At 63.8% G+C, this 57,671-nt stretch carries 44 protein-coding genes and 2 pseudogenes (1 of these 46 running past the window's edge); 32 read left to right on the plus strand and 14 right to left on the minus strand.

The features are described 5' to 3' along the window. From B3361_RS01925 to nuoN, 14 genes are all read left to right on the plus strand, one after another. The coding region (locus tag B3361_RS01925) for a hypothetical protein (protein WP_286920050.1) at positions 1 to 277 on the plus strand (277 nt) is incomplete at its 5' end. A gap of 438 nt (positions 278 to 715) precedes the next feature. After that, entirely contained in the window at positions 716 to 1,129 is a 414-nt protein-coding gene (locus B3361_RS01930) for an NADH-quinone oxidoreductase subunit A (RefSeq protein WP_003251427.1), read from the plus strand. A 9-nt stretch (positions 1,130 to 1,138) separates the two neighbouring features. Further along, positions 1,139 to 1,816, plus strand: coding sequence for a NuoB/complex I 20 kDa subunit family protein (locus B3361_RS01935; protein ID WP_003251429.1), 678 nt, complete (start codon positions 1,139 to 1,141; stop codon positions 1,814 to 1,816). A 79-nt stretch (positions 1,817 to 1,895) separates the two neighbouring features. Further along, positions 1,896 to 3,677 carry an NADH-quinone oxidoreductase subunit C/D gene (nuoC, locus tag B3361_RS01940; RefSeq protein ID WP_009686425.1) on the plus strand — a complete coding sequence of 594 codons (1,782 nt, stop codon included), beginning with the start codon at positions 1,896 to 1,898 and terminating at the stop codon, positions 3,675 to 3,677. Between the two features lie 2 nt (positions 3,678 to 3,679). After that, the gene (gene nuoE, locus B3361_RS01945; protein ID WP_003251433.1) at positions 3,680 to 4,177 is read left to right on the plus strand and encodes an NADH-quinone oxidoreductase subunit NuoE; all 498 of its coding nucleotides are present in this window, start codon (positions 3,680 to 3,682) and stop codon (positions 4,175 to 4,177) included. Further along, complete coding sequence (gene nuoF, locus B3361_RS01950) at positions 4,174 to 5,535, plus strand: NADH-quinone oxidoreductase subunit NuoF (protein ID WP_054904798.1); 1,362 nt, start codon at positions 4,174 to 4,176, stop codon at positions 5,533 to 5,535. Before nuoE ends, nuoF begins: the two co-directional genes overlap by 4 nt. A gap of 132 nt (positions 5,536 to 5,667) precedes the next feature. Then, positions 5,668 to 8,382 (plus strand): NADH-quinone oxidoreductase subunit NuoG, encoded by a 2,715-nt coding sequence (gene nuoG, locus B3361_RS01955; RefSeq protein WP_154211272.1) that lies wholly within the window; start codon positions 5,668 to 5,670, stop codon positions 8,380 to 8,382. Beyond that, positions 8,379 to 9,386 carry an NADH-quinone oxidoreductase subunit NuoH gene (gene nuoH, locus B3361_RS01960; protein ID WP_029886631.1) on the plus strand — a complete coding sequence of 336 codons (1,008 nt, stop codon included), beginning with the start codon at positions 8,379 to 8,381 and terminating at the stop codon, positions 9,384 to 9,386. The genes nuoG and nuoH overlap by 4 nt, the downstream gene beginning before the upstream one ends. Before the next feature lie 11 nt (positions 9,387 to 9,397). Continuing rightward, entirely contained in the window at positions 9,398 to 9,946 is a 549-nt protein-coding gene (nuoI, locus tag B3361_RS01965) for an NADH-quinone oxidoreductase subunit NuoI (protein ID WP_016488223.1), read from the plus strand. Positions 9,947 to 9,956: 10 nt separating this feature from the next. Then, entirely contained in the window at positions 9,957 to 10,457 is a 501-nt protein-coding gene (gene nuoJ, locus B3361_RS01970; protein WP_009686420.1) for an NADH-quinone oxidoreductase subunit J, read from the plus strand. A gap of 3 nt (positions 10,458 to 10,460) precedes the next feature. Continuing rightward, positions 10,461 to 10,769, plus strand: coding sequence for an NADH-quinone oxidoreductase subunit NuoK (gene nuoK, locus B3361_RS01975; RefSeq protein ID WP_003251446.1), 309 nt, complete (start codon positions 10,461 to 10,463; stop codon positions 10,767 to 10,769). Then, a complete protein-coding gene (gene nuoL / locus B3361_RS01980; RefSeq protein WP_054904800.1) occupies positions 10,766 to 12,619 on the plus strand; it encodes an NADH-quinone oxidoreductase subunit L in 1,854 nt (617 codons plus the stop codon). The genes nuoK and nuoL overlap by 4 nt, the downstream gene beginning before the upstream one ends. A 49-nt stretch (positions 12,620 to 12,668) precedes the next feature. Further along, positions 12,669 to 14,201, plus strand: a complete 1,533-nt coding sequence (gene nuoM, locus B3361_RS01985) for an NADH-quinone oxidoreductase subunit M (protein ID WP_054904801.1) — start codon at positions 12,669 to 12,671, stop codon at positions 14,199 to 14,201. A gap of 7 nt (positions 14,202 to 14,208) precedes the next feature. After that, positions 14,209 to 15,678, plus strand: coding sequence for an NADH-quinone oxidoreductase subunit NuoN (gene nuoN / locus B3361_RS01990; RefSeq protein ID WP_009686417.1), 1,470 nt, complete (start codon positions 14,209 to 14,211; stop codon positions 15,676 to 15,678). Positions 15,679 to 15,756: 78 nt separating this feature from the next. Here nuoN and B3361_RS01995 read toward each other — a convergent pair whose 3' ends face one another. Then, positions 15,757 to 16,020, minus strand: a complete 264-nt coding sequence (locus tag B3361_RS01995; protein ID WP_054904827.1) for an ogr/Delta-like zinc finger family protein — start codon at positions 16,018 to 16,020, stop codon at positions 15,757 to 15,759. Positions 16,021 to 16,220: 200 nt separating this feature from the next. On the opposite strand from B3361_RS01995, the gene B3361_RS02000 reads away from it, so the two are divergent. Then, on the plus strand, positions 16,221 to 16,589 hold the full coding sequence (locus B3361_RS02000; RefSeq protein WP_029886636.1) for a helix-turn-helix domain-containing protein: 369 nt from the start codon (positions 16,221 to 16,223) through the stop codon (positions 16,587 to 16,589). Here B3361_RS02000 and B3361_RS02005 read toward each other — a convergent pair. From B3361_RS02005 to B3361_RS02015, 3 genes are read right to left on the minus strand one after another with little or no spacing between them, the layout of a single operon-like run. Further along, on the minus strand, positions 16,586 to 16,948 hold the full coding sequence (locus tag B3361_RS02005) for a hypothetical protein (RefSeq protein WP_054904802.1): 363 nt from the start codon (positions 16,946 to 16,948) through the stop codon (positions 16,586 to 16,588). The genes B3361_RS02000 and B3361_RS02005 overlap by 4 nt on opposite strands. Beyond that, positions 16,941 to 17,285, minus strand: coding sequence for a head completion/stabilization protein (locus tag B3361_RS02010; protein WP_009686413.1), 345 nt, complete (start codon positions 17,283 to 17,285; stop codon positions 16,941 to 16,943). The genes B3361_RS02005 and B3361_RS02010 overlap by 8 nt, the downstream gene beginning before the upstream one ends. Before the next feature lie 11 nt (positions 17,286 to 17,296). Next, positions 17,297 to 17,545: a helix-turn-helix domain-containing protein gene (locus B3361_RS02015; RefSeq protein ID WP_009686412.1), complete on the minus strand. Its 249-nt coding sequence runs from the start codon at positions 17,543 to 17,545 to the stop codon at positions 17,297 to 17,299. 219 nt (positions 17,546 to 17,764) lie between these two features. On the opposite strand from B3361_RS02015, the pseudogene B3361_RS02020 reads away from it, so the two are divergent. Then, a pseudogene (locus tag B3361_RS02020) lies at positions 17,765 to 19,836 on the plus strand (TonB-dependent receptor family protein). A 70-nt stretch (positions 19,837 to 19,906) separates the two neighbouring features. Here the strand turns inward: B3361_RS02020 and B3361_RS02025 are convergent. Next, a complete protein-coding gene (locus tag B3361_RS02025) occupies positions 19,907 to 20,467 on the minus strand; it encodes an NADPH-dependent FMN reductase (RefSeq protein WP_054904804.1) in 561 nt (186 codons plus the stop codon). 156 nt (positions 20,468 to 20,623) lie between these two features. On the opposite strand from B3361_RS02025, the gene B3361_RS02030 reads away from it, so the two are divergent. Next, a complete protein-coding gene (locus B3361_RS02030; RefSeq protein WP_009686408.1) occupies positions 20,624 to 20,842 on the plus strand; it encodes a hypothetical protein in 219 nt (72 codons plus the stop codon). A 61-nt stretch (positions 20,843 to 20,903) separates the two neighbouring features. On the opposite strand, the gene dnaQ is transcribed toward B3361_RS02030, so the two are convergent. Genes dnaQ through B3361_RS02045 form a run of 3 tightly spaced genes read right to left on the minus strand, consistent with a single transcriptional unit; the run spans position 20,904 to position 22,948 of the window. Beyond that, the gene (gene dnaQ / locus B3361_RS02035; RefSeq protein WP_054904805.1) at positions 20,904 to 21,662 is read right to left on the minus strand and encodes a DNA polymerase III subunit epsilon; all 759 of its coding nucleotides are present in this window, start codon (positions 21,660 to 21,662) and stop codon (positions 20,904 to 20,906) included. Between the two features lie 50 nt (positions 21,663 to 21,712). Next, complete coding sequence (gene rnhA, locus B3361_RS02040) at positions 21,713 to 22,159, minus strand: ribonuclease HI (RefSeq protein WP_029886642.1); 447 nt, start codon at positions 22,157 to 22,159, stop codon at positions 21,713 to 21,715. 15 nt (positions 22,160 to 22,174) lie between these two features. Next, positions 22,175 to 22,948, minus strand: coding sequence for a class I SAM-dependent methyltransferase (locus B3361_RS02045; protein ID WP_029886643.1), 774 nt, complete (start codon positions 22,946 to 22,948; stop codon positions 22,175 to 22,177). 85 nt (positions 22,949 to 23,033) lie between these two features. On the opposite strand from B3361_RS02045, the gene gloB reads away from it, so the two are divergent. From gloB to B3361_RS02080, 7 genes are all read left to right on the plus strand, one after another. Continuing rightward, positions 23,034 to 23,813: a hydroxyacylglutathione hydrolase gene (gene gloB / locus B3361_RS02050; RefSeq protein WP_054904806.1), complete on the plus strand. Its 780-nt coding sequence runs from the start codon at positions 23,034 to 23,036 to the stop codon at positions 23,811 to 23,813. A 100-nt stretch (positions 23,814 to 23,913) separates the two neighbouring features. Further along, positions 23,914 to 25,344, plus strand: coding sequence for a lytic transglycosylase domain-containing protein (locus tag B3361_RS02055; protein ID WP_054904807.1), 1,431 nt, complete (start codon positions 23,914 to 23,916; stop codon positions 25,342 to 25,344). Between the two features lie 158 nt (positions 25,345 to 25,502). Next, complete coding sequence (locus tag B3361_RS02060; RefSeq protein WP_202981495.1) at positions 25,503 to 27,332, plus strand: extracellular solute-binding protein; 1,830 nt, start codon at positions 25,503 to 25,505, stop codon at positions 27,330 to 27,332. Further along, positions 27,329 to 29,164, plus strand: a complete 1,836-nt coding sequence (locus B3361_RS02065) for an extracellular solute-binding protein (RefSeq protein WP_286920052.1) — start codon at positions 27,329 to 27,331, stop codon at positions 29,162 to 29,164. Before B3361_RS02060 ends, B3361_RS02065 begins: the two co-directional genes overlap by 4 nt. A gap of 1 nt (position 29,165) precedes the next feature. Next, positions 29,166 to 30,239 carry a microcin C ABC transporter permease YejB gene (locus tag B3361_RS02070; RefSeq protein WP_009686399.1) on the plus strand — a complete coding sequence of 358 codons (1,074 nt, stop codon included), beginning with the start codon at positions 29,166 to 29,168 and terminating at the stop codon, positions 30,237 to 30,239. A gap of 1 nt (position 30,240) precedes the next feature. Then, the gene (locus B3361_RS02075) at positions 30,241 to 31,260 is read left to right on the plus strand and encodes an ABC transporter permease (RefSeq protein WP_054904809.1); all 1,020 of its coding nucleotides are present in this window, start codon (positions 30,241 to 30,243) and stop codon (positions 31,258 to 31,260) included. Position 31,261: 1 nt separating this feature from the next. After that, positions 31,262 to 32,869 (plus strand): ABC transporter ATP-binding protein, encoded by a 1,608-nt coding sequence (locus B3361_RS02080; protein ID WP_054904810.1) that lies wholly within the window; start codon positions 31,262 to 31,264, stop codon positions 32,867 to 32,869. A 63-nt stretch (positions 32,870 to 32,932) separates the two neighbouring features. Here the strand turns inward: B3361_RS02080 and B3361_RS23970 are convergent, their stop codons facing one another. From B3361_RS23970 to B3361_RS02090, 3 genes and pseudogenes are all read right to left on the minus strand, one after another. Then, positions 32,933 to 33,436 carry a methyl-accepting chemotaxis protein gene (locus B3361_RS23970; protein ID WP_256217082.1) on the minus strand — a complete coding sequence of 168 codons (504 nt, stop codon included), beginning with the start codon at positions 33,434 to 33,436 and terminating at the stop codon, positions 32,933 to 32,935. Positions 33,437 to 33,466: 30 nt separating this feature from the next. Then, positions 33,467 to 34,042, minus strand: a pseudogene (locus tag B3361_RS23975) (PAS domain-containing protein); the annotation flags it as partial. Positions 34,043 to 34,079: 37 nt separating this feature from the next. After that, entirely contained in the window at positions 34,080 to 35,861 is a 1,782-nt protein-coding gene (locus B3361_RS02090) for a sensor domain-containing diguanylate cyclase (protein WP_054904812.1), read from the minus strand. 315 nt (positions 35,862 to 36,176) lie between these two features. Between B3361_RS02090 and B3361_RS02095 the strand changes: the two genes are divergently transcribed. The 8 genes from B3361_RS02095 (at position 36,177) to B3361_RS02130 (ending at position 51,750) form a co-directional block, all read left to right on the plus strand. Beyond that, on the plus strand, positions 36,177 to 39,104 hold the full coding sequence (locus tag B3361_RS02095) for an aminotransferase (RefSeq protein ID WP_154211269.1): 2,928 nt from the start codon (positions 36,177 to 36,179) through the stop codon (positions 39,102 to 39,104). A 558-nt stretch (positions 39,105 to 39,662) separates the two neighbouring features. After that, entirely contained in the window at positions 39,663 to 41,222 is a 1,560-nt protein-coding gene (gene glgA / locus B3361_RS02100; protein ID WP_054904814.1) for a glycogen synthase GlgA, read from the plus strand. A 14-nt stretch (positions 41,223 to 41,236) separates the two neighbouring features. Next, the gene (gene treZ / locus B3361_RS02105; protein ID WP_054904815.1) at positions 41,237 to 42,979 is read left to right on the plus strand and encodes a malto-oligosyltrehalose trehalohydrolase; all 1,743 of its coding nucleotides are present in this window, start codon (positions 41,237 to 41,239) and stop codon (positions 42,977 to 42,979) included. Beyond that, the gene (gene malQ / locus B3361_RS02110; RefSeq protein WP_286920054.1) at positions 42,976 to 45,057 is read left to right on the plus strand and encodes a 4-alpha-glucanotransferase; all 2,082 of its coding nucleotides are present in this window, start codon (positions 42,976 to 42,978) and stop codon (positions 45,055 to 45,057) included. Before treZ ends, malQ begins: the two co-directional genes overlap by 4 nt. Beyond that, positions 45,054 to 47,828 (plus strand): malto-oligosyltrehalose synthase, encoded by a 2,775-nt coding sequence (locus tag B3361_RS02115; RefSeq protein ID WP_054904817.1) that lies wholly within the window; start codon positions 45,054 to 45,056, stop codon positions 47,826 to 47,828. The genes malQ and B3361_RS02115 overlap by 4 nt, the downstream gene beginning before the upstream one ends. A gap of 17 nt (positions 47,829 to 47,845) precedes the next feature. Continuing rightward, entirely contained in the window at positions 47,846 to 48,127 is a 282-nt protein-coding gene (locus B3361_RS02120; RefSeq protein ID WP_029886657.1) for a DUF2934 domain-containing protein, read from the plus strand. Positions 48,128 to 48,282: 155 nt separating this feature from the next. Then, the gene (gene glgX, locus B3361_RS02125) at positions 48,283 to 50,436 is read left to right on the plus strand and encodes a glycogen debranching protein GlgX (RefSeq protein WP_054904818.1); all 2,154 of its coding nucleotides are present in this window, start codon (positions 48,283 to 48,285) and stop codon (positions 50,434 to 50,436) included. Between the two features lie 405 nt (positions 50,437 to 50,841). Beyond that, positions 50,842 to 51,750: an autotransporter domain-containing protein gene (locus B3361_RS02130; RefSeq protein WP_154211268.1), complete on the plus strand. Its 909-nt coding sequence runs from the start codon at positions 50,842 to 50,844 to the stop codon at positions 51,748 to 51,750. A gap of 55 nt (positions 51,751 to 51,805) precedes the next feature. Here B3361_RS02130 and glgB read toward each other — a convergent pair whose 3' ends face one another. The 3 genes from glgB to B3361_RS02145 all read right to left on the minus strand — a co-directional run. Then, the gene (gene glgB / locus B3361_RS02135) at positions 51,806 to 54,016 is read right to left on the minus strand and encodes a 1,4-alpha-glucan branching protein GlgB (RefSeq protein ID WP_286920055.1); all 2,211 of its coding nucleotides are present in this window, start codon (positions 54,014 to 54,016) and stop codon (positions 51,806 to 51,808) included. Further along, entirely contained in the window at positions 54,013 to 57,333 is a 3,321-nt protein-coding gene (treS, locus tag B3361_RS02140) for a maltose alpha-D-glucosyltransferase (RefSeq protein WP_054904820.1), read from the minus strand. Before treS ends, glgB begins: the two co-directional genes overlap by 4 nt. A gap of 102 nt (positions 57,334 to 57,435) precedes the next feature. Beyond that, a protein-coding gene (locus B3361_RS02145) for an alpha-1,4-glucan--maltose-1-phosphate maltosyltransferase (RefSeq protein WP_054904821.1) crosses the window boundary here: on the minus strand, positions 57,436 to 57,671 show its final stretch. Its footprint extends 1,783 nt past the window's final position; 236 of the gene's 2,019 nt are visible here — the last part of the coding sequence; its start codon lies beyond the right edge, outside the window — the gene reads right to left on this strand; its stop codon occupies positions 57,436 to 57,438.

Consider the following 57,671-nt stretch of genomic DNA (forward strand, 5'->3'; position numbering starts at 1 on the left):
CGCGAGCTGCGCTCGCTCCTACGTTTGTTTCGGGCCAATTATGCCTGTGGGATTTGCGCGCGAACGCTTTGGCGCACGCCTCGATATGGCGACGTACAAACAAGGCGGTCGCGCGCGGGCGGCGCTCGGTTTCACAGGCGCTGCATTCCTTTCGCCATACAAATGGCAGCCCTCACGCGACCCACGCCAGCCCAACAAACCCCACAATCACGTCTATGCTTGTGGCAGCACCGCACCCAGGGCAGCACTGGCCGGCCGCTTCATCAGCCAGTCATGACCCAACCACTAAAGTATTGACCCAGAGCGGTGCAACCGCCGCGCAAAGCTGCTAGAACACGGCCCTTTCGCATTTACAAGTAGGGGGACTCGCCAGATGAACTTTACAAGGCTCAGAACAGCCCAGTTAAATGGCACCAGGCCAAATGATATTAATTATCATTACGAAACTTGTAATTCGTTACCACTCGCAAGAAACATAATTAACAAAAGCGCACGCAATGCCCGAATTTCAAGGCTTTCAGCCATTTACGCGCTGCTGTTGCACTAAATCCTACGGATAAATTTGCTACAGAAATTTTACTTGCACCAGGTTTACCCATAAAATCAGCGCGATTGATTCAGCTGCGACATTTGGTCACTGCATGTGCGACACCAGGTCGCCGCTCTACACTTTTTTCAGACTGCAGAGCTGGGTCTCTGTATAAGGATTTCTAGCATGTCCGATTCGGCAGGACTCATCGCCCACAACTGGGGCTTTGCCATCTTCCTCCTGGGTGTCGTCGGCCTGTGCGCCTTCATGCTCGGCCTGTCCAGCCTGCTCGGTAGCAAGGCATGGGGCCGCGCCAAGAACGAACCCTTCGAATCCGGCATGCTGCCCGTCGGCAGCGCCCGCCTGCGCCTGTCCGCCAAATTCTATCTGGTCGCGATGCTGTTCGTGATCTTCGATATCGAAGCCCTCTTTCTCTTTGCATGGTCTGTGTCCGTCCGCGAAAGCGGCTGGACCGGGTTCGTCGAAGCACTCGTTTTCATAGCAATTCTGTTGGCAGGTCTTGTCTACCTATGGCGCGTCGGGGCACTTGATTGGGCTCCCGAAGGTCGCCGCAAGCGGCAAGCGAAGCTGAAACAATGAGGCTTTGGCATGCAATACAATCTCACCAGAATCGATCCGGATGCGCCCAACGAGCAGTACCCGGTCGGTGAACGGGAAACCGTCACTGATCAACTGCTGGAGGACCAGGTCCACAAGAACATCTTCATGGGCAAGCTCGAAGATGTGCTGCGTGGCGCGGTCAACTGGGGTCGCAAGAACTCACTGTGGCCGTACAACTTCGGCCTGTCCTGCTGCTACGTGGAAATGACCACGGCCTTCACGGCCCCCCACGACATCGCCCGCTTCGGCGCCGAAGTCATCCGGGCCTCGCCGCGTCAGGCCGACTTCATGGTCATTGCCGGTACCTGCTTCGTGAAAATGGCGCCGATCATCCAGCGCCTGTACGAGCAGATGCTCGAGCCCAAGTGGGTGATCTCCATGGGGTCGTGCGCCAACTCCGGTGGCATGTACGACATCTACTCGGTCGTTCAGGGGGTCGACAAGTTCCTCCCCGTGGACGTCTATGTGCCTGGCTGCCCGCCACGCCCTGAGGCTTTCCTGCAAGGCTTGATGCTGCTGCAGGAGTCGATCGGCCAAGAACGACGCCCGCTTTCCTGGGTTGTTGGTGATCAAGGTATTTACCGTGCCGAGATGCCAGCCCAGAAAGACTTGCGTCGTGAGCAGCGCATTGCCGTAACCAACCTGCGCAGCCCCGACGAAGTCTGATCCAGCGACCTGCCGCCCGCTCCCCATGGAGCCGGCGGCCTGGCTTCATTCTTAACGTTGACCCAAAGCGACCGAGACCATGACAGCGGACAACGCTATTTTCATTCCGCCCTACAAGGCTGACGACCAGGATGTGGTCGTCGAACTGCACAACCGTTTTGGCGCCGAAGCATTCGTCGCCCAGGAAACCCGCACCGGCATGCCCGTGCTGTGGGTCAAGCGCGCCCAACTCAAGGAAGTGTTGAGCTTCCTGCGTGGCGTGGCCAAGCCGTACAGCATGCTGTACGACCTGCACGGCGTCGACGAACGCCTGCGTACCCAGCGCCGCGGCCTGCCAGCCGCCGACTTCAGCGTGTTCTACCACCTGCTGTCGATCGAGCGTAACAGCGACGTGATGATCAAGGTGTCGCTCAGCGAAGGCGACCTCAACCTGCCATCGGTGACCAGCATCTGGCCGAACGCCAACTGGTACGAGCGCGAAGTCTGGGACATGTTTGGCATCGACTTTGCCGGCCACCCGCACCTCAGCCGCATCATGATGCCCCCCACCTGGGAAGGCCACCCGCTGCGCAAGGACTACCCGGCCCGTGCCACCGAGTTCGACCCGTACAGCCTGACCCTGGCCAAGCAGCAGCTCGAAGAGGAATCGGCGCGCTTCAACCCCGAAGCCTGGGGCATGAAGCGTCAGGGCGCCAACGAGGACTACATGTTCCTCAACCTCGGCCCCAACCACCCTTCGGCGCACGGTGCATTCCGCATCGTGCTGCAGCTGGACGGTGAAGAGATCGTCGACTGCGTACCGGACATCGGCTACCACCACCGTGGCGCCGAGAAAATGGCCGAGCGCCAGTCCTGGCACAGCTTCATCCCCTACACCGACCGTATCGACTACCTCGGCGGGGTGATGAACAACCTGCCGTACGTGCTCGCGGTGGAGAAGCTGGCCGGCATCCAGGTGCCGCAGAAGGTCGACGTGATCCGCATCATGCTCGCCGAGTTCTTCCGCATCACCAGCCACCTGCTGTTCCTGGGCACCTATATTCAGGACGTGGGTGCCATGACCCCGGTGTTCTTCACCTTCACCGACCGCCAGCGCGCCTACACCGTGATCGAGGCGATCACCGGTTTCCGCCTGCACCCGGCCTGGTACCGCATCGGTGGCGTCGCCCACGACCTGCCGCGCGGCTGGGACAAGCTGGTCAAGGACTTCGTCGAATGGCTGCCCAAGCGCCTCGACGAGTACACCAAGGCGGCCTTGCAGAACAGCATCCTCAAAGGCCGTACCATCGGCGTCGCTGCCTACAACACCAAGGAAGCACTGGCCTGGGGCACCACCGGTGCGGGCCTGCGCGCCACCGGTTGCGACTTCGACCTGCGCAAAGCCCGCCCTTACTCCGGCTACGAGAACTTCGAGTTCGAAGTACCGCTGGCCCACAACGGCGATGCCTACGATCGCTGCATGGTCCGCGTCGAGGAGATGCGCCAGAGTATCCGCATCATCGACCAGTGCCTGCGCAACATGCCGGAAGGCCCGTACAAGGCGGATCACCCGCTGACCACGCCGCCGCCGAAAGAGCGCACCCTGCAGCACATCGAAACCCTGATCACGCACTTCCTGCAAGTCTCGTGGGGCCCGGTGATGCCGGCCAACGAGTCGTTCCAGATGATCGAGGCGACCAAGGGCATCAACAGTTACTACCTGACGAGCGATGGCGGCACCATGAGCTACCGCACCCGGATCCGTACCCCGAGCTACCCGCACCTGCAGCAGATCCCTTCGGTGATCAAAGGCAGCATGGTCGCCGACCTCATTGCGTACCTGGGCAGTATCGACTTCGTTATGGCTGACGTGGACCGCTAAGCATGAACAGCACGCTTATCCAGACAGACCGTTTCGCCCTGAGCGAAACCGAGCGCTCGGCCATCGAGCACGAAATGCATCACTACGAGGACCCGCGCGCGGCGTCCATCGAAGCCTTGAAGATCGTTCAGAAGGAACGCGGCTGGGTGCCGGACGGCGCCATTCACGCCATCGGCGAAGTGCTGGGCATTCCGGCCAGCGACGTCGAAGGTGTAGCCACCTTCTACAGCCAGATTTTCCGCCAGCCAGTCGGCCGCCACATCATCCGCGTGTGCGACAGCATGGTCTGCTACATCGGCGGCCACGAATCGGTGGTCAGCCAGATCCAGAGCGAACTGGGCATCGGCCTTGGCCAGACTACCGCAGACGGCCGCTTCACCCTGCTGCCGGTATGCTGCCTGGGCAACTGCGACAAAGCCCCGGCGCTGATGATCGACGACGACACCTTCGGTGACGTGCAGCCGGCTGGCGTTTCCAAACTGCTGGAGGGTTACGTATGACCATTACTTCCTTCGGCCCGGCCAACCGCATCGCGCGCACGGCCGAAACCCACCCGCTGACCTGGCGCCTGCGTGACGACGGCGAACCGGTATGGCTGGCCGAGTATGAATCGAAGAACGGCTACGCCGCCGCGCGCAAGGCGCTGGCAGACATGTCCGCCGACGAAATCGTGCAAAGCGTCAAGGACTCCGGCCTCAAGGGCCGTGGTGGCGCCGGCTTCCCCACCGGGGTGAAGTGGGGCCTGATGCCCAAAGACGAATCCATGAACATCCGCTACTTGCTGTGCAACGCGGACGAAATGGAGCCCAACACCTGGAAGGACCGCATGCTGATGGAGCAACAGCCCCATCTGCTGGTGGAGGGCATGCTGATCAGCGCCCGCGCCCTGAAGGCCTACCGCGGCTACATCTTCCTGCGCGGCGAATACACCACCGCCGCGAAGAACCTCAACCGCGCCATCGATGAAGCCAAGGCCGCAGGCCTTTTGGGCAAGAACATCCTGGGCAGCGGTTTCGATTTCGAGCTGTTCGTGCACACCGGTGCCGGGCGCTACATCTGCGGTGAAGAAACCGCGCTGATCAACTCGCTGGAAGGCCGCCGCGCCAACCCGCGCTCCAAGCCGCCCTTCCCTGCTGCGGTGGGTGTATGGGGCAAACCGACCTGCGTGAACAACGTCGAAACCCTGTGCAACGTGCCAGCCATCGTCGCCAACGGCAACGACTGGTACAAGTCGCTGGCCCGTGAAGGCAGCGAAGACCACGGCACCAAGCTGATGGGCTTTTCCGGCAAGGTCAAGAACCCGGGCCTGTGGGAACTGCCGTTCGGCGTTACCGCCCGCGAGCTGTTCGAGGACTACGCCGGTGGCATGCGTGACGGCTTCAAGCTCAAGTGCTGGCAGCCAGGCGGCGCCGGTACCGGCTTCCTGCTGCCCGAGCACCTCGACGCGCAGATGTACGCCGGTGGCATCGCCAAAGTCGGCACCCGCATGGGTACGGGCCTGGCCATGGCGGTCGACGACAGCGTCAACATGGTGTCGCTGCTGCGCAACATGGAAGAGTTCTTCGCCCGCGAGTCGTGTGGCTGGTGCACCCCTTGCCGTGACGGCCTGCCGTGGAGCGTGAAAATGCTCCGCGCACTGGAAAACGGCCAGGGCCGCGCCGAAGACATCGAGACGCTGCTGGGGCTGGTCAACTTCCTTGGCCCAGGCCGTACCTTCTGTGCTCACGCACCGGGTGCCGTCGAGCCATTGGGCAGTGCCATCAAGTACTTCCGCTCGGAGTTCGAGGCCGGTGTGGCGCCTGAAAGCGCTGGCACCCTGCGCCCGAACCTGGCGAAGCCGATTGTGGTCGGCGCATAAGAAGATAGAACGCGGGTGGTCCGTGCCACCCGCCAGCCCGCCGGCAGGCCCGAATGACTCGTGGCGTGCCGCAGGCTCACCGATTTCCATTAGCCACGCCCGCTCACGCGGGCCAACGAAGAACTTTGAACAATGGCCACTATCCACGTAGACGGCAAAGCGCTCGAAGTCAACGGTGCTGACAACCTGTTACAGGCGTGTCTGTCACTCGGCCTCGACATCCCTTATTTCTGCTGGCACCCCGCGCTTGGTAGCGTGGGTGCCTGCCGGCAGTGCGCGGTCAAGCAGTACACCGACGAGAACGACACCCGTGGTCGTATCGTCATGTCCTGCATGACCCCTGCTTCCGACGGCACCTGGATCTCCATCGACGATGAAGAGTCCAAGGCGTTCCGCGCCAGCGTCGTCGAATGGCTGATGACCAACCACCCGCACGACTGCCCGGTGTGCGAGGAAGGCGGTCACTGCCACCTGCAGGACATGACGGTAATGACCGGCCACAACGAGCGCCGCTACCGTTTCACCAAGCGTACCCACCAGAACCAGGACCTCGGCCCGTTCATCGCCCATGAGATGAACCGCTGCATCGCCTGCTACCGCTGCGTGCGCTACTACAAGGACTACGCCGGCGGGACCGACCTGGGTGTCTACGGCGCCCACGACAACGTGTACTTCGGTCGCGTCGAAGACGGCGTGCTGGAAAGCGAGTTCTCCGGCAACCTGACCGAAGTCTGCCCAACGGGCGTGTTCACCGACAAGACCCACTCCGAGCGCTACAACCGCAAGTGGGACATGCAGTTTGCCCCGAGCATCTGCCATGGCTGCTCCAGCGGCTGCAACATCAGCCCGGGCGAGCGCTACGGCGAGCTGCGCCGTATCGAAAACCGCTTCAACGGTTCGGTGAACCAGTACTTCCTGTGCGACCGCGGCCGCTTTGGCTACGGTTACGTCAACCGCACGGACCGCCCGCGCCAGCCACAACTAGCCGACGGCACCAAGCTGGGTCTGGACGCCGCCCTGGACAAGGCCGCCGACCTGCTGCGCGGCCGCACCATCGTCGGTATCGGTTCGCCACGCGCCAGCCTCGAAAGCAACTACGGCCTGCGTGAGCTGGTCGGTGCCGAGTACTTCTACTCGGGCATGGAAGCTGGCGAGCTGGCCCGGGTGCGCCTGGCCCTGGACGTGCTGAACAACAGCCCGCTGCCGGTGCCGACCCTGCGCGACATCGAAGACCACGACGCCGTGTTCGTGCTGGGTGAAGACCTGACCCAGACCGCTGCCCGCGTCGCCCTGGCTGTGCGCCAGGCGACCAAGGGCAAGGCCGAGGCCATGGCCGAAGCGATGAAGGTGCAGCCTTGGCTCGACGCTGCCGTGAAGAACATCGGCCAGCACGCGCTGTACCCGCTGTTCATCGCTTCGCTGGCGCAAACCAAGCTGGACGACGTGGCTGAAGAGTGCGTGCACGCAGCCCCCGCCGACCTGGCCCGCCTGGGCTTCGCCGTGGCCCACGCCATCGACCCGAGCGCCCCGGCCGTCGAAGGCCTGGACGCCGAAGCCAAAGCCCTGGCCCAGCGCATCGCCGACGCCCTGGTGGCCGCCAAGCGCCCATTGGTGGTAGCGGGCACTTCGCTGGCCGACCCGGCCCTGATCGAAGCCGCCGCCAACATCGCCAAGGCCCTGAAGCTGCGCGAGAAAAACGGCTCCCTGAGCCTGGTGGTGCCAGAGGCGAACAGCATCGGCCTGGCCATGCTCGGTGGCGAGTCGGTAGATGCCGCGCTGGACGCCGTCATCAGCGGCAAAGCCGATGCGATCGTGGTGCTGGAAAACGACCTGTACGCCCGCGTAGCGGCTGCCAAGGTCAACGCAGCCCTGGCGGCCGCCAAAGTGGTGATCGTCGCCGACCACTCGAAAACCTCGACGGTCGACCGCGCCCACCTGGTGTTGCCGGCCGCCTCGTTCGCCGAAGGCGACGGTACCCTGGTCAGCCAGGAAGGCCGTGCCCAGCGCTTCTTCCAGGTGTTCGACCCGCAGTACCTGGACAGCAGCATCCAGATCCACGAAGGCTGGCGCTGGATGCACGCCCTGCGTGCCACCCTGCTGAACAAGCCGGTCGACTGGACGCAACTGGACCACGTCACCAGCGCCTGTGCGGCTGCCGCGCCGCAACTGGCCGGCATCGTCAATGCCGCGCCAAGCGCCGCGTTCCGCATCAAGGGCATGAAGCTGGCCCGCGAGCCGCTGCGCTACTCCGGCCGTACCGCCATGCGCGCTAACATCAGCGTGCACGAGCCACGTACCCCGCAAGACAAGGACACCGCGTTCGCCTTCTCCATGGAAGGCTACTCGGGCTCGGCCGAACCGCGCCAGCAGGTGCCGTTCGCCTGGTCGCCGGGCTGGAACTCGCCACAAGCCTGGAACAAGTTCCAGGACGAGGTCGGTGGCCACCTGCGTGCTGGTGACCCGGGCGTGCGCCTGATCGAGTCGCAAGGCGACCGCCTGAACTGGTTCAGCGCCATTCCGGGCGCCTTCAACCCGGCCCGTGGCACCTGGACTGCCGTACCGTTCTTCCACCTGTTCGGCAGCGAAGAAAGTTCCTCGCGCGCCGCCCCGGTGCAACAGCGTATTCCGGCGGCCTACGTGGCCCTGGCCAAGTCCGAGGCCGACCGCCTGGGCGTCAACGAAGGTGCGCTGCTGAGCCTGACCGTTGCCGGTGTGGCCCTGCGCCTGCCGCTGCGTATCAATGAAGAGCTGGGCGCTGGCCTGGTCGCGCTGCCGAAAGGCCTGGCCGGCATTCCGCCTGCCATCTTCGGTGCACCCGTCGAAGGTCTGCAGGAGGCAGCACAATGAGCTGGTTCACCCCCGAAGTGATCGATGTGATCATCCAGGTCGTCAAGGCTATCGTGGTGCTGTTGGCCGTGGTGGTCTGCGGCGCGCTGCTCAGCTTCGTCGAACGCCGCTTGCTGGGCTGGTGGCAGGACCGCTACGGTCCGAACCGTGTCGGCCCGTTCGGCATGTTCCAGATCGCAGCCGACATGCTGAAGATGTTCTTCAAGGAAGACTGGAACCCGCCCTTCGTCGACAAGATGATCTTCACCCTGGCGCCAGTCGTGGCCATGAGCGCCCTGCTGATTGGCTTCTCGATCATCCCGATCACCCCGGGCTGGGGCGTCGCCGACCTGAACATCGGCCTGCTGTTCTTCTTCGCCATGGCCGGCCTGTCGGTCTACGCGGTGCTGTTTGCCGGCTGGTCGTCGAACAACAAGTACGCCCTGCTGGGCAGCTTGCGGGCGTCGGCCCAGACCGTGTCGTACGAAGTGTTCCTGGGCCTGGCGCTGATGGGCGTGGTGGTGCAGGTGGGCTCGTTCAACATGCGCGACATCGTCGAGTACCAGGCGCAGAACCTGTGGTTCATCATTCCGCAGTTCTTCGGCTTCTGCACCTTCTTCATCGCTGGCGTGGCCGTGACTCACCGTCACCCGTTCGACCAGCCGGAAGCGGAACAGGAACTGGCCGACGGCTACCACATCGAGTATGCCGGCATGAAGTGGGGCATGTTCTTCGTCGGTGAGTACATCGGCATCATCCTCATCTCGGCGCTGCTGGTAACCCTGTTCTTCGGCGGCTGGCACGGCCCGTTCGGCATCCTGCCGCAACTGCCGTTCCTGTGGTTCGCATTGAAGACCGCGTTCTTCATCATGCTGTTCATCCTGCTGCGCGCCTCGATCCCGCGCCCACGCTATGACCAGGTGATGGACTTCAGCTGGAAGTTCTGCCTGCCGCTGACCCTGATCAATTTGCTGGTGACCGCTGCGCTCGTGCTCTACAACACGCCAGCCGTCGCGGCCCAGTGAGGATTTGACCCATGTTCAAGTATATCGGCGACATCGTTAAGGGCACCGGCACCCAGCTGCGCAGCCTGGCCATGGTGTTCTCCCACGGGTTTCGCAAACGCGACACCCTGCAGTACCCCGAAGAGCCCGTGTACCTGCCGCCGCGCTACCGCGGCCGCATCGTGCTCACCCGCGACCCCGACGGCGAGGAGCGCTGCGTAGCGTGCAACCTCTGCGCGGTGGCCTGCCCGGTCGGCTGCATCTCGCTGCAGAAAGCCGAAACCGAGGACGGCCGCTGGTACCCGGAGTTCTTCCGCATCAACTTCTCGCGCTGCATCTTCTGCGGCCTGTGTGAAGAAGCGTGCCCGACCACCGCGATCCAGCTGACTCCGGATTTCGAAATGGCCGAGTTCAAGCGTCAGGACCTGGTGTACGAGAAAGAAGATCTGCTGATCTCCGGCCCCGGCAAGAACCCTGACTACAACTTCTACCGTGTTGCGGGTATGGCCATCGCTGGCAAGCCGAAAGGCGCTGCACAGAACGAAGCCGAGCCGATCAACGTGAAGAGCTTGCTCCCATAAGGACAGAAAGATGGAATTCGCTTTCTACTTCGCATCCGGGATCGCCGTGGTGTCCACCCTTCGGGTGGTGACCGGCACCAACCCCGTGCACGCCTTGCTTTACCTGATCATTTCGCTGATTTCCGTGGCCATGATCTTCTTCTCCCTGGGTGCGCCGTTCGCCGGTGCCCTGGAAGTGATCGCCTACGCCGGCGCCATCATGGTGCTGTTCGTGTTCGTGGTGATGATGCTCAACCTCGGGCCGGCTTCGGTGGCCCAGGAGCGCGGCTGGCTCAAGCCCGGCATCTGGGCCGGGCCGGTCATCCTTGGCGCCCTGCTGCTGGCAGAGCTGCTGTACGTGCTGTTCGTCACCCCGAGCGGCGCCGGCATCAGCGGTACCACCGTGGGCCCGAAAGCCGTGGGGGTCAGCCTGTTCGGCCCCTACCTGCTGGTGGTCGAACTGGCGTCGATGCTGCTGCTGGCGGCAGCTGTGACCGCCTTCCACCTAGGCCGCAACGAGGCGAAGGAGTAAATCATGGGTGCTATCCCTCTCGAACATGGCCTGGCAGTCGCCGGCATCCTGTTCTGCTTAGGTCTGGTTGGCCTGATGGTCCGCCGCAACATCCTCTTCGTGCTCATGAGCCTGGAAGTCATGATGAACGCCTCTGCCCTGGCGTTCGTCGTCGCCGGGGCCCGTTGGGTCCAGCCCGACGGCCAGGTGATGTTCATTCTGGTGATCAGCCTGGCAGCTGCCGAGGCCAGCATTGGCCTGGCCATCCTGCTGCAGCTGTACCGCCGGTTCCACACTCTCGACATCGATGCTGCCAGTGAGATGCGCGGATGAACCTTCTCTTCCTGACTTTCGTCTTTCCCCTCATCGGCTTCCTGCTGCTGTCGTTCTCGCGCGGACGGTTCTCGGAGAACCTGTCCGCGCTGATCGGCGTCGGCTCGGTAGGCCTGTCGGCGGCCACGGCCGCCTACGTCATCTGGCAATTCAACGTCGCCCCACCTGAAGGCGGCGCTTACAGCCAGTTGCTGTGGCAGTGGATGTCGGTGGACGGCTTCGCGCCGAACTTCACCCTGTACCTGGACGGCCTGTCGGTCACCATGCTCGGCGTGGTCACCGGTGTCGGCTTCCTGATCCACCTGTTCGCCTCCTGGTACATGCGTGGCGAAGCCGGCTACTCGCGCTTCTTCTCGTACACCAACCTGTTCATCGCCAGCATGCTGTTCCTGATCCTTGGCGATAACCTGCTGTTCATCTACTTCGGCTGGGAAGGCGTGGGCCTGTGCTCGTACCTGTTGATCGGCTTCTACTACAGCAACCGCAACAACGGTAATGCCGCGCTCAAGGCATTCATCGTCACCCGCATCGGCGACGTGTTCATGGCCATCGGCCTGTTCATCCTGTTCGCCCAGCTGGGTACCTTGAACGTGCAGGAGCTGCTGGTGCTGGCACCGCAGAAATTCCAGGCGGGCGACACCTGGATGGTGCTGGCAACGCTGATGCTGCTGGGCGGTGCGGTGGGTAAATCGGCCCAGCTGCCACTGCAGACCTGGCTGGCGGACGCGATGGCCGGCCCGACCCCGGTTTCGGCACTGATCCACGCCGCGACCATGGTGACTGCGGGCGTGTACCTGATCGCCCGTACCAACGGCCTGTTCCTGCTGGCACCCGACATCCTGCACCTGGTAGGCGTGGTCGGTGGCGTGACCCTTGTACTGGCCGGCTTCGCTGCGCTGGTGCAAACCGACATCAAGCGTATCCTCGCCTACTCGACCATGAGCCAGATCGGCTACATGTTCCTGGCCTTGGGCGTCGGTGCCTGGGACGCGGCGATCTTCCACCTGATGACCCACGCGTTCTTCAAGGCACTGCTGTTCCTGGCCTCCGGTGCGGTGATCGTTGCCTGCCACCACGAGCAGAACATCTTCAAGATGGGCGGCCTGTGGAAGAAACTGCCCCTGGCCTATGCCAGCTTCGTGGTCGGTGGCGCGGCCCTGGCCGCCCTACCGATCGTGACGGTAGGCTTCTACTCCAAGGACGAGATCCTCTGGGAAGCCTTCGCCAGCGGCAACACCGGCCTGCTGTACGCCGGCCTGGTGGGCGCGTTCATGACCTCGCTGTACACCTTCCGCCTGATCTTCATCGCCTTCCACGGCGAAGCCAAGACCGAAGCGCATGCCGGCCACGGCATCAGCCACTGGCTGCCGCTGGGCGTACTGATCGTGCTGTCGACCTTCATCGGTGCCTGGATCACCCCACCGCTGGCCGGCGTGCTGCCTGAAAGCGCCGGCCATGCCGGTGGCGCCGCCAAGCACGCGCTGGAAATCACCTCGGGGTCGATCGCCATTGCCGGTATCCTGCTGGCAGCCCTGCTGTTCCTGGGCAAGCGCAGCTTCGTCAGTGCGGTGGCCAACAGCAGCATCGGCCGCGTGCTTTCGGCCTGGTGGTTCGCTGCCTGGGGCTTCGACTGGATCTACGACAAGCTGTTCGTCAAACCTTACCTGCTGATCAGCCACATGCTGCGCAAGGATCCGGTTGACCGCGGCATTGCCCTCATCCCTCGCCTGGCTCGCGGCGGCCACGTCGCCATGAGCAAGACCGAGACAGGCCAACTGCGCTGGTACACCGCCTCGATCGCCGTTGGCGCAGTGCTGGTACTCGGCGCTGTGGTAGTGGCTGCGGTATGACCATGAACTTTGCGAACCTTGCGACCCTGCAAAAGGAAACGAACCCGTCATGATTTTGCCTTGGCTGATCCTGATCCCCTTCATCGGCGGCTTCCTGTGCTGGCTGGGTGAGCGCTTCGGCGCCACCCTGCCGCGCTGGATCGCGCTGCTGACCATGTCCCTGCTGCTAGGCATCGGCCTGTGGCTGTGGGCTCACGGCGATTACACCCTCGCCCCCGCACCTGGCGCCGAACCGGCCTGGGCCCTGGAATACAAAGTCCAGTGGATCCAGCGCTTCGGCATCAGCATCCACCTGGCCCTCGATGGCCTCTCGCTGCTGATGATCCTGCTTACCGGCCTGCTCGGTGTGCTGTCGGTCCTGTGCTCGTGGAAAGAAATCCAGCGTCACGTCGGCTTCTTCCACCTCAACCTGATGTGGATCCTGGGCGGCGTGGTCGGTGTGTTCCTGGCACTGGACCTGTTCCTGTTCTTCTTCTTCTGGGAAATGATGCTGGTGCCGATGTACTTCCTCATCGCGCTCTGGGGTCACAGCTCGGCAGATGGCAAGAAGACCCGGATCTACGCGGCGACCAAGTTCTTCATCTTCACCCAGGCCAGCGGCCTGATCATGCTGGTGGCGATCCTTGGCCTGGTCCTGGTCAACTACAACACCACCGGCGTGCTCACCTTCAACTACAGCGACCTGCTCAAGGCCCAGTTGCCTGCGGGCGTGGAATACCTGCTGATGCTGGGCTTCTTCATCGCCTTTGCGGTGAAGCTGCCGGTGGTGCCGTTCCACTCCTGGTTGCCTGACGCTCACGCCCAGGCGCCCACTGCAGGTTCCGTGGACCTGGCCGGTATCCTGCTGAAGACTGCGGCCTATGGCCTGCTGCGCTTCGCCCTGCCGCTGTTCCCGAACGCCTCGGCCGAGTTCGCGCCGATTGCCATGACCCTGGGCCTGATCGGCATCTTCTACGGTGCGTTCCTGGCTTTCGCGCAAACCGACATCAAGCGCCTGATCGCCTTCTCCAGCGTCTCGCACATGGGCTTCGTGCTGATCGGTATCTACTCCGGCAGCCAGCAGGCCCTGCAAGGCGCGGTAATCCAGATGCTGGCCCACGGCCTGTCGGCTGCCGCGCTGTTCATCCTGTCGGGCCAGCTGTACGAGCGCCTGCACACCCGTGACATGCGCCAGATGGGCGGCCTGTGGCAGCGTATCGCCTACCTGCCCGCCATCAGCCTGTTCTTCGCCGCTGCCTCGCTGGGCCTGCCCGGCACCGGCAACTTCGTCGGCGAGTTCCTGATCCTGCTCGGCAGCTTCGTGCATGTACCGTGGATCACCGTGATCGCCACCACCGGCCTGGTATTTGGCTCGGTGTACTCGCTGATCATGATCCACCGCGCCTACTTCGGCCCGGCCAAGAGCGACACCGTACTGGCCGGCATGGACGGTCGCGAGCTGATCATGGTGCTGGGCCTGGCGGTCCTGCTGATCCTGCTGGGCGTGTATCCGCAGCCATTCCTCGACACCTCTGCCGCCACCATGAGTGGTGTGCAGCAGTGGCTCGGCTCCGCTTTCACTCAACTCGCTTCGGCCCGGTAAGAGCGCTATGGAATTCACCACTCAACACTTCATCGCATTGGCGCCGATGCTGATCACCACCATCACCACGGTGGTGGTGATGCTGGCGATCGCCTGGAAGCGCAACCACTCGCAAACCTTCCTGCTGTCCACCGTGGGCCTGAACCTGGCGCTGCTGTCGATCCTGCCGGTGCTGAAGGTGGCACCGTTGGCGGTCACCCCGCTGCTGACCATCGACAAGTTCGCCTGCCTGTACATGGCGATCATCCTGGTGGCCACGCTGGCTTGCGTCACCCTGGCCCACGCCTACCTGGGCGAAGGCTCCAAAGGCTTCCCGGGCAACCGTGAAGAGCTCTACCTGCTGCTGCTGATGTCGGCACTCGGTGGCCTGGTGCTGGTCAGCGCCAACCACCTGGCGGGGCTGTTCATCGGCCTGGAGCTGCTGTCGGTGCCGGTCTACGGCCTGGTGGCCTATGCGTTCTTCAACAAGCGCTCGCTGGAAGCCGGTATCAAGTACATGGTGCTGTCGGCCGCCGGTTCAGCGTTCCTGCTGTTCGGCATGGCCTTGCTGTACGCCGACGCCGGCAGCCTGAGCTTCGACCAGATCGGCAAGGCCCTGGCGGCTACCAGCATGCCAAGCCTGGTGGCCCAACTGGGCCTGGGCATGATGCTGGTCGGCCTGGCCTTCAAGCTGTCGCTGGTACCTTTCCACCTGTGGACCCCGGACGTGTACGAAGGCGCCCCGGCGCCGGTTGCCGCATTCCTGGCAACCGCCAGCAAGGTCGCGGTGTTCGCCGTGGTCGTGCGCCTGTTCATGCTCTCCCCTGCTGCCAGCAGCGGCGTGCTGAGCACCGTACTGGCGGTCATCGCCGTTGCCTCCATCCTGGTCGGTAACCTGCTGGCGCTGACCCAGAGCAACCTCAAGCGCCTGCTCGGTTACTCGTCCATCGCCCACTTCGGTTACCTGCTCATCGCCCTGATCGCCAGCAAGGGCCTGGCCCTGGAAGCCATGGGCGTGTACCTGGTCACCTACGTGATCACCAGCCTGGGCGCCTTCGGGGTCATCACCCTGATGTCCTCGCCCTATGGCGGCCGTGACGCCGATGCCCTGTACGAATACCGCGGCCTGTTCTGGCGCCGCCCGTACCTGACTGCAGTGCTGACCGTGATGATGCTGTCGCTGGCGGGCATCCCGCTGACCGCCGGTTTCATCGGCAAGTTCTACATCATCGCCACCGGTGTCGAGTCGCACCTGTGGTGGCTGGTTGGTGCCCTGGTGATCGGCAGCGCCATCGGCGTGTACTACTACCTGCGTGTCATGGTCACCCTGTACCTGGTCGAGCCGAACCTGCGTCGCCACGACGCACCGCTGAAGTGGGAGCAGCGCACCGGTGGCGTCATGCTGCTGGCCATCGCCATTCTTGCTTTCGTACTGGGTGTGTACCCGCAACCCCTGCTGGAAATGGTCCAGCAAGCCGGCCTGCAACTGATCGGCTGATTGCCCTGGCAATGAAAACACCCCGCTGATGCGGGGTGTTTTTTTATGTGCGTGTTTTAGGTCGCTGAGCATGCCAGCTCATTCACCACGGCTACCCAGCCCTGCGCCCGGCAGGGCCGCCTTGCGCAAATCACCATTGGCTGAAGGCAGGTAGACTTCCGGGTTGGGCATGCCGCTGGGCGACAGTTCATGGGTCATTTCGAATTCGGCACGTACCGACCAGCCACAGGCCTCGGTTGTGCATTGCAAATAAGCAATGCGCAGGAAAATATGGCGACCTTCACTGGTGCGGATGCGCATCCTGCTGTGGCAGTGCGGGCAGACAAGCTTGTAAGTACTCACGGCAAGTACCTGCAAGCACTGTTCAGGTGCAACTTCAGTGAGAATGCTCGCCGGAGTGTGTCAGTATTGGCCACAAAATCGGGACTATTCTTCAGTTTGGTGTTTCTCATTGCAGAAATGCTCCTTAAAACGCAGGGCTGTATTCATAACGAGTAGTTTAAGCCCATGGAATATCATTAAACCAGTCATGGATATTTGTTATGAGTACTCACGTACTGGCTGCGGTGCTCACGCGGCTCAAGCTTCTAACTGGCGCGCAGTCCGACGCCGATCTTTCGCGCGCACTGTCGGTGAGCCCGCAGACGCTCAGCAGCTGGAAGGTGCGCGATAGCATTCCCTATTCCCTTTGCATCGAGATCGCCAGGCAACATGCCTGCTCGCTGGACTGGCTTCTGCTCGGCCATGGCGAGCAGGCCCCGGCAAGCCGGGGCCTGACGGGTTGGGAAGCCGATGTGCTCGAGCGCCTGCGCACCTTGTCCCCCAGCGACCGCCAAGCCATCTTGCTGTTCATCGAAGACAAGCAGCGAATCCGGCAACTGGAACAGCGGTTGAGCGAGCTGGCGGGTTAACCCCGCTTACGCCAGCGCTGGATCAGTTCACGCGGGTCGAGGGTGTCGACCAGCACCATGACCTTCAGGCTGACCGGAATGACGATTACCGCTGCCACAAAACCGGCCATGCCACGTGACAGCAAGGGCACCGACTCCGAAATCAGCGGCTCGAACAAATGGCCCACGCCTACGGTGACGAACACCAGCAAGAGTTTCTTGGCCAGTGTCAGCCGCTTGGCGGTGTTGGTGATCAACCGGTCGCGTGCGGCACTGACCAGCAACGCCCCCAGCAACGCGGCGAACAACACATTGCCATCCACCCCCAGCATCTGCGCCAGGATTGAACCCAAGTGGTCGCAGAACCATTGTTCAGGCATGTTTCAGCCCTCGTCGCGGTCCTGCAAGGCAAGGCGCGGAACCCAAGGTATGCAGGATCGCGGCTTCGACAAAACGGGTGTAACACACGTGCAAGGCGCGCCCATGGTCATGCCCGGCCACGTCCTCGAGGCGTTGGTAGCCCCGCTCACGCAGTGCCGCTCGCCAGCGGGCGAACTCGCTTGCCGCGGCAATCACGGCACAGCGCGCGGCCACCTCCAGCGCCGCATCACTGACTGGCTGCTGCAGCTTCAGCCGTTCATGCAACCTGCCCAAGTCCACCCGCGGCCAGAACGGGTCGTGGCTATCGGCAATGCGTGGTAGGCGATCGGTACTCATGCGTCACCTCCTCATTGCTCGGCCAGCATGCCGTAACGAATAGCCTTGATCACTGCAGCTACCCGGGTGGGCACATCGAATTTGCGCAGGATGTTGGACACGTGGAAATTCACGGTCGACTCCTTGCACGCCAGGATCTGCCCGATTTCCCAGGAACTCTTGCCATAGGCGCACCACAGCAGCACCTGCTGTTCACGTGGTGTCAGGCGCACCGGGGCGTCCGCCAGAGGGTGCTGCGAATGTCGAGCGTTGTCGGTCATGTTTGAACTCCACGGGTGAGTGAGCACGGCACGCTTGCCGATCTGCGTTCACCTTACGAAGCCCGGGCGGCAGCCTCCATCGCCGCCGCTTGTAAAGAACTTTCGTACAAAAGCGTCTGACGAAAGCAGCGGGAAAATGAGTGCTTTTCTTCGTGCTCCCGGCGGCATTTCGCTCGTCTCAACGCCGTTGTCCATTCGCTTTTCGCCTGGAGTCGTACAATGCGTCGCGTTATGCCCCTGTCATCCTGCCTGGGCCTGCTGGCTGCCATGGGCGCCACCCAGCCCGTCGTGGCGGCACCCTCGGTCGAGCTCGACCAGGTGCTGATCACCGACGAGGAGCAGACCGAACTGACGGCCGCCACCCAGCGCCTGCGCGAAATACCGGGCGCCAGCAACCTGGTGGACATGCAACGCGTCGGCCAAGGCCGGGTGGCCAGCAACCAGGACGTGCTGGCCTACCAGCCCGGTGTGTTCGCACAATCGGCAGGCAACGACGGGATCAAGTTGTCGATCCGCGGCTCAGGCCTCAATCGTGCCCCGGGGGCACATGGCTCTGGCATCTACACGATGTTCGACGGGCTGCCATTGACCGGCCCGGGGGGCACCCCCTACGAGCTGTTCGAACCCTTGTGGCTAAGCCGCGCGGAAGTGTTGCGCGGCGCCAACGGCTTCGATCAGGGCGCGCTGGCACTGGGTGGCGCGATCAACTACGTCACCCACACCGGCTATGACGCTGCACCGCTGCAGGTGCGCTACGAGGTGGGCAGCCGCGGCTACCAGCATCGGCATATCAGCTCGGGCCAGGTGCTGGGCGACCTCGACTACTACGTCGCGTTGACCGATGCCGAATACGACGGTTACCAGGCTCACAGCAGCGGCAGTGCCAAGGGCGTGGCTGCCAATGTCGGCTACCGCTTCAACCCCAACCTCGAAACGCGCTTCTACCTGCGCTACCGGGAAACCGAGAACGAACTGGCCGGGCGCCTGACCAAGGACCAGATCAAACACCACCCTCGGGCGGCCAACCCGGCCTACCTGGCCCGTGACGATAGCCGCCCGCAACCTGGCAGCACCTGGGTAGGCAACAAGACTACCTTCTACCTCGACGATGACGCGCGGGTGGAAGCCGGCCTGGTCTACCACGACTACCCCATGGACCTGCGCGAAGGGCCGATGCGCCTGAAGGTGGCCTATACCGACGTCAGCGGCACGCTCAACTATTCGCGCCGCGACAGCCTGTACGGCCACGAGAGCAAGACCACCCTCGGCTGGCGCACCACCAAACACCTGCCAAACAGCGGCGCCTCGCAGTTCGCCCGCACTGGCGACGTGTTCGGTGCAAGGACGCGGGACTTCACCTACCAGGGCTCCGATACCGTGCTGCATGCCGGCAATGACCTGGAACTGGTGCCCAACCTGTGGCTGACCACCGGCCTGGCCATGATTTACACCCGGCGTGAAAGCGACGTCACCTACCCTGCCGAGGGCGGCAAAGTGAGCATGCATGACTGGGATTACGCCCCCCGTGTGGGCTGCGCTACGACCTTCGGCCGGACCTGCAGGTGTATGGTAACCTCAGCCGTTCGGTCGAGCCGCCACACCCCTGGTCGCTGATCTGGAGCGCACCGAGTACTGGCGGCAAACAGATCCAGCCGATCAAAATGCAGAACCAGACTGCAACCACCCTGGAAGTGGGCGCACGTGGCGATTCGGCCATCGGCCGCTGGGACCTGGCCTGGTACTACGCACAGGTGCGCCACGAACTGCTCGCCGTGGAAGTGGTGCCGAACTTCACCTCCGAGTTCAATGCCAGCGCCACAGTGCACCAAGGTGTGGAAGCCGGCCTCGTCAGCACCTTGTGGGAACGCGCAGGCACGGGCAAGTTGAGCCTGCGCCAGGCCTATACATTCAGTGATTTCCACTACCGCGATGACGAGGCGTTCGGTGACAATCGCCTGCCTGGCATCCCCATGCACTATTACCAGGCCGAGCTGCGCTACGACTGGCCGAACGGTTTCCATGCCGGGGTGATTACCCAGCTGGCATCCAAGGTTCAGGTGGACTACGCCAACAGCTACCACGCTGATGAATATGCCCTGCTCGGCGCGCGTATCGGTTGGGATTCACCCCGCCAGGACTGGCAAACCTGGCTGGACCTGCGCAACCTCACCAACCAGCGTTATGCAGCGACGGTGACGCCCGCCTACAACGATGCCGGTAATGACAATGCGCGCTCCACCCCGGGCGAGGGCTTTAGCGTATACGCCGGGGTTTCCTACAGCTTCCGCTAACGCATGGCGCCCCTTGCAGCAGCGGGCCAGGCCACTGCGGCAAGGGGCATCCCACGAGTGGGTTGGCGGTTCAGACCGACCGGTTCAGCTTCACCCATGAAGCAAACTTGTCGATGAAGGCCTGCAGGAATGGCCGGGTCTTGTCGTTGAGCTTGCCCGACTCGTCGAACAGGTTGGCGGCACCGCCAATGTAGGCTTCGGGCATCTGCATGCACGGCATGTCCAGAAATACCAGCGCCTGGCGCACGGCATGGTTGGCACCAAAGCCGCCGATAGCCCCTGGCGAAACGCTCACCACCGCAGTGGGCTTGCCGCTCCAGGCACTGTGCCCGTAAGGCCGCGAGCCAACGTCAATGGCGTTCTTCAGGCAGCCGGGGACCGAGCGGTTGTATTCAGGGGTGACGAACAGCACGGCATCGCTACGGCGGATCTCCTCGCGAAACCGTGTCCAGGACTGAGGAGCGCCTTCGGCCTCGACATCCTCGTTGTACAGCGGCAGATCGCCAATTTCGACGATTTTCAGGGCAAGACTGGACGACGCCAGCTCCGCAAGCGCGCGGGCGACCTTACGGTTGTAGGACTCCTTGCGCAAGCTACCGACAACAACCGCAACCGAATACACCTGGCTCATGGCAATTTCCTACCTATACGGGTTAAAGGACGTTGTAGTTATAGATGACCGTTTCTCGCCGCTTTGGTTTTTTTTCATCGACGCGAAAACTTCCAGCCCTCCTGCACGGTCTATGACTACAGACATTTCCTACGTATTTCAGAGGTTTCCACCCAAATGGCAGCAGTAATGGTCGGCCAATTCCACGCCCGTGACGCCGAAGGCCGCATCTACCCCGTGCACGAGTTCCAGGAGTCGACCCTGCAACTTGACGGCAGCACACTGGGCGCCCCCATCACAACCTACCGCCTGGCCATCGGCGACAAGGTCAATTACCTGGGTGAAAACCGCTTCGAGCTGGCCCGCAGCGGTGTCGAGCTCATTCGCATTCCGTGAAGCAAGCCGTGGCGCATGGCCGGTGATGGATGACCGGCAGCAGCAAGACAGATAGCCACAATCAGCCGGCAGCTGACTCGGTCAGCACCTGCCACATCGAAGGCCCGCCTGCCGATTTGGCTATGGCTGCCAACCGCTCGGCATGCGCTTCTAGCTCTTGGGCATTGGCCATGATCACGCGCCCCGGCGCTCGCCCGGTGATCCGGCGGATTTCGCTGCCGCCGCCAACCTCCCCGTCACCCTCGGCATCCGCCCCATGACCGGCCAGCGACAGGCTGGTCTGGCCACCGGTCATCGCCAGGTAGACGTCGGCCAGCAGTTCCGAGTCGAGCAGTGCGCCGTGCAGCTCACGGCCCGAGTTGTCGATATCGTAGCGTTTGCACAGCGCATCGAGGCTGTTGCGCTGCCCCGGGTGGCGCGAACGCGCCAGCAGCAAGGTGTCGAGAACGGTGCAGTACTGCGACACGTCCGCGCGATGCTGCTGGCCCAGCAAGGCGAATTCGTTGTTGATGAAGCCTACGTCGAACGCCGCGTTGTGGATGACCAGCGTGGCGCCCTGGATGAACTCGAAGAACTCATCGGCCACATCGGCGAAGCGCGGCTTGCCGACCAGAAACGCGTCGGTGATGCCGTGGACGTTGATCGCCCCCTCGTCACTTTCGCGGTCCGGCTGCAGGTAGACATGGAAATGCCGCCCGGTCAGCCGCCGGCCGATCACCTCGACACAGCCGATTTCGATGATCCGGTGACCTTCGCCAACCGGCATACCCGTGGTCTCGGTATCGAGAATCACGTACCGTTTATCTTGCTGCTGCTCCACGCCGGGTGCTCCAACTTGCATCAGTTACAAAGCGGCGATTGTACCCCAGCTCAACGCTGGGCGCGCACCTCATCGACCCCACGGTTGGCCAACTGGTCGGCCCGTTCGTTGCCGGGGTGGCCGATGTGCCCGCGTACCCACTTCCAGGTGACCTTGTGGCGGTTGACCTGCTCATCGAGCAGTTGCCACAGGTCGGCGTTTTTTACCGGCTCCTTGGCCGCGGTTTTCCAGCCGCGCTTCTTCCAGTTGACCATCCACTCGTTGATGCCCTTCATCACATATTGCGAGTCGGTGGTCAGCACGACTTCGCATTCACGCTTGAGCGACATCAGCCCCTGGATCGCCGCCATCAGCTCCATGCGGTTGTTGGTAGTTTCACGTTCGCCGCCCCACAGTTCCTTCTCGACGCCCTTGTAGATCATCAGCACCCCCCAGCCACCCGGGCCAGGGTTGCCCTTGCAGGCACCATCGGTAAACATTTCGACGCTATCGCTCATGTACCACTCTTGAATTCAGTGCTTGTCAGTTTCAGGGTTGGCTGCCGTGCGGTTGACCTTGGCCAGCGGCAGCGGCAGCAGCTTGCCCATGGGCTCGCGACGCTGCTGACGCAGGGGCCGCAGCCCTACCACCATCTTGCGCGCCACCAGCAGGTAGACCCCACCACCGGCACCTTGCCAGCCGCCGGCCAGCCGCTCCCAGCCTTGCAGGCGCTGCTGCCAGGCCGGTGAGGCAAGCGGCGGACGATAGCACCCGAAGCGGCGTTTCTCCAGCGCGAAGCCCAGCAGGTTGAGCCAGTCGCCAACCCGCGACGGCGAGATGCAGCGCGCCTTGCGCAAGGCGCCATGGCTGAAGAAATGGCGCATGCCCCAACTGCTCCACGGGTTGATGCCCACGATCAGCAAGTGCCCACCCGGGCGCACGGCACTGGCTGCCTCGCGCAGCAGGCCATGCGGGGACAGGCAGAAGTCCAGGCCATGCTGCAGCACCACCACGTCGGCAGCATGCTCGCTCAGCGGCCAGGCCTGTTCCTCGCAGACAATTTCAACCCCAGGCAACGGCGCACCAAGGCGCACATTGCGCTGCACCTGGGGTGCCTGGGGCGGTGCTTCGGCGCAGGGCCCGTAATGCACCAGGTAACCGCCAAAAAAGCGCCCCAGCTCTTCCTCCAGCAGTTGGTCTTCTTCCTTGAGCATCAGTTGGCCGAGTGGGCCATTGAACCACTCACGGGCCAGGCTGATCAGCTCGACCCAGTCCGGATCGGCCTGGGCAAAGGCTTGGTCGGTCATTGCGCTCTCCCTCGAAGGTTCTCCCGCCGCGCCATCGCGGCTAAGATGCCTTCATGTGCCACGCTAGGTGAATCGGATCCGCACCATGATACAGATCGATGCTCTTCCCGCTTTCTCCGACAACTACATCTGGTTGTTACAGGATACTGCCAAACGCCGTTGTGCGGTGGTCGACCCCGGCGACGCCGGCCCGGTGGAGCGTTGGCTGGCCGCCAACCCCGGCTGGGCGTTGAGCGACATCCTCATTACCCACCACCACAACGACCACGTCGGCGGCGTGGCACGGCTCAAGCAACTGACCGGCGCGCGGGTCTGTGGCCCGGCCAACGAGCAGATTCCCTGCCGTGACCTGGCGCTGGACGAGGGCGCCGAGGTGGAAGTGCTGGGCGTGGTATTCCAAGTGCTGGCGGTGCCCGGCCACACCCTGGGCCATATCGCTTTCTTCAGTGACCAGCCGGCAACCCCGCTCCTGTTCAGCGGCGATACCCTGTTCGCGGCCGGTTGCGGGCGCATGTTCGAGGGCACGCCCGAGCAGATGCAACCCGCCCTGGCCCGCCTGGCTGCCCTGCCCGCGCACACCCAGGTGTACTGCGCCCACGAATACACGCTTGCCAACCTGCGCTTCGCCAGGGCCGTCGAGCCCGACAACCGGCATGTGCAGCAGCGCTTCGACGAGGTGACCCGGTTGCGCGCCGACCAGCGCATCACATTGCCGACAACAATTGGCCTGGAGCGCCTGACCAACCCTTTTTTGCGCACCTCTGAAACATTAGTTAAACAAAAAGCAGACGAATGGAAGGGACATTCCAACGCTACGCATGTCGCTGTTTTTGCTGCCTTGAGGTCTTGGAAAGACACCTTCTGATAACCGCAAGATATATCGCAATCTGTCTTCAACGGTTGACCCGGCCCGGAGCGGTTTCTAGAATCGCCGAAATTTTTTGCCCGGATACCTGTCTCAGCCGATGTCTTCCCGTAGCCGCAGAACCTCTCATTCAGTCGCCCTGACGCGCCTGGCCCAAATCAGTGCGCTGGCTCTGGCCGCCACTCTGGTGGGTTGCCAGAGCACCCGTCAGCTCGACGAATCCGATAGCGTTCGCGCGCACAACTACCAGGCGCGGATCAAGCACAAACCCGCGCCGCTGCTGGTCAAGCCGGCCGAGCAGGCGCCACAGGACGTGTGGGAGCGAATGCGCCAGGGCTTTGCCCTGCAGGACAGCATCGACGTCAACCCGCGCATCGAGCAACAGCGTTTGTGGTTCGCCAGCAACCCCACCTTCATCGAAAGCGCTGGCGAGCGCGGCAGCCTGTACCTGCACTACATCGTCGAGCGCCTCGAGGAGCGTGACATGCCCCTGGAGCTGGCGCTGCTGCCAGCCATCGAAAGCGCCTACAACCCGATGGCGTATTCGCGGGCCAGCGCCGCAGGCATGTGGCAGTTCATGCCGGCAACCGGTCGCCACTTCAACCTGCGCCAGACCAATTTCTATGACGGCCGCCGCGACATTACGGCCTCGACCAATGCTGCGCTGGACTACCTGACCCGCCTGCATGACATGTTCAACGGCGACTGGCTGCTGGCCCTGGCCGCCTACAACGCCGGCGAAGGCACGGTCAGCCGCGCCATCGAGCGCAACGAGAAGCTTGGCCTGCCGACCGACTACTGGAACCTGCCACTGCCGCAGGAAACCCGTGACTACGTACCCAAGTTGCTGGCGCTGTCGCAGGTGGTGTCCACGCCTGAAGCCTATGGCGTCAATCTCACCCCGATCGCCAACGAACCGTACTTCGAAGCAGTGGCGATCAACGAACGCTTGGACCTGACCCGGGTTGCCGCCTTCGCCAACATCGACGAGGACGAGCTGATCCAGCTCAACCCGGCTTTCAAGAAACGCATGACCGTCGATGGCCCGAAACAGCTGCTGGTGCCAACCGCCAAAGCACAGCTGCTCAGTGCCAGCCTGTCCAACCTCAACCCCGAGCAACTGGTCAGCCTGCAACCGCCAAAAGCCGCATTCGCCCGCGCCGTGGCCGAAGCCAAGGCACCGATGGCCACGCGTAGCTACCGGGTCAAGCGGGGTGACAACCTCGGTGCCATCGCCAAGGCCAACCGCGTATCGATCAAGGACATCAAGCGCTGGAACCGCCTGTCCGGCAACAACCTGCGCGCTGGCCAGGTCCTGGCCCTGCGCGGTGGCAACGCCCCGAGCGCCGCCGGCAATCGCGTAGCGGCGTCGGCGCAGCGCTCTACCCAGTACAAGGTGCGCAAGGGTGACTCGCTGTACCTGGTGGCCAAGCGCTTCAACGTGGAAATGAAGCACCTCAAGCGCTGGAACCCGCGCAGCGGTCATGCCCTCAAGCCCGGGCAGACCCTGACCGTCTACGTCGGGCATTGAAAGTCGCAAGCTGCAAGCTGCAAGAAAAAAGCAATTCGCGTACACCGCCGCTTTTTCTTGAAGCTTGAAGCTTGAAGCTTACCGCTCTCTTTTTCCCACCCCCCCAAGCTGTTACTGTACGCCGACAAAAGCCCAACGCCTCTGGATCGGATGCCGACTTGATACGTCCCCTCCTGCTGTCAATCAGCCTGGCCTTGAGCTTTCCCGCAGTCGCGATGGTGAGCGAAAGCCACGGATACGCGCAGTTCGGCACGCTCAAGTACCCAGCCACGTTCACCCACTTCGACTGGGTCAACCCGCAAGCGCCCAAAGGCGGCACGTTGCGGGCGATGGCCTTTGGCACCTTCGACACCCTCAACCCCTATACCTTCAAGGGGTCGAGCCCGGTTACCACGCCCAACTTCCAGCAGTACGGCATCAGCGAGCTCAACGAGCCGCTGATGGTCGGTACCGGCCAATACGACCCGTCCGGCGACGAGCCCACCTCCAGCTACGGCCTGATTGCCCGCTCGGTGGAATACAGCGAGGACCGTAGCTGGGTGGTGTTCAACCTGCGCCCGGAAGCCCGCTGGCATGACGGCAAGCCGATCACCTCGGCAGACGTGGCCTTCTCCTACCGCACGTTGCTCAAGGACGGCCACCCGATCTACCGCACCAACCTGCAGGAGGTGCAGCGGGTCGACATCCTCGGCCCGCTGCGCATCCGCTTCGTGTTCAAGCGCGCTGGCAACCCACTGCTCATCCTGCGCCTGGGCGAGATGCCAGTGCTGCCCAAGCACTACTGGCAGCACCGTGACTTCAAGGCCACTACCTTCGAGCCGCCATTGGGCAGTGGCCCGTACCGCATCACCGAGGTGCAGCCGGGGCGCCGGCTGGTGTTCGAGCGCGTCAAGCGTTACTGGGGCAAGGACCTGGCCGTCAACCGAGGCAAGTACAACTTCGATCGCGTGGAGTACGAATTCTACCGTGATGCCACCGTGGCCTTCGAAGCGTTCAAGGCCGGTGAATTCGACATCTATATCGAACACCAGGCGAAAAACTGGGCCAACGGCTACAACTTCCCGGCCGTGCGCCGTGGCGAGGTGATCAAGACGCAGATCCCGCACCGCATCCCCACGCAAACCCAGGGCCTGTTCATGAACAGCCGCCGGGCGACCTTCAGCGACCCGCGGGTACGCCAGGCACTGGGGCTGATGCTCGACTTCGAGTGGACCAACCGCGCCCTGTTCAGCAACGCCTACCGGCGCTCGACCAGCTACTACCCCAACAGTGAGTTCGCCGCCAGTGGTGTGCCCACCGGCAAGGAATGGCTGCTGCTGGCCCCATTCCGTGACCAGTTACCCGCCAAACTGTTCAGCGAACCGTACCAGGTCAGCCACACCGCCGGCCGTGGCGTCAGCCGCGAAACCTTGCGCCAGGCACTGGCCCTGCTCGCCGAGGCGGGGTGGAAGCTGAACGGCCAGCGCCTGGTCGACAGCAAAGGCCAGCAGTTGCGCATGGAGCTGTTGCTGGTAAACCCCAACCTTGAACGCATCCTGCAACCTTATGTCGAAAATCTGTCCAGCATCGGTATCGATGCGCGCTTGCGCACCGTGGACCGTGCCCAGTACAAACAACGCCTGGACCAGTTCGATTTCGACATGATTCTGATGACCCTCAATCAGACCCTGAGCCCCGGCCTGGAGCAGTGGTTGTACTTCCATTCGAGCCAGGCTGGCACCAAGGGCAGCAAGAACTATGCAGGGGTCAAGGACCCGGTGGTCGACCACCTGCTCGACACCCTGTTGGCCGCACGCACCCGCGACGACCAGGTGGCTGCCGCCCGCGCCCTGGACCGCGTCCTCTCATGGCAGTACTACATGATCCCCAACTGGTACCTGGACAACCATCGCCTGGCCTACCGCAACCGGTTCGCCTTCGTCACCACACCGCCCTATACCCTTGGGCTGAACAGCTGGTGGATAAAGACTTCGGAGAAAGCCCAATGATGCCAACGCACCGCTTGCGCCGGCTGGCTGGCAGCTTGTTGCTCGCCTGCCTGAGCCTTCCCGCCCTGGCCGCACCGCAACATGCCCTCACCCTGTACGACGAGCCGCCCAAATACCCTGCCGACTTCAAGCACTTCGACTACGTGAACCCCGAGGCGCCCAAGGGTGGCACCTTCCGCCAGTCCAGTTTCGGCGGGTTCGACAGCCTCAACCCGTTCATCAACAAGGGCGTGCCGGCCGAAAACATCAGCATCATCTACGACACCCTGATGCGCCAGAGCCAGGACGAACCCTTCACCGAATATGGCCTGGTCGCCGGCAAGATCGAGAAAGCCCCGGACAACAGCTGGGTGCGCTTCTACCTGCGCCCCGAAGCACGTTTCCACGATGGCCACCCCATGCGTGCCGATGACGTGGTGTTTACCTTCAACGCCCTGATCAAGGATGGTGCGCCGCTGTATCGTCAGTACTATGCCGACGTCGCCGAGGTGGTCGCCGAAGACCCGTTGAAAGTGCTGTTCAAGTTCAAGCACCGGAACAACCGTGAGCTGCCGCTGATCCTCGGCCAGTTGCCGGTGCTGCCCAAGCACTGGTACGAAAACCGCGACTTCAACCGCGGCAACCTGGAAATTCCACTGGGCAGCGGCCCGTACAAGGTGGCCGAGGTCAAGGCCGGGCGCTCAGTACGCTACGAGCGGGTCAAGGACTACTGGGCCAAGGACCTGCCGATCAACCGTGGGTTCTACAACTTCGATGTCATGACCTTCGACGCCTACCGTGACACTACCGTAGCCCTGCAAGCGCTCAAGGCCGGGGCGTTCGACTATGGCCTGGAAGTCAGCGCGAAAAACTGGGCCACCGCCTACGACGTGCCCGCCGTGCGCGAAGGCCGGCTGATCAAGGAAGAGCTGCCCAACGGCAACCCCACTGGCATGCAGGGCTTCATTTTCAACATCCGCCGGCCGGTATTCCAGGATGTGCGCGTACGCCACGCCTTGAGCCTGCTGCTGGACTATGAATGGACCAACAAGCAACTGTTCAACGGTGCCTACACCCGTACCGGCAGTTACTTCGAAAACTCGGAAATGGCCGCCCGTGGCTTGCCCAGCGCCAGCGAACTGAAGATCCTCGAGCCGCTGCGCGGCAAAGTACCCGACCAGGTGTTCACCGAGGCCTTCCACAACCCGGTCAGCGACGGCAGCGGCATGATCCGCGAGCAGCAGCGCCAGGCCTACAAGCTGCTGCAGGAGGCCGGCTGGAAAATCGTCGACGACAAGATGGTCGATGCCCAGGGCAAACCGGTAAGCATCGAGTTCCTGCTGGCGCAGACCGAGTTCGAACGCATCCTGCTGCCGTTCAAGCGCAACCTGGCTGACCTGGGTATCGAGCTGAACATCCGCCGGGTCGATGTCTCACAGTATATCACCCGCCTGCGCTCACGCGATTTCGACATGATCGTCGGCGGCTATCCGCAGTCCAACTCGCCCGGCAACGAGCAGCGCGAATTCTGGTCCAGTGCCGCCGCCGACAACCCCGGCAGCCGCAACTTCATCGGCCTGCGCGACCCGGCCATCGACCAGCTGGTCGACCAGCTGATCAATGCCGACTCGCGCCAAAGCCTGATCGACCATTGCCGCGCCCTCGACCGGGTATTGCTGTGGGGCTATTACGTGATCCCCAACTGGCACATCAAGACCTGGCGGGTCGCCTACTGGAACCACATCGGGCACCCGAAAGTGTCGCCCAAGTACGACATCGGCATCGACACCTGGTGGATCAAGCCCGAGGTAAGCCCGGCCGTCAGCGCAGCCCCTGCGGACGAGGCCAACTGAGATGCTGGCCTACATCCTGCGCCGCCTGCTGCTGATCATCCCGACCCTGTTCGGCATCCTCATCATCAACTTCATCATCGTCCAGGCTGCCCCCGGTGGCCCGGTCGAGCAGATGATCGCCAAGCTCGAAGGCTTCGAGGGCGCCACCAGCCGCATTGCCGGTGGCGGTGCCGAGGTGTCCGTGGCCGGCTCCAACTACCGTGGCGCCCAAGGCCTGGACCCGGCGCTGATCGCCGAAATCGAGCGCATGTACGGGTTCGACAAATCGCCGCCCGAACGCCTGTGGATCATGATCAAGAACTACGCCCGACTGGATTTCGGCGACAGCTTCTTCCGCGATGCCAAGGTCATCGACCTGATCATCGAAAAGATGCCGGTGTCGATCTCGCTGGGGCTGTGGAGCACCCTGATCATGTACCTGGTGTCGATCCCGCTGGGCATCGCCAAGGCGGTACGCCATGGCAGCCACTTCGACGTGTGGACCAGTTCGGCGATCATCGTCGGCTATGCGATCCCCGCCTTCCTGTTCGCCATCCTGCTGATCGTGCTGTTCGCCGGCGGCAGCTACTTCGACTGGTTCCCGCTGCGCGGCCTCACCTCCAACAACTTCGACGAGCTGAGCACCACCGGCAAGGTGCTGGACTACTTCTGGCACCTGGTGCTGCCAATCACCGCGCTGGTCATCGGCAACTTCGCAACCATGACCCTGCTGACCAAGAACAGCTTCCTCGACGAAATCAACAAACAATACGTGGTGACCGCCAAGGCCAAAGGCCTGAGCCGGCCGCGGGTGCTGTATGGCCATGTGTTCCGCAACGCCATGCTGCTGGTGATTGCCGGCTTCCCTTCGGCGTTCATCGGTATCTTCTTCACCGGCTCCCTGCTGATCGAGGTGATCTTCAGCCTCGACGGCCTGGGCCTGATGAGCTTCGAGGCGGCCATCAACCGCGACTACCCGGTGGTCTTCGGCACCCTGTTCATCTTCACCCTGCTGGGGCTGGTGGTGAAACTGATCGGCGACCTGACCTACACCCTGGTCGATCCACGCATCGACTTTGCCAGCCGGGAGCACTGAAATGGCCTTGTCCCCCCTCAACCGACGGCGCTTCGAGCGCTTCAAGGCCAACCGCCGTGGCTGGTGGTCGCTGTGGTTGTTCCTGATCCTGTTCGGCCTCAGCCTGGGTGCCGAACTGATCGCCAACGACAAACCGATTGCCGTGCGCTACGACAACCAGTGGTACTTCCCCGCCTTCAAGCGCTACCCGGAAACCACGTTCGGCGGCGAGTTCCCGCTGGAAGCCAACTACAAGAGCCCCTACATCCGCGAGCTGCTGGCCAAGAAAGACAGCTTCGTGCTGTGGGCGCCGATCCCGTTCAGCTACCAGAGCATCAACTACGACCTGCGTGTTCCGGCCCCGGCACCGCCCTCGGCGGACAACTGGCTAGGCACCGACGACCAAGGCCGCGACGTGCTGGCGCGGGTGATCTACGGCTTCCGCATATCGGTGCTGTTCGCCCTGACCCTGACCGTGGCCAGCTCCATCATCGGCGTCCTCGCGGGTGCCTTGCAGGGGTTTTATGGCGGTTGGGTCGACCTGGCCGGGCAACGCTTTCTGGAAATCTGGTCGGGGCTGCCGGTGCTGTACCTGCTGATCATTCTTGCCAGTTTCGTGCAGCCGAACTTCTGGTGGCTGCTGGGCATCATGCTGCTGTTTTCCTGGATGAGCCTGGTCGACGTGGTGCGCGCCGAGTTCCTGCGCGGCCGCAACCTGGAGTACGTGCGTGCCGCCCGAGCCCTGGGCATGCGCAACGGCGCAATCATGTACCGGCACATCCTGCCCAACGCCATGATCTCGACCATGACCTTCATGCCGTTCATTCTCACCGGCGCCATCGGTACCCTCACGGCCCTGGACTTCCTCGGCTTCGGCCTGCCCGCCGGTTCGCCCTCGCTGGGCGAGCTGGTGGCCCAGGGCAAGTCCAACCTGCAGGCACCCTGGCTGGGCATCAGCGCCTTTGCGGTGCTGGCGCTGATGCTGAGCCTGCTGGTATTCATCGGCGAATCCGCCCGCGACGCCTTCGACCCGAGGAAGTGACATGAGTGAACAGAACCTGATCGAAGTGCGCGACCTGGTCGTCGAGTTTGTAACCGGCGACCAAGTCAACCGGGTGGTCGATGGCATCAGTTTCGACATCCGCAAAGGCGAGACGCTGGCACTGGTCGGTGAAAGCGGCTCGGGCAAGTCGGTGACTGCGCACTCGATCCTGCGCCTGCTGCCCTACCCCTTGGCCCAGCACCCCCGCGGCAGCATCCGCCATGAAGGCAAGGACTTGCTGCAGCAGAACGAAAAAACCCTGCAGCGCATTCGCGGCAACCGCATTGCGATGATCTTCCAGGAGCCGATGACGTCGCTGAACCCGCTGCACTGCATCGAAAAGCAGATCAATGAAATCCTTCTGCTGCACAAGGGCCTGACCGGCAAGCAAGCCACTGCGCGCACCCTGGAGCTGCTGGAAATGGTCGGCATCCCGGAGCCGCGCAAACGCCTCAAGGCCCTGCCCCACGAGCTGTCCGGCGGGCAACGCCAGCGGGTGATGATCGCCATGGCCCTGGCCAACGAGCCGGAACTGCTGATTGCCGACGAACCGACCACGGCGCTGGATGTGACCGTGCAGCTGAAAATTCTCGACCTGCTCAAGGAACTGCAGGCACGCCTGGGCATGGCGCTGCTGCTGATCAGCCATGACCTGAACCTGGTGCGGCGCATTGCCCACCGCGTGTGCGTGATGCAGCGCGGGCAGATTGTCGAGCAGGCGGACTGCGCGGCCCTGTTCAGCGCGCCGCAACACCCCTACACGCAGATGCTGATCAATGCCGAGCCCAGCGGGCTGCCGGCGCACAACCCGGTAGGTGCGCCGCTGCTGCAAGTCGATGAGCTCAAGGTCTGGTTCCCGATCAAGAAAGGCCTGCTGCGGCGTACTGTCGACCATGTCAAGGCGGTGAACGGGGTCAACTTCAGTTTGCCGCAGGGGCAAACGCTGGGCATCGTCGGGGAGTCCGGGTCGGGCAAGTCGACATTGGGCCTGGCGATCCTGCGGCTGATTGCCAGCCAGGGGGGTATCCGCTTCCACGGGCAAGACCTGCAGGGGATGAACCAGAAAGCTGTGCGCCCGTTACGGCGCGAGATGCAGGTGGTGTTCCAGGACCCCTTCGGCAGCCTCAGCCCGCGCATGTGCGTGGCAGACATCGTTGGGGAGGGCTTGCGCATTCACGGTATCGGCAATGCCCAGGAGCGGGAGGCGGCCATCATTGCGGCGCTGGAGGAGGTAGGGCTCGACCCGGGCACCCGGCACCGCTACCCGCATGAGTTTTCGGGTGGGCAGCGCCAGCGCATTGCCATCGCCCGGGCGCTGGTGCTCAAGCCGGCGCTGATTCTGCTGGATGAGCCAACCTCGGCGCTGGACCGCACGGTGCAGCGCCAGGTGGTCGAGTTGCTGCGTAATCTGCAGCAAAAATACAACCTCACTTACCTGTTCATCAGCCATGACCTGGCGGTGGTTAGGGCACTGAGCCATCAGTTGATGGTGATCAAGCATGGGCAGGTGGTTGAACAGGGGGATGCGCAGGCAATCTTTCATGCACCGCAACATCCGTATACCCGGCAGCTACTGGAGGCGGCGTTTCTGGAGGTGGAGCCTTCGTGAAGCCGCGCCCGGGCAGTTTGCTGGGGTGATGCGAGCCTGGGCGGCGCGTTGCCCGCTGCCTGGCTACAGGTCTTCGCTCACCCGGCCAACGGCCGCCACCACTTGCCTGGCACCGACCTGAATACCGCCTATGGCCGTACTCGCCTGGGTAACGAAATCCACCGCATTGGCCGCTTCCTGGCGGCTGCGCTCGACCTCGCTGACCGCCTGGTTGGCCAGCAGATGATTGTGCGCGACCACCGCATCGATCTCGGCCGTGGCGGTGCTGGTGCGCCCCGCCAGCTTGCGCACTTCATCGGCCACCACGGCGAAGCCCCGCCCCTGGTCGCCGGCGCGCGCAGCTTCGATCGCGGCATTCAGGGCCAGCAGGTTTGTCTGCGACGCAATGGCCCCAATGGTCTGCACGATCGTACTGATGACCGTCGACTGCTGGCCCAGGGCAGCAATGGTATCGCCGGCGCAGTGTAATTGGCTCGCCACGTTCTGCATGGCCTGCTGCATGCCCTGCATCACCGTGACACCATCGCTGGCACTGGCGTCCGTGCGCCGGGAAATATCCAGCGCCATGTTGGCCGCCTGCCTTACCGCCTGTTCACGCTCGACCTGGGCGGTCACCACCGTGGCGAACTTGACCACTTTCACCAACTTGCCACTGGCATCATGGACCGGGTTGTAGCTGGCCTCCAGCCAGATCTCGCGCCCTTGGCTGTCAATACGCCGGAATCGCCCGGTCACGTACCGGCCAGCATTGAGCGTGCGCCAGAACGCCGTGTACTCGGCACTGGCGGTTTCCTTGGCATCACAGAAAATTCGATGGTGCTGGCCGATCAGTTGCTCCAGGCGGTAGCCCATGGCGGCGAGAAACATCGGGTTGGCAGCTTGCACCCTGCCGTCCAGGCCAAACTGGATCATCGCCGTGGAACGCAGCAAGGCCTCGAGCAACGCCTGGCTTTCCAGCCCAGGCGCGGCCAGCCACTGTTGCAGGGGCATGCCCACGACATCGCCCGGCGCGGCGCCGAGTGCCTGGGCCAAACCCGCGGTGCACTCCGCGATACGGTTCTGCCCGTCCAGGCGCAGCATGGCACCCTGCTCGAGTTCGGCCAGCCGCTGACGCAGTTGCACGAGCTCGGCCTGTTGCGCTGCCAAGGCAGTTTTAAGGTGGCGATTAAACATCAATAAGACCTGCGATGTTATGCATCATGATGGGAAGTCAGACAACAGACACTTTCTGTTGAGTGTCGTGAAACCACTCCTTGAAAACGGCTGCAGGCATCGGTCTGGCGATGAAATAGCCCTGCGCTTCAACACAGCCCCAGGCGCAGGCCTGGACCAACTGTTCGGCGGTTTCGATCCCTTCGGCGGCCACTTGATAACCGAGTTCGTTGGCCAGCCCTACCACCGACTGCACCAACAATGCTTCACGCGTGCCCGAGGCGGCACGGTGCACCAGCGACCTGTCGAGCTTGACGATGCTGGCGGGGATTTGCGTCAGGTAAACCCAGTTGCTGTAGCCCGTGCCGAAGTCATCGATGGCAATGGCGATGCCTGCCTGGTGCGCACGCAGCAGTTGCTGCAGCACTTCTTCGGGCTGTTCAATCAAGACACTCTCGGTGAATTCGAGCTGTACCCGCTGCGGCTCGATGGCCTGGGCCTGCAAGTTGTGCAGCAGTGCATCCATGAACCCTGCGCTTTCCAGATCGCGCGCGGTGACGTTGAAGCTGAGACTGAAATCCAGGTCCCGGGTACAAGCCAGCACCCGCAAGGCTGCGCGCATCACCCAAAGGCTGAGGCTGGCCATGAGCGCCGTTTTTTCAGCCAAAGGGATGAACTCCGCCGGGGCGACATCGCCCAGTAGCGGGTGGCGCCAGCGCAGCAAGGCTTCGGCAGAACCGCATCGGCCCGAAGGCAGCTCAATCCGCGGTTGCAGGTGCAGGCTCAGTTCACCGTCGCTCTGCAGGGCCTGGGACAACGAGGCCAGCAACAGGAACGCCCGGCGTTGCGCAGCGTCCACTTCCGGCTCGTACCACGCATGCCGGCCAGGCGTGCGCCGCGCGGTATCCGCTGCCGCGACTGCCCGGCGCATCCATTCCAGGCCGTCGCGGTCTTCGCTTTGCTGGGTGATGGGGGCAATGCCGATACCGGCGTCCAGCAACACCGGAATCTGGTGGCACTGCGCAGGCGCTTGCAGGGCGTCGACAATCCGCTCGCACAAAGGCTGTACGTCGGCGGCGTCTTCCAGCAGCACACCGAAGCGGGTCGGGCTGATCTTGTACAACGACAAGCCGTTATCCAGCTGGCTGGCGATGCGCGCCTTGGCCTGCAGCGTCAGGTCGTGGGCAAAGTTGTAACCCAGGCCGCGGATGAGATCGCTGAGGGCCTCGGCGGCCATGATGTCCACCGCCAACAGGGTCAGCGACTTACCCCGGTCCAGGCCCGCCACCACATCACATTCGAGCTTCAGGCGGTTGAACAGGCCGGTGGCCTGGTCGTGAAAATTGTTGCGGCGCATGCCGGCGATGATGTGCATGGCCATTTCGCTGAAGGACGTCAGCATCGACCGTTGCGCCTCATCCAGGGCGGGCCGTGGTGCAGTATCGATGATGCAGAAGCTGCCGATGGCCACCTGGCTGTCTACCAGCAGCGGGGCCCCGCAGTAATAGCGAATGCCAGGCTCACCCGTGACCAGAGGGTTGTCGGCAAAGCGCGGGTCCAGGGCAGCGTCCAGCACTTCCAGTGGCTGTGCCTGGAGAATGGTGTGGGCACAGAATGAAACATCCCGGGGGGTGGCATCAGCGGCCAGCCCGGCCTTGGCCATGAACCATTGCTCACACTCCCCTACGATCGAAACCAGGCAGATCGGCATGCAAAAGTAGCGGCGGGCCATCTCGACCAGCGCAGTCAGTTCGCTGCTCTGCGGCTGATGCAGTACGCACCATTCGGCGATCTTCGCCAAACGGTCGGGTTCATTGGGCGGAACGGGGGCAACTTTCATGGCATCTCACCTGTCCCACGCGGACCCAAGCATAGAGTAATAGCACTACGCTACATCAATACTTGTACAGAGAGAAATTTTTGTACAACTTTTCGCATTAAATTTCGACAGACGGTGATGCAACATCACCTGCCTAGTAAGAGATCGGCCCACGAAGGAAGTTCACCAACCCCCGGTTTCACGGGCACACACGTACCGTTTCAGTGATTAACAGCCACTGCACCAGTCATCAGAAAATCTGATGACGATCGTCTTTAGTCATCAGCCAGGTAGGGCATAAAGTCGCTCCGTCCACCCGCCTCAACGGTAGAGCCCATGTCCAGTCACCCCCAAACTGCCTCCCCTGCCCTCCACGCGCTGGTCCAGCGTTCCAGCTTGCCAGGCCCTGTGCTCAGCGCCCCCCAGGCGCAAGGCCTGCTGCAGGCCCACTACGGCCTCACCGGTGAGTTGTCGGCCTTGGGCAGCCAGCAGGACCTGAACCTGCGCGTGGTCGCGCCGCAAGGCAGCTTCGTGCTCAAGGCATGCCATGGCAGCTACGCCCAGGTCGAACTGGAGGCCCAGCATGCGGCCCTCGCCTACCTGCGCGAGCATGGCCTGCCCGTGCCAGGCGTGCGCCCGGCACTCAGTGGCGAAGCCTTGCTGGCCCTGGACGTCGCAGACCAGCCATTACGGGTACGCCTGCTGGAATACATCGAGGGGCAACCGCTGACGCGCCTTGCCCACCTCCCGGCGCAACTGATGGCCGAACTGGGCGGGCTTTGCGCAAAGCTTGATCGGGCCTTGGCCGGTTTCGACCACCCTGGCCTCGAGCGCCCCCTGCAATGGGACCCCAAGCATGCGCAAACGCTGATAGAGCACCTGCTCCCTGTGCTGCACGATGCCGACCAGCGCCGCCGCATCACACAGGCCACCGCGGTCGCTGCCCACCACCTGGCACCCCTGATCGGCAGCCTGCCAAGCCAAGCCGTGCACCTGGACATCACCGACGACAACACCGTGTGGGCGCGCGACGACCAGCGCCAATGGCAATTGCGAGGGCTGATCGACTTCGGCGACCTGCTACGTACCTGGCGCATCGCTGACCTGTCGGTAACCTGTGCGGCGCTGCTGCACCACGCCGAAGGCGACCCGCTGCGGATCCTCCCGGCGATCCGCGCCTACCAGGCCCACAACCCACTCACCGAGGCAGAGCTACGGGCCTTGTGGCCACTGGTGCTGAACCGCGCCGCAGTACTGGTGCTGAGCAGCGCACAGCAGTTGGCGGTGGACCCAGGCAACCAGTACACCCGCGACAATGTCGCCCATGAGTGGGAAATTTTCGATACCGCCACCGCCGTACCCTTCGCCCTGATGCAGGCAGCGATCCTGCGGGCTGCGGGGTTGCCGGTCGCCACGCCAGACATGAGCGGCTGCGCGCCGCTGCTTCCCGAACTGCAAGGGCAGGCGGTGCACCGGCTCGACCTCGGCGTGCTCAGTGCGCACTATGAGGCGGGCAACTGGGAGCAACCTGGCTTCGACCAGCACCTGCTCACCCGGCAACCTGCCCCGGCCTGCACCCTGTACGGGCAGTATCGCCTGTCGCAAACCCATATCGACCGCGCCGCAGAACCGACCACTTGCGCACTCGGCGTTGAACTGCATGTGCCGCACGCAAGCCTGCTCCAGGCACCGGCGGCCGGCACCTGGCAGCGCCATGGCGATGCTGGCGGTTGCCTGCGTACTGCGCACTGGGCCCTGTGGCTACAGGGGCTGCAGGATGCGCCAGCCGATGGCCAGGCCGTGGCCCAGGGCCAGGCGCTGGGCCGTAGTTGCGGCGTGCTTCGCGTGCAAGTGTGCCTGGGCACCGACACCCAGCCACCGTTCTTCGCCAGCCCTTCCCATGCCGATGCCTGGCTGGCCCTGTGCCCTTCCCCCGCGCCGCTGCTGGGCCTGGACTGCGATGCCGAGCCACTGCCTGACCCACAGGCCCTGTTGGCGCGTCGCGACGCCAGCTTCGCGCGCTCGCAGAAACACTACTACGCGCAGCCACCCCACATCGAACGTGGCTGGCGCAATTACCTGTTCGACATGCAAGGCCGCGCTTACCTCGACATGCTCAACAACGTTGCGGTACTGGGCCATGGCCACCCGCGCATGGTCGCCGAGTCGGCGCGGCAGTGGTCGTTGCTCAATACCAACTCGCGCTTTCACTACGCAGCCGTCACCGAGTTCTCCGAGCGTTTGCTGAAGCTGGTACCCGAAGGCTTCGACCGGGTATTCATGGTCAACAGCGGTACCGAAGCCAACGACCTGGCGATACGGCTGGCCTGGGCCTACAGCGGCGGGCGCGACCTGCTCAGCGTGCTGGAGGCCTACCACGGCTGGTCGGTGGCCACCGATGCCATCTCCACGTCGATCGCCGACAACCCGCAGGCGTTGCACACCCGCCCGGACTGGGTGCACCCGGTCGAGGCGCCGAATACCTTCCGCGGCCGCTACCGTGGCGCCGACAGCGCAGCAGACTACCTGCGCGATGTCGACACCGAGCTGGCCGACCTCGATGCCCGTGGCCGACAGCTGGCCGGCATCATCTGCGAACCGGTGTACGGCAATGCCGGTGGCATCGCGCTGCCAGCGGGGTACCTGCGCGAGGCCTATGCCAAGGTCCGGGCCAGGGGCGGCGTGTGCATCGCCGACGAGGTCCAGGTCGGTTATGGCCGCCTGGGTGAATACTTCTGGGGCTTCGAGCAGCAAGGCGTGGTGCCCGACATCATCACCATGGCCAAGGGCATGGGTAACGGCCAGCCGCTGGGGGTGGTCATTACCCGCCGCGACATTGCCGAAGCACTGGAGGCCGAGGGTTATTTCTTCTCGTCTGCCGGTGGCAGCCCGGTCAGTTGCCGCATTGGCATGGCAGTACTGGACGTGATGCAGGAAGAAGGCCTGTGGGACAACGCCCGCGACACCGGGCGCTATTTCAAGGCGCGCCTGCAGGCGCTGGTCGACAGGCACCCGCTGGCCGGCGCCGCGCATGGCTCGGGCTTCTACCTGGGCCTGGAACTGGTGCGTGACCGCGAAACACTGGAGCCCGCGACGCAGGAAACCCAGCTGCTCTGCGACAGGCTGCGGGAATTGGGCATCTTCATGCAACCCACAGGGGATCACCTGAACATTCTCAAGATTAAGCCGCCAATGTGCACCAGCCGGGCCAGCGTGGATTACTTCGTCGACAGCATCGACCGGGTGCTGGGTGAAGGGCTGTAGCGGCTCACCTTCTGCCAGATCGAGCGCCGCGCGAGCGGCGCTTCGCGGATAAACCCCGCGCCCAACCACGGCCCTTTTTCGGGCGAGCACAAGCGCACCAACATGGCGCATGCCCTCCATCGCGCCACAAAAAGGCGCGGCATCAGCACGCAATTACCCTCCCCGCTTCATGCTTGTTCACATCCACTCACAAACGCCAACGTTTGCGTCTAGCCCGCATGCTCTCAAATGTGACCAGTGGGTCACCTTTTCTGCCTTTTCTCTCCTACACTCGGTTTTCGGCCCGCGATTTGCTCAATGGAAGAGTGACGAAAATAAGTCGAACTTTACGAAACGCGGGCAGGTCAGGAACTAAGTAGGCCAAACGCAACGGGATCCCCCAGCCTCGGCCACCACCCCTACCCGCTCAAACGCCTTCGGCCGGAACGCCGAGCGCGCGGTGCCTGTGCGCACGACCATGGGGCATGGAAAGCAGTACGTATTCAGCAAGCAGAGAGAACTAGCACGAAACAACGCCACGGGTGCCAGCACCCGGCAAGCATAGGGACGGAGAGAAGTATGATCAGTGCCGCTGTCGAGCCACACGTAAACACGTTCATCACCGAGAAGCGCGAACCGCTCACCCCGGATTTCGCCACGACAGCCAAGGCACCCGGCGCCCAGCGCCAGCACAACCCCAACAAGCGCAAGATTCTGTTCGTGACCTCGGAAATCGCCGATCTGGTCAAGACGGGCGGCCTGGGTGACGTGTCTGCAGCCCTGCCGCGCGCCCTGGCGCACCTGCACGATGTTCGGGTATTGATCCCGGGCTACCCACAGGTGGTCGAAAGCGACAACCCGATCCATATCGTCGGCGAACTGGGCGGCCACGCAGCCCTGCCGCCATGCAAGATCGGCCGCATGGACATGCCCGACGGCCTGGTCATCTATGTGCTCATCTGCCCCGAACTGTACCAACGCGACGGCACCCCCTACGGCGCCAACAACGGTCGCGACTGGCCAGACAACCACATCCGTTTCGCTCGCCTGGGCCTGGCCGCGGCGGAAATCGCAGCCGGCGAAGGCATGATCCACTGGAAGCCCGAAGTGGTGCATGCGCATGACTGGCCGGCCGGCCTGGCGCCAGCCTACATGCACTGGCGCGGCCTCAACACGCCAACCCTGTTCACCATCCACAACCTGGCCTACCAAGGTGTGTACAGCCGTGGTTGCAGCCCCGAACTGGCCATCCCGGAACACGCCATGCAGCAGGAAGGCATGGAGTTCTACGGCAAGCTGTCGTTCCTCAAGGCCGGCCTTGCCTACTCCAGCCACATCACCACGGTCAGCGCCACCTATGCCCGGGAAATCACCACCCCGGAATTCGGCTGCGGCCTGGATGGCTTCCTCGCCAGCAAAGCCCAGCAAGGCCTGCTTGGCGGCATACCCAACGGTATCGACGAAAGCTGGGACTCGGCCACCGACAAGCACCTGCAGCACAACTTCAGCATCAATGACTGGGAAGGCAAGGCACGCAATACCCACGAAGTACGCCAACTGTTCGGCCTGGACGACTCCGACGGCCCACTGTTCGCAGTGGTTTCGCGCCTGGTTTACCAGAAAGGCCTGGACCTGACCTTGGGCGTGGCCGACTACATCGTCGAACAAGGCGGGCAGATCGCGATCATCGGCCGTGGCGAGCCGGAGGAAGAACAGGCCATGCGCGAACTGGCGCTGCGCCACCCAGGCCGTATCGGGGTACGCATCGGCTTCAACGAAACCGACGCCCGGCGCATGTTCGCCGGCAGTGATTTCCTGCTGATGCCCTCGCGCTACGAGCCCTGCGGGCTCAGCCAGATGTATGCCCAGCGCTTTGGCTCGCTGCCAGTGGCGCGCAATACCGGCGGCCTGGCCGACACCATCGAGTGCGGGGTCACGGGCTTCCTGTTCAACGAGTCGACCGTCGACAGCTACCGCGAAGCGCTTGGCCGCGCCTTCTACGTTTATGGCAAGAAGGACCTGCTCAACGCCATGCGCTGCCTGTCGATGACCCAGCCGTTCAACTGGTGCCAGGCGGTGGAACCCTACGCCCGGCTGTACGAAGACCTGGTCAAGCAAGCACAACTGAGCCACTACTGAGCGAGGGCTGTAAGATGCACAGGCATGGCGCACACTTGCTGGACGCCACGTCGGCGCGCTTCGCCCTATGGGCACCCGATGCGCGCAGCGTGAGCGTGGAACTGGAGCAGCAGCCGGCTATCGCCCTGCAGCCCGATGAAGACGGTTGGTTCAGCGGCGTGGCGCCCTGCCGGGCCGGCGACCGTTACCAATTTCGAATTGATGATGAACTGCAGGTGGCCGACCCGGCGTCGCGCTACCAGCCTACTGGCGTGCACGGCCCCAGCCAGGTGGTGGATGTGGCCAGCTACCCCTGGCAGCACCCGTGGCTAGGCCGCCCCTGGCACGAGGCGGTCATTCAAGAGCTGCACGTAGGCCTGCTCGATGGTTACCAGGGCGTAGCCCGGCAACTGCCGAAGCTTGCCGCGCTGGGTATCAGCGCAATAGAGCTGATGCCCCTGGGGCAGTTCCCGGGCGAGCGCAACTGGGGCTACGACGGTGTATTGCCCTACGCCCCGCAGCACACCTACGGCAGCCCCGAGCAACTGTGCGCGTTGGTCGACCAGGCCCATGGTGAAAAGCTGATGGTGCTGGTGGACGTGGTGTACAACCACTTCGGTCCTGACGGCAATTACCTGCACCAGTATGCCAGCCCGTTCTTCCGGGAAGACCGGCAGACGCCCTGGGGCGCGGCCATCGACTTCCGCCGCCCGCAGGTGCGCGAATACTTTATCCAGAACGCACTGATGTGGCTGTGCGACTACCGCTGCGACGGCCTGCGCCTGGATGCCGTACATGCCATCGACCAACCCGATTTTCTGGTGGAACTGGCCGAGCGCGTGCGTGCCGCAGTGGAGCCCGGGCGCCACGTGTGGCTGGTGCTGGAGAACGAACACAACCAGGCCACCCTGTTGCAACAGGGCTTCGACGCGCAGTGGAACGATGACGGCCACAACGCCCTGCATGTGCTGCTCACCGGCGAAACCGAAGGCTATTATGCCGACTACAAGGACCGCCCCATCGACCAGCTGGCACGCTGCCTGGCCGAAGGCTTCGTGTTCCAGGGCCAGGCCAACCGCCACGGTACGCCGCGCGGCGAACCCAGTGCGCATCTGCCACCCAGTGCCTTCGTACTGTTCTTGCAGAACCACGATCAGGTGGGCAACCGCGCCCTGGGCGAGCGCCTGACCCGCCTGTGCCCACCGCCGGCGCTGCGCGCTGCCACCACCTTGCTGCTGATGGCACCGATGATCCCCCTGCTGTTCATGGGTGACGAAGAAGGCAGTTGCCAGCCCTTCCTGTTCTTTACCGACTTCCACGACGAACTGGCCGATGCAGTGCGCGAAGGCCGCCGTGGCGAGTTCGCCCATTTCAAGGCCTTCGCTGACCCCGAGCAGCGCGAGCACATCCCCGACCCCAACGCCGAAAAGACCTATGCCGCATCGCGCCCTTACAGCAAGCAGGTGCTGGCCGGCTGGCATGGCCTGTATCAGCAGTTGCTCGACCTGCGCCGCCACCATGTGATCCCGCACCTGCCTGGCAGCTGTGCGCTGGGCGCCGAGGTGCACGGTGACAAGGCAGTCACCGCACGCTGGCAGCTGGGCAATGGCAACACCTTGCGCATCGACCTGAACCTGGCCGACAGCCCGCAGCCGGTCGAGCTGCCGCCACCGCCCTTGCGGTTGTTCGACAGCGGCGATGCTCGCCACCCCGACAGCCAACTGGCGGCGTACAGCTGCGTGGTCAGCCTGCTTCCCCCTGCCCAGGAGCGCCCATGAGCGAAACCGCCCTGCACCGCTTGGCGCACCGCGTCGGGCTTAGCCGCGACTGGATCGACGCCAATGACCGCCCTCAGCGCGTGAGCGACCACGTGCTGCGCAACCTGCTCGAAAGCCTGGGCCACCCGGCCGGCGACGATGCGGCAATCGCCGCAAGCCTGCAGGCCTTGGAGACCGCTGACGACAGTGAGCACCTACCGCCCTTGTTGACGGCGGACCAGGGCCAGCCGCTGGACCTGTCACGCTATTTCAGCGCGGCCAGCGTCGCCCGTTGCACCCTCGAGGACAGCGCCACGCGTGTGCTGGAACTTGACCGGCAGGCCCGCCTGCCCGGTGAACTGCCTGTCGGCTACCACCAGGTCGAAATCGACAGCCGCCGTTTCACGGTGGCCGTAGCGCCGCCCCGTTGCCATAGCCTTGAAGACAGCCTTGAGCACAGCGCGCAGCAAACACCCGCGCGCTGCTGGGGGCTGGCGGTTCAGCTGTACAGCCTGCGCCGCCCTGGCGACGGCGGTTATGGCGACTGCCTGGCCCTTGAACAACTGGCCCGCTCGGCCGCAGAGCGCGGCGCCGATGCCTTGGCCATCAGCCCGATTCATGCCCTGTCGGCCATCGACCAGGAACATTACAGCCCTTACTCGCCCTCCAGCCGCCTGCTGCTCAATACCTTGTACGCCAGCCCCGCCGCCCTGCTGGGTGAACGGGAAGTGCGCATGGCCATCGAAGCCTGCGGCCTGGAGCAACAGCTGGAAGAACTGCAGCAGCGCCCACTGGTTGACTGGCCACGTGCCGCCAGCGCCCAGCTGCGTGTGCTGGAGGCGCTGTACCAGGGGTTCAGCCAAGGCAGCCACCCGCTGCGCGAGGACTTCGACAGTTTCCGCAAAGCCGCCGGGGAAGCGCTGGAGCATCATTGCCGCTTCGAAGTGCTGCAGGCCCATGCCGTGGAGCATGGCCTGGGCGCCGACTGGCGGCACTGGCCCACGCCCTGGCAAGACCCCTGTCACCCGCAAGTCCAGGCCATCGCCGAGGCCTACCCGGCCAAGGTGGAGTTCCACGCGTTCTGCCAATGGCTCACCGAGCGAGGCCTGCAACGCGCCCACGAGGCCGCCCGCGGCAACGGCATGAGGGTGGGCCTGATCGCCGACCTGGCAGTTGGCGCCGACGGTGCCGGCAGCCAGGCCTGGAGCCGCCAGGACGAATTGCTGTCGGGCCTGAATGTGGGCGCACCGCCCGACATTCTCAACCGGGCCGGACAAAACTGGGCCATTTGCGCCTTTTCGCCCGAAGGCCTCAAGCGCAACGGCTACCGCGCGTTCATCGAAATGTTGCGGGCCAACCTGGCGCATGCCGGCGGCCTGCGCATCGACCACGTCATGGGCCTGCGCCGGCTGTGGCTGATACCGCAAGGCGCCGAGCCCAGCGAAGGTGCCTACCTCAACTACCCGCTGGAGGACCTACTGCGGCTGCTGGCGCTGGAATCGCACCGCCACCAGGCCATCATCCTTGGCGAAGACCTGGGCACGGTGCCCGCCGGCCTGCGCGAAGCCCTGGCCGAGAAAGCCGTGCTGGGCATGCGCGTGCTGCCTTTCGAGCAGCGCCAGCCTGGGCAGTTCACGCCGATACTCGACTGGCCCGACAACGCCCTGGCCACTACCGGTACACACGACTTGGCGCCCCTGGCCGGCTGGCTGAAAAACCGCGATATCGACTGGAGCCACCGCTTGCAACTCATTGACGCTGCCACCGAACTGCACTGGCGCCACGACCGCCAGAAACAACACGACGGCCTGCGCCGCACCTTGCAAGCCAACTATGGCGTGCTCAACGACGATGACGCCGTGATCGATGCCGCCATCCGCTACGTGGGCCATACCCGGGCGCCACTGGTGCTGGTACCGCTGGAAGACCTGTTGGGCTGCGACGAGCAACCCAACCTGCCAGGCACCACCACCGGCCACCCCAACTGGCGCCGGCGCTTCGCCCGCCCGGTGCATGAACTGCTCAATGACGACGATGCCGCGCGGCGCCTGGAGCTGCTTGCCCAAGCCCGCGAACAAGCCTGGGAGCGTGACCGATGAAGCCCTTGAGCGCCACCTTGCGCCTGCAGTTCCACAGTGACTTCACCCTCGACCACGCCGTGTCGCTGGTGCCCTACTTCGCCCAACTGGGCATCAGCCACCTGTATGCCTCACCCATCCTCAAGGCCCGTGCCGGTTCACGCCACGGCTACGACGTGGTCGACCCGACCCAGGTCAACCCCGAGCTGGGCGGCGAGGCGGCGTTGCAGCGCCTGGTAGCGGCCTTGCGCCAGCATGGCATGGGGCTGATCCTCGACACCGTGTCCAACCACATGGCCGTAGGCGGCGCGGACAACCCGTGGTGGCAATGCCTGCTGGCCTGGGGCCGGCGTAGCCCGTACGCAGAATTCTTCGACATCCAGTGGCATTCCAGCGATCCGCTGTTGGCCGGGCAATTGCTGTTGCCGTTCCTGGGCAACGACTATGGCGTGTGCTTGAAAAACGGCGAACTCCCGCTGGAGTTCGACAAGGACCGGGGCGTGCTGCAAGTTGCCCACTACCAGCACCGTTTCCCGATTTGCCCGATCGACTACGGCTGGATCCTGGCCCTGAGCCCGGACCCCGCCCTGCAGGCCCTGGCAGAGCATTTCACGGCGCTGGGCGAAGCGGCCACGCCATTGGCTGACGCCCTGCCCCTGCAGGCCGAACTGGCGCGCCTGGTGCAGCAGGGTGCCGACCTCGAATCGGCCCTGGTGGCGTTCGACAGCCGTGCCGAAAGCGGCTTCAAGCGCCTGCACCTGCTGCTGGAGCGCCAGACTTACCGGCTGGCCAGCTGGCGCACCGCCGCCGACGACATCAACTGGCGGCGCTTCTTCGACATCAACGAACTGGGTGGCCTGCGGGTCGAGCGCGCGGTGGTGTTCGAGGCGACCCACGCCAAGCTCTTCGAGCTGATCGAACGCGGCCTGGTGGACGGCCTGCGCATTGACCATATCGACGGCCTGGCCGACCCGCGCGGCTATTGCCGCAAGCTGCGCCGGCGCGTCGACGGCCTGCTGGCCAGTCGGCCGCTGAACGCCGCGGTCGAACACTTCCCGATCTACGTGGAAAAGATTCTCGGCAGCGGCGAACACCTGCACCTCGACTGGCACACCGACGGCACCACTGGCTACGAGTTCATGAACCAGGTATCGCTGCTGCAGCACGACCCGGCCGGCGAAGCACCGCTGACCGAGTTGTGGGCCAACGTCAGCGAGCGCCCGGCCTTTGCTGAAGAAGTGCGCCAGGCGCGCCACCTGGTGCTCAATGCCAGCCTGGCAGGCGACTGCGAGTCGGTAGCCCAGGCGCTGTTGCAGGTCGCCCGCAACGACCTGATGACCCGCGACCTGACCTTGGGCGCCATCCGCCGTGCCCTGCAGGCGCTGGTGGCGCACTATCCGGTGTACCGCACCTACTTCAATGCTTGCGGGCGCCCGGCTGAAGACGAAGTGTTTTTCCAGCAAGCCCTGACCAATGCCCGCCAGGACCTGGCCGAAGCCGACTGGCCGTTGCTCGACCAACTGGAACAGTGGCTGGGTGGCCAAGGCTGGCGGCAATTGCCGCCTGGGCGCGCGCGCAAGCAGTTGCGCCATGCCTGCGTGCGCTTCCAGCAACTGACCGCACCCAGTGCCGCCAAGGCGGTGGAGGACACGGCCTTCTACCGCAGCGCGCGGCTGCTGTCGCGCAACGATGTGGGCTTCGAGGCCGAGCGCTTCAGTGCCCCGCTGGCACACTTCCATAACGAAGCGCAACGGCGCCTGCGCGACTTCCCCGACAACCTGCTGGCCACCGCCACCCATGACCACAAGCGTGGCGAAGACACACGCGCCCGCCTGGCCGTGCTCAGCGAGCGGGGGCCGTGGCTGGCCAGCCGCGTGGAGCACTGGCGCGAGCTGGCGGCGCCGCTGCGTGCGCCGCTGGAGGACGGCCTGGCGCCCAGCCCCGGCGACGAGCTGATGCTGTTGCAGACGCTGCTCGGCAGTTGGCCGCTGGACCTTGACCTGCACGACGCCAACGCCTTGCGCCAATACGCCGAACGCGTGCGCCAGTGGCAGCAGAAGGCCCTGCGCGAGGCCAAGCTGCGCAGCAGCTGGAACGCACCGAACGAAGCCTACGAGGCGGCCTGTGCCCGATACCTGGACGGTTTGCTGCTGGGCAGTGAAAACCAGCAGTTGCGCCAATCGGTGGCCGATGCCGCACAACTGCTCGCCTGCCCCGGCGCCCTCAATGGCCTGGTGCAAGCCCTGCTGCGCATGACCACCCCGGGCGTGCCCGACCTGTACCAGGGCAACGAGTACTGGGACCTGAGCCTGGTCGACCCGGACAACCGCCGCGCCGTGGACTACGCTTTGCGGCGTGCCACCCTGGAAAGCGCCACCCCCGTGGCCGAGCTGCTGTCGCACTGGCGCGACGGCCGCCTCAAGCAGGCCTTGGTCGCCCGTGTGCTGGACTGCCGCCAGGCACATGCCGAGCTGTTCCGCCGCGGTGCCTACCTGCCGCTGACGGTACAGGGCCGGCATGCCGACAAGGTCGTCGCCTTCGCCCGGCTGGGTGAAGGCGAACGCGCCATCGTCGTGGCCCCGCGCCTGGCCAGCAGCCTGCTCGGCAGCGCGCCAACACCGTTGATCCCGGCACAGAACTGGGACGACACCCGGCTGGTTTTACCGTTTGCCGTATCACCTGCCAATTCGACGGGACTTTTCCCATGCGCGGCGGTCAGCTCATCAAGGGAGCTGATGTTGAGCGCCGTGCTGGCGGAGTTTCCGGTCAACCTGTTGATCCAACAATCTTGAGCATCAGGAGCGTTTCGATGAGTGTCGATGAAAAGCGTATTCGCGAATTTGCCTACCAGATCTGGGAGTCAGAAGGTAAACCCGCCGGCCAGGAAGACCGCCACTGGGAAATGGCTCGCAAGCTGGCCGAGGCCGAGGCCCTGGCACCAAAAGCCGCACCGCGCAAGCGGGCCCCTGCCAAACCCAAGCCGGCAGCCGAGCCCAAGCCGCCGGCCGAACCCAAGGTAGCGGCACTGCCGGGGGTTAAACCCGCGGCGGCGAAGAAACCAAGGGCGGTCAAAAAGCCAACTGCCGGTTAAACCGGTTTCGGCCACTTCGCGGCCTGCCCGCTCCCCCATGATCGCCACACGGCTGGCGGTCGTGGTTGCTTCAGGGGACCGGGCGCCACCGATAGGGCACCTGGGCAGCACTGCATCACTTCCATACCTTCCACCACGGCCATTTGAGGATTGCCATGAGCCCCCGTACCCCAAAGAAAACCCGCTCGGTTGCCCCAACCCGCATCCGCGAAGGCCAACCCTTTCCCCTCGGCGCCACCTGGGATGGGCTGGGCGTCAACTTCGCCCTGTTTTCGGCCAATGCCACCAAGGTCGAGCTGTGCCTGTTCGACGCCACCGGCGAGCATGAGCTCGAACGCATCGAGCTGCCCGAATACACGGACGAGATCTACCATGGCTACCTGCCCGATGCGCACCCTGGCCTGGTGTATGGCTACCGCGTCTATGGCCCGTACGAGCCGCAAAACGGTCACCGCTTCAACCCCAACAAACTGCTGATAGACCCTTATGCCAAGCAGCTGGTCGGCGAACTCAAGTGGTCCGAGGCACTGTTTGGCTACACCATCGGCCACCCCGACGACGACCTGTCGTTCGATGAACGTGACAGCGCCCCCTTCGTGCCCAAGTGCAAGGTGATCGACCCGGCCTTCACCTGGGGCCGTGACGAGCGCGTACAAGTACCTTGGGAGCGCACCATCCTCTACGAGGCGCACACCCGCGGCATCAGCATGCGCCACCCCGCCGTGCCGGAGGAGCTGCGCGGTACCTTCGCCGGCTTGGCCAATGACGAATTGCTCAAGCACATCAAGGACCTGGGTGTTTCCAGTATCGAGTTGTTGCCGATTCACGCGTTCGTCAACGACCAGCACCTGCTGGACAAGGGCCTGAACAACTACTGGGGCTACAACAGCATCGCCTTTTTCGCGCCCCACCCGCGCTACCTGGCCAGCGGCAAGATCGCCGAGTTCAAGGAGATGGTCGCGCACCTGCACGACGCCGGGCTGGAGGTGATTCTCGATGTGGTCTACAACCACACCGCCGAGGGCAACGAACGCGGCCCGACCCTGTCGATGCGCGGTATCGACAACGCCTCGTACTACCGCCTGATGCCCGATGACAAGCGCTACTACATCAACGACTCCGGCACCGGCAACACCCTCGACCTGAGCCACCCCTGCGTGCTGCAACTGGTCACCGATTCGCTGCGCTACTGGGCTGGCGAAATGCACGTGGACGGCTTCCGCTTCGACCTGGCGACCATCCTTGGCCGGTACCATGACGGCTATAGCGAGCGCCACGGCTTCCTCGTGGCCTGCCGCCAGGACCCGATGCTGAGCCAGGTCAAACTGATTGCCGAGCCGTGGGACTGCGGGCCGGGCGGCTACCAGGTGGGCAACTTCGCCCCCGGCTGGGCCGAATGGAACGACCGCTTCCGTGACACCGTGCGCGCCTTCTGGAAAGGCGATGAAGGCCAGCTGGCCGACTTTGCCGCGCGCATGACGGCCTCGGGCGACATGTTCAACAACCGCGGCCGCCGGCCGTACTCCTCGGTCAACTTCATCACCGCGCACGACGGTTTTACCTTGCGCGACCTGGTGTCGTACAACCACAAGCACAACGAAGACAACGACGAAAACAACCAGGACGGTACCGACAACAACCTGTCGTGGAACTGCGGCGCCGAAGGGCCGACCGAAGACCCGGCCGTGAACGCCCTGCGCATGCGCCAGATGCGCAATTTCTTCGCCACTTTGCTGCTGGCCCAGGGCACGCCGATGATCGTGGCGGGCGACGAGTTCAGCCGCACCCAGCACGGCAACAACAACGCCTACTGCCAGGACAGTGAGATCGGCTGGATCAACTGGGACCTCGACGAGGAAGGCAAAGAGCTGCTGGCCTTCGTCAAGCGCCTGACTCGCCTGCGCCTCACCTACCCGGTACTGCGCCGCTCGCGGTTCCTGGTCGGCGATTACAATGAAGCGATCGGGGTCAAGGACGTGACCTGGCTGGCGCCGGATGGCGGCGAGATGACCGTGGAGCAGTGGGAAGACCCGCACGGCCGCTGCCTGGGCATGCTGATCGATGGCCGCGCGCAGGTCAGCGGTATTGCCCGGCCCGGCGCCGAGGCAACCGTGCTGCTGATCGTCAACTCGCACCATGATGTGGTGCCGTTCAAGCTGCCGACAGTACCGGATGGCGACCACTGGAACTGCCTGATCGACACTGACCGGCCCGAACTGCGCAAGGGCCAGCACCTGCAGTTCGACAGCACCTTCGAGGTGAAGGGGCGCTCTATGGTGTTGATGGTGTTGCAACGCGAAGACGAGTGAACCGGGCAGGCGCGGTGGGCAGGTGCCCGCCGCGGCCTCTTCAGTGCCTGTGAGATCGAACGCCGCCACTGTCGAAGCGTGGCGCTAGCAATCATTCTTCATAGCGCCCGTGCGGGAAATAGCAAACGCCGCTATAGCAGCACGGTTTTTCTTTTGAATCAGCGCCTTGGTCACCCCCACAAAAGGTGAACGGGCCTTTCACATTTTCTTGACGCAAGCCCTCCCCTCTCCTTAGCTGAAGATTACCGAGCAGTAAGAATCTCGCGCCGAGCCTCTAGCGCGCGCCTTTGGGCGCGTGTGCCGAAGCGGGCGTGCTGGTTTGGGTCGCCCTCTGTTTTGCCGTACAGCCTGTGACAACAGACCAGGTCCTCAAGCTGTACTTCACAAGAGCAAAGGAGACCCGCCATGAAAACCACTTCGAGCCCCGTGCGCATCGACCGTCTTTTCTACGCGGTTTCCACGTCGCTGCTTCTGGCAACCCCGGTGGAAACGTTCGCGTATGAGTGGTCACAGCTTTATCCGCCCCTACCCCGCAACGGCACGCAAGCGCCCGAACTGCTCGCAGCGCCCGACCAGCAGCTGATGACCGGCCCCGAGCTGTTCGTGCGTGCAACGCCAGCAGGCGATGTGCAACGCGCCGGGAGGGTGGTCGGCCACAACAACCTGCAAAGCAGCTTCAATGGCATGCGCCCGCTATTGGGCGACAAGCCGCGCAATGCCGCGCAACTGACCGGGGAAAGCCAGGGCATGTACTGGAGCATGGCCCACGCACAGGGCTGGCACCTGAATGCCGTGGCCGTGGGTTCGCGCATCGAGGTGGATGGCCGGGGTGACACCGGCCAACGGCCGGGCGACAGTGGCCACGCGATGACTTTCTCGGTGGAGGGCGGCTATCCGATCCCCCTGGCTGGCAGTTGGGTGATCGAATCCCAGGCGCAGTTGATGAACCAGCAGTTCTTCCCCGGCAGCCAAGGGCAGCACGCAACCCGGCAGGCCTTCGACAGCCAGCCCAGCTGGAGCGGCCGCGTCGGCGCCACATTGTCCGGGCGCTATGAAATGCGCGGCATGCCCCTGGAGCCTTATGTGCGGACCAACGTGTGGTATGACTTCAGCAACCCTGACGAAGTGAAGCTGGAACAGGTCGACAAGATCTCCAGTTCGCGCTTTTCGACAACGGTGGAACTGGGCCTGGGGCTGGTGGCGCGGGTAACGCCCTCGGTGGCCATGTTCGTCAGTGCCGACTACAGCAGCGATGTGGATGGCAATGACCTCAATGGGCTGATTGGCAGCCTTGGAGTGCGCATGCGGTGGTAGCCTGCGCTGGCCCTGGCGCCGGCAAACCAGCGGCAGGGCCAGCACAGCAGGTGCATCAGGCGGGCTTCATCACCAGCACACCCAGCGGGGGCAGGTTCAGGGCCAGCGACTGCGGCTGGCCGTGGCTGGCGATGTCTTCGCTGTGCACCAGCCCAAGGTTGCCGACATTGGAGCCGGCGTACATCTCGGCATCGCTGTTCAACAGCTCCTGCCAGCGCTCGCCGAACGGCACGCCGATGCGGTAACCCTCACGCGGAACCGGGGTGAAGTTGGCGACCACCAGCACGGGTTCGCCACTGCTGCTCCAGCGCAGCCAGGCAAACACGCTGTTCTGTGCATCGTCACCGATCAGCCATTGGAAGCCCTGTGGCTGGCAGTCCTGCTCATGCAACGCCGGGACTTCGCGGTACAGCCGGTTGAGGTCACTCACCAGGCGCTGCACGCCTTGGTGCTCAGGGTACTGCAGCAGGTACCAGTCCAGCTGGCTATCGTGGTTCCACTCCCGCCACTGGCCAAATTCGCAGCCCATGAACAGCAGCTTCTTGCCGGGGTGGGCCCACATGAAGGCCAGGTAAGCGCGCAGGTTGGCGAACTTCTGCCAGCGGTCGCCGGGCATCTTGTCGATCAGCGAGTGCTTGCCGTGTACCACTTCGTCGTGGGAAATGGGCAGGATGAAATGCTCGGAGTAGGCATACACCAGGCCAAAGCTCATCTCGTTGTGGTGGTGGGCACGGTGGACCGGGTCGTTCTGGATATAGTGCAGGGTGTCGTGCATCCAGCCCATGTTCCATTTGTAGGCAAAGCCCAGCCCGCCCTGCTCGATCGGCTGGCTGACCCCGGGCCAGGCGGTGGACTCCTCGGCGATGATCAACGCCCCCGGCACCTCATGGGCCGCCACACCGTTGAGGTGGCGAATGAAGTCGATGGCCTCGAGGTTTTCGCGCCCGCCGTGGCGGTTGGGCACCCACTCGCCGGCCTTGCGCGAATAGTCTCGGTACAGCATCGAGGCCACCGCATCGACGCGCAGCCCGTCGATGTGGAAATGCTTCAACCAATGCAGCGCAGAGGCCATCATGAACCCGCGCACCTCATTGCGGCCCAGGTTGTAGATCAGCGTGTTCCAGTCCTGGTGGTAGCCTTCCAGCGGGTTGTCGTACTCGTACAGGGCCGTACCGTCGAAGCGCGCCAGGCCATGTTCGTCTGTGGGGAAGTGCGCCGGTACCCAGTCGAGCAATACCCCGATGCCGCCCTGGTGGCAGGCATCGATGAAGGCGGCGAAGTCCTCGGCACTGCCGTAGCGCGAGGTGGGGGCGAACATCGACAGTGGCTGGTAGCCCCAGGAACCGCCGAACGGGTGTTCCATGATCGGCAGCAGTTCAATATGGGTGAAGCCCAGCGCCTGCACATACGGCACCAGGCGCTCGGCCAGTTCCCGCCAGTTGTAGTAGCGCCCGACTTCGCCGGCCTCGTCCATTTCGCAGCGCCAGGAGCCGGGGTGCAGCTCATAGATCGACAATGGCGCGTTGTACGCATGGCGCTGCGCCCGTTGCGCCATCCAGTCGTGGTCTTGCCAGGCATGGCCCAGCTCACCCGCTACCTTGGACGCCGTGCTCGGCGGCAATTCGGTGGCGCGGGCCAGGGGGTCGGCCTTCAACGGCAGGATGCCATCCTTGCCGAGCACTTCGAACTTGTAGGTTTCACCCACGCCCAGCCGGGGGATGAACAGCTCCCACACCCCGGCACCATGGCGCAGGCGCATCAGGTGGCGACGCCCATCCCTATTGTTGAAGTCGCCCACCACCGATACCCGCCGGGCGTTGGGGGCCCACACCGAAAAGCACACCCCGTCGACGCCCTCGACCTGCAGCGGCTGCGCGCCGAAACGCCCGGACAGGTCGCGGTGGTTGCCCTCGGCAAACAGGTGCAGGTCCATGTCGCCCAGTTGCGGACCGAAGCTATACGGGTCCTCGGTCACCTGCTCGCCACCGGCCCAGCCGATCTGCAGCAGGTAAGGCTGTGCTGTATCGAGGTGCGCGGTGAACAAGCCTGGCAGGCTGCCCTGCGCCATTTCGGTGAGGAGGCGCCCGTCTTCGCGGGCAAGAATGCGCACATTCAGGGCGCCGGGGAGGAAGGCGTTGACCACCTGCCCGCCTGCGCCGTCGTCATGGGGGCCGAGTACCGCAAATGGATCGGCGTGTTCGGCGCGGGCCAGGGCATCGAGGTCCCGTTGCCGAAGGCCGCCGTTTTCACGCGTTGTTACGTTCATTCTGACTCTCCCCAGGTACTGATCAGTCCATGCAGGCCATGCAAAGGCACGGCCAGCCAACTCGGCCGGTTCTCGGCTTCATAAGTAATTTCGTAGGCGGCCTTTTCCAGGCAGAAAAGCTCCAATGCAGCGCGCTCGCCTTCCGCCTGCTGCCAGGCGTGGGGCATGGCAGCGGTGGCCAGGCCGTACGCCTCGATAAAGGCATGCCGCGACTGGTGCAGGTACTGCCGGGCCACCCGTTGCCGGGCTTGCCGTGCCGCCTCGGAAAGGTCCACCGTAGACGCGCTGCGCAAGATCATCGCAGCAGCATAGTCGAACGACCGCAATACGCCGCTGACATCTTTGTAGGGGCTGTGTTTGGCCCTGCGTTCTTCCAGGGGCCGGGCCGGCTCACCCTCGAAATCGATCAGGTAGGCATCACCCTGCACCACCAGCACCTGGCCCAGGTGCAAGTCACCGTGCACGCGCATCAGCAAGCCGCCCTCGGCCTGCCCGGCCAGCTGGCGAACGTGCTCGACCAGGCCGTCACGCTGTTGCTGCAGGTCGTCGACCAGCGCCTGGCTGTCGCGGTCCAGGTGGTCGCGGTGCTGCGCCAGCAGGTCGAGGGCATGGGTCAACTCGGCACTGATCTGGGTCACCCAGCGTTCGCGGTCCTGGGCATCGCTGGGCCGCGGCTGGAAGGCCGGGTCATCGGTGGGTGCTGCCAGCAACACGTGCATCTCGCCCAGGCGCTGGCCGAACAAGGCGGCAAAGGCTGTGAGTTCGGCGAGGGCGTCGGTATGTGCCTCGGTATCCGAATGGGTGGGCTCCATCTGGTCACGGATAGCGCGCTCAAGCGTGTTCTGGGTCCAGGCCCAGGCATCGCCCTGGTTGCTCAGGTAGCCTTGAGCGATCATCAGCAGGTGCGGGGCTGCCTGCGCATCCACGCGGCTGACCCAGGCCAGCAGTGGTGAAATATTGGCAAAGCCGGCAGCGGTCAGGTAGGCGCTCATTTCAAGCTCCGGGTGAATGCCCGGGTTGACCCGGCGGATCAACTTGAGCACCACGCGGTCGCCGATGACCACCGAGCTGTTGGACTGTTCGGCGCTGAGGTAGCGCACCTCGCTTTCTTCATTCAGCCCCAGGCCGGCCAGTTGCTCGGTGCTGTCGAAACGCAGCTCGCCGTCAGCGTCGCCGCACGCCAGCCGCGTGCTTTCCTGGCACGCACGCAATACGGCGCGGATGAACGGCTCAAGCACGAACGCATCGGTAATCAGACCCACCTGATGGGCCCGTCGCACCCGGGACAACGCCAGTTGCTGTGGCAGCGCACTGTTGATCTGCTCCTCGGGCAGCAGCCCGAACGGCAATTGATAACGGGTGGCCACGCCGTCACTGAGCACTTCGAGCTCGCTGAGTAATACCGGCGTAGTGACGGTGCCGAAACGCACGCCATAACACAGCCGTACCTGGTCTATGGGCCCTTCCTTGCCCGCGAACCAGCGCCGTTTCGGCAGGTACTGGGGCAGGATGTTGGTTTGCAGGGTGTCGCTGGCAGGCGCCGCCAGCAGTTCTTCCATGCGTTTGCGCAATACCAGGGTAATCAATTCGGGTAACCCCTCGGTGGGCTGGGCGTGCCAGCTGGGCATACGATCGTGCGAAGCCAGCAGGAACCAGTAAAAGCCATAAGGTGGCAAAGTCAGCAGGAACGGCAGCTGACCGATCGGCGGGAACGCACTGCCGCCGAGCATCTCCACCGGTACTTTGTCGGCGTACTGTGACAATTCCAGTTCTGCCGCCTGGGCGGCGCGGGAAACGTTGGCTACGCACAGGATGACCTCGGTGTTGCCATCGGCATCGGTGTATTCGCGAATGTAGGCCAGGATGCGCCGGTTGCTGGGGCTCAGCGTGCGCAGCGTGCCACGGCCGAAAGCCTTCTGCTGCTTGCGCACCGCCAGCATGCGCCGGGTCCAGTTGAGCAGCGAGTGCGGGTCGTGGCTTTGTGCCTCGACGTTGACCGTCTGGTAGCCGTACAACGGGTCCATCACCGGGGGCAGCACCAGGCGCTGTGGGTCGGCGCGGGAAAAACCGCCATTGCGGTCCGGCGACCATTGCATGGGCGTGCGCACGCCATCGCGGTCGCCCAGGTAGATGTTGTCGCCCATGCCCAGCTCGTCACCGTAGTACAGCGTGGGCGTGCCGGGCATCGACAGCAGCAGGCTGGTGAGCAGTTCGATGCGCCGGCGGTCACGCTGCAGCAAGGGCGCCAGGCGCCGACGGATGCCCAGGTTGATGCGCGCGCGGCGGTCTTCTGCGTAGTAGTTCCACAGGTAGTCGCGCTCGCGGTCGGTGACCATTTCCAGGGTCAGCTCGTCGTGGTTGCGCAGAAAGATCGCCCATTGGCAGTTGGCCGGGATCTCCGGGGTCTGGCGCAGGATGTCGGTGATCGGGAAACGGTCCTCCATGGCCAGGGCCATGTACATGCGCGGCATCAGCGGGAAATGAAAGGCCATGTGGCATTCGTCGCCGTCGCCTTCGCCGAAGTACGGGCGGGTGTCCTCCGGCCACTGGTTGGCTTCGGCAAGCAGCATGCGGTCTGGGTAGTTGGCATCGATCTCGGCGCGAATGGCCCTGAGCACCCCGTGGGTTTCAGCGAGGTTTTCGTTGTTGGTGCCATCGCGTTCGATCAGGTAAGGGATGGCGTCCAGGCGCAGCCCGTCCACGCCCAGGTCGAGCCAGAAGCGCATCACCCCGATTACCGCCTTGAGCACCTGCGGGTTGTCGAAGTTGAGGTCTGGCTGGTGCGAGTAGAAGCGGTGCCAGAAATACTGGCCTGCCACCGGGTCCCAGGTCCAGTTGGACTTTTCGGTGTCGAGGAAAATGATGCGGGTGCCATCGTACTTCTGGTCGTCATCGGACCATACGTAAAAGTCGCGCGCCTTGCTGCCGCGTTTGGCGTGGCGGGCGCGCTGGAACCAAGGGTGCTGGTCGCTGGTGTGGTTGATGACCAGTTCGGTGATAACCCGCAGGCCACGCTTGTGCGCCTCGGCGATGAAGCGCCGGGCATCGGCCATGCTGCCGTAGTCGGGGTGCACGGCCTTGTACTCGGCGATGTCGTAGCCGTCGTCGCGCCGCGGCGAAGGATAGAACGGCAGCAACCACAGGGTGTTGACGCCCAGCTCGGCGATGTAGTCCAGCTTGCTGATCAGGCCGGCGAAATCACCGATGCCATCGTTGTTCGAGTCGAAGAACGACTTGATGTGCAACTGGTAGATGACAGCGTCCTTGTACCACAGCGGGTCGTCGATGAAGGCTGCCGGGCGGGAACGCTTGGCCATGGGTGACTCCTTGCATGTCTGTGGACCGTGTTGGCTGGCGTTGCGGCTGCCGTGCAGCCTATTTACCGGCGATGGGCCGCGAGGCGGCCCGGTACCTATGCCCTAACCGGCCTTTTCGATTCGCCAGATGCCGAATGGTTGGTGCCAAGGTTCGATGCGCATGAACTGGGTCTTGCCGTACCACGACCAGCGGTGGCCATTCATCAGGTCTTCACCCTGGGTTTGGGCGTTGTCATCGAGCCCCAGCTCCCACAGCGGCAGCTCGAAGTGCGCCTCCTGGGCGTTGTGCGGGTCTAGGCTGATTGCCACGAGGATGTAGTTGTCGCGCTCGGGCGTAC

Source organism: Pseudomonas sp. UBA6699 (genome assembly GCF_002454615.1).
Taxonomy (GTDB): Bacteria; Pseudomonadota; Gammaproteobacteria; order Pseudomonadales; family Pseudomonadaceae; genus Aquipseudomonas; species Aquipseudomonas juntendi.

Coding starts and splice junctions, on each gene's coding strand:
- B3361_RS01930 (WP_003251427.1), top strand. CDS start 716: ATGTCCGATTCGGCAGGACTCATCGCCCACAACTGGGGCTTTGCCATC.
- B3361_RS01935 (WP_003251429.1), top strand. CDS start 1,139: ATGCAATACAATCTCACCAGAATCGATCCGGATGCGCCCAACGAGCAG.
- nuoC (WP_009686425.1), top strand. CDS start 1,896: ATGACAGCGGACAACGCTATTTTCATTCCGCCCTACAAGGCTGACGAC.
- nuoE (WP_003251433.1), top strand. CDS start 3,680: ATGAACAGCACGCTTATCCAGACAGACCGTTTCGCCCTGAGCGAAACC.
- nuoF (WP_054904798.1), top strand. CDS start 4,174: ATGACCATTACTTCCTTCGGCCCGGCCAACCGCATCGCGCGCACGGCC.
- nuoG (WP_154211272.1), top strand. CDS start 5,668: ATGGCCACTATCCACGTAGACGGCAAAGCGCTCGAAGTCAACGGTGCT.
- nuoH (WP_029886631.1), top strand. CDS start 8,379: ATGAGCTGGTTCACCCCCGAAGTGATCGATGTGATCATCCAGGTCGTC.
- nuoI (WP_016488223.1), top strand. CDS start 9,398: ATGTTCAAGTATATCGGCGACATCGTTAAGGGCACCGGCACCCAGCTG.
- nuoJ (WP_009686420.1), top strand. CDS start 9,957: ATGGAATTCGCTTTCTACTTCGCATCCGGGATCGCCGTGGTGTCCACC.
- nuoK (WP_003251446.1), top strand. CDS start 10,461: ATGGGTGCTATCCCTCTCGAACATGGCCTGGCAGTCGCCGGCATCCTG.
- nuoL (WP_054904800.1), top strand. CDS start 10,766: ATGAACCTTCTCTTCCTGACTTTCGTCTTTCCCCTCATCGGCTTCCTG.
- nuoM (WP_054904801.1), top strand. CDS start 12,669: ATGATTTTGCCTTGGCTGATCCTGATCCCCTTCATCGGCGGCTTCCTG.
- nuoN (WP_009686417.1), top strand. CDS start 14,209: ATGGAATTCACCACTCAACACTTCATCGCATTGGCGCCGATGCTGATC.
- B3361_RS02000 (WP_029886636.1), top strand. CDS start 16,221: ATGAGTACTCACGTACTGGCTGCGGTGCTCACGCGGCTCAAGCTTCTA.
- B3361_RS02005 (WP_054904802.1), bottom strand. CDS start 16,948: ATGCCTGAACAATGGTTCTGCGACCACTTGGGTTCAATCCTGGCGCAG.
- B3361_RS02010 (WP_009686413.1), bottom strand. CDS start 17,285: ATGAGTACCGATCGCCTACCACGCATTGCCGATAGCCACGACCCGTTC.
- B3361_RS02015 (WP_009686412.1), bottom strand. CDS start 17,545: ATGACCGACAACGCTCGACATTCGCAGCACCCTCTGGCGGACGCCCCG.
- B3361_RS02025 (WP_054904804.1), bottom strand. CDS start 20,467: ATGAGCCAGGTGTATTCGGTTGCGGTTGTTGTCGGTAGCTTGCGCAAG.
- B3361_RS02030 (WP_009686408.1), top strand. CDS start 20,624: ATGGCAGCAGTAATGGTCGGCCAATTCCACGCCCGTGACGCCGAAGGC.
- rnhA (WP_029886642.1), bottom strand. CDS start 22,159: ATGAGCGATAGCGTCGAAATGTTTACCGATGGTGCCTGCAAGGGCAAC.
- B3361_RS02045 (WP_029886643.1), bottom strand. CDS start 22,948: ATGACCGACCAAGCCTTTGCCCAGGCCGATCCGGACTGGGTCGAGCTG.
- gloB (WP_054904806.1), top strand. CDS start 23,034: ATGATACAGATCGATGCTCTTCCCGCTTTCTCCGACAACTACATCTGG.
- B3361_RS02055 (WP_054904807.1), top strand. CDS start 23,914: ATGTCTTCCCGTAGCCGCAGAACCTCTCATTCAGTCGCCCTGACGCGC.
- B3361_RS02065 (WP_286920052.1), top strand. CDS start 27,329: ATGATGCCAACGCACCGCTTGCGCCGGCTGGCTGGCAGCTTGTTGCTC.
- B3361_RS02070 (WP_009686399.1), top strand. CDS start 29,166: ATGCTGGCCTACATCCTGCGCCGCCTGCTGCTGATCATCCCGACCCTG.
- B3361_RS02075 (WP_054904809.1), top strand. CDS start 30,241: ATGGCCTTGTCCCCCCTCAACCGACGGCGCTTCGAGCGCTTCAAGGCC.
- B3361_RS02080 (WP_054904810.1), top strand. CDS start 31,262: ATGAGTGAACAGAACCTGATCGAAGTGCGCGACCTGGTCGTCGAGTTT.
- B3361_RS23970 (WP_256217082.1), bottom strand. CDS start 33,436: ATGGCGCTGGATATTTCCCGGCGCACGGACGCCAGTGCCAGCGATGGT.
- B3361_RS02090 (WP_054904812.1), bottom strand. CDS start 35,861: ATGAAAGTTGCCCCCGTTCCGCCCAATGAACCCGACCGTTTGGCGAAG.
- B3361_RS02095 (WP_154211269.1), top strand. CDS start 36,177: ATGTCCAGTCACCCCCAAACTGCCTCCCCTGCCCTCCACGCGCTGGTC.
- glgA (WP_054904814.1), top strand. CDS start 39,663: ATGATCAGTGCCGCTGTCGAGCCACACGTAAACACGTTCATCACCGAG.
- treZ (WP_054904815.1), top strand. CDS start 41,237: ATGCACAGGCATGGCGCACACTTGCTGGACGCCACGTCGGCGCGCTTC.
- malQ (WP_286920054.1), top strand. CDS start 42,976: ATGAGCGAAACCGCCCTGCACCGCTTGGCGCACCGCGTCGGGCTTAGC.
- B3361_RS02115 (WP_054904817.1), top strand. CDS start 45,054: ATGAAGCCCTTGAGCGCCACCTTGCGCCTGCAGTTCCACAGTGACTTC.
- B3361_RS02120 (WP_029886657.1), top strand. CDS start 47,846: ATGAGTGTCGATGAAAAGCGTATTCGCGAATTTGCCTACCAGATCTGG.
- glgX (WP_054904818.1), top strand. CDS start 48,283: ATGAGCCCCCGTACCCCAAAGAAAACCCGCTCGGTTGCCCCAACCCGC.
- B3361_RS02130 (WP_154211268.1), top strand. CDS start 50,842: ATGAAAACCACTTCGAGCCCCGTGCGCATCGACCGTCTTTTCTACGCG.
- glgB (WP_286920055.1), bottom strand. CDS start 54,016: ATGAACGTAACAACGCGTGAAAACGGCGGCCTTCGGCAACGGGACCTC.
- treS (WP_054904820.1), bottom strand. CDS start 57,333: ATGGCCAAGCGTTCCCGCCCGGCAGCCTTCATCGACGACCCGCTGTGG.